The following is a 51,754-nucleotide window of genomic DNA, read 5'->3' as shown; positions in this document are numbered from 1 at the left end:
TGCCGGGGATCAGCGATCACCGCGAAATGATCCACCAGATCACCCGCGACAGGCTCGGCCTCACCCGGATCGCACTCCCCCAAAGCAGTAACAACAGCAGACGACAACGGCCAGGCGACAGGCTCGTCGGCGCACGCCATGACAAACTGAGCACGCAGCGAAGCTCCCGTGGTGAGAAGTCTTTGGACGGACTCCTCCAGCTACCGGAGCTTCGCTGCCTTACCCCGCACGACACACCGACCCGATCAGGTCACATCACAAGACGATCTTGAAACGATAAAGCTATATCCTCGGCTCCGCTGGCCCGTAGCCGTTATCTCGATTTCGGCCGCGGCGAAAAGCAGGCCTGTCGCTCGGGTGCCGTCCGGTAGCCCAGCATGCCCCGGGTCAGGAATCGAGGGACGACCATGACTTCGCCGCCCGCGGCAGTCGCGGTGGAGCTGACGATCGCGATCAGGATTTCCACCGACCAGCACCGCCGCGGCATTGACCGACGCTGTGAAGAACGTCGTGGACAGTCCCGTACTGACCCACGATGCCCCCGGTGACCGAATCCTCACATTGCCGAACGGCAATCAGCTGCAGTCAACGGCAGCGTTTGACCAGAGGATTCGGTGGGGGTCGCGATTACTGGAGCGCCCTCGTCAGCGCCCGCCCACGCTGCGGCGGCCCGCCGCAGCCATCTGTGGTGATCAGTCCTCGGATGCTCGGCGCTCAACCTGAGCATCGCTTATCCGGACCGTGCCGCTATCAGCGTGGCGATTGCGTTCGTGCTGGTGGGTCAAGTGGTACTCCCCAGCCGTGTTGATCTTCTTGCGCAGCCTCGCTTCGTTCTGCGGCTTCATGCCCCAGCCCGTCCAGCGACAATACCGTCCCACTCGGTCAGGAGATCGAGGACTTCCGCGCGGGGCAGGTTGACGTGGAGTTTCGCGCACCGATCCACCACGTCCGCGGCGCGCTCGGCGGGGTAGTCCGGGGAGTACTCCAGCAGTGTTTCGCCGCCCCCGTCGCGGCACTCGTAGAGGCCGAGCAGGATGCCTGCGGCCAGTTCGGTGGCCGCGGTGGCCATGCCGAGCGCGGCTCGACGTTCGAGGTCGCGCAGGAAGGGCTCCAGGGCTTCGTCCAGGATCTCGTCGGCAGCCTCGACCGGGTGGACGTAGCCGCGACGCGGCCGGTATCCGGCGTGGCCGTTGAGTTCCTCGATGTCCAGGTCACGCAAGGCGCTGGCGACGTCGTCGGCGACCGCGGTGCGGTCCGCGGCCGACATGAGCCGGACGGCATGGTTTTCGGCGAGTTGTCGAAGGTCGGGTCGGGTGGCGAGCAACTCATCGAGCACGGTGGCCTTCTCGTTGGCGGACAAGGCCGCCAGAGCGGAGGCTTGACGGTTCGCGCGTGTGGTCATACGTGCGGGTTCCTTCGGGTTGCTGCGCGTGTGGTCAGTCCAGGGTGCCGAGGCCGTGCGGGCGGCAGCACTGCTTGTATTTGCGCCCCGAATCGCACCAGCAGGCCGCGGTCCGTGCCGGTGGCCAAGGCACCATGGCGGGTTGGGTGCGCAGGTCCGGGTAGCCGCGCAGATCTTCCGATGCTGGGTGGTTGATGTGTTTGTCTTGCAGGAATGCTTCGAAACCGGAGACATCGCCTGGCGTTTGGTTGACTCCGTGGCCGGCGCGCGAGACGAGTGCGCAGTGTCGCTCGATCTGTTGCCGGTGTTCGTCCCATGTCGTTCCGACCTCGGCGGCCAGGTGCGGCCACCGGGCAAGCAGCTTCTGGTGTTCGGTCTCCGGCCAGAAGACGGACAGTACCGTCGCAGAATAGTGGTATGTGTCGTCTGCTCCGACGGCACTCCAACTTGCGTTGTTCGTTGGCCCCATGCGCACGATCGTATAGGGGCAGGCGTGAGCTGCGGTCATCGACGTGGTTCCTCGCGGCGAAGATGCGATCGACTTCGACCGGACATCGGGTCCGCCACCTTGCTGAGTTGTTCGCCAAGATTGTCGACGAGGACGACGTGGCGTCCTTCGGCAACGCGCTGCTGCGACATCCAGAAGACGTGGCCAGTTCGAGCAATGTTGCGCTGAGCGCATCACGATCTGAAGGGTGTTGCTCTTGAAGCTGCCGCGTCGCCGGTACGCGCGGCCACCGAGTTCTATCACGCTCACCTTGTTGATCGAGCCGTGGTCGGCAAGATCGTTCGCGGTGCCCCGGGTTGGCTACGTTGCATGTGGTGCCGGGCGTGGCGATGCCGCGGCCGGCGGAGGCGGTGTTCGAAAAGACGCGGCGGGGGTTTGCTGATCATCTGCGGGCTCGGCGGTTGTCGAAGGACACCGTGCGCCAGCGGTTGCGGATCGCTCGGCAGGTGCGGGCGGTGGCGGACGGCTACCCGTGGGAGCCGGTGTGGGACCGGGCCCTCTTCGATCGGTGGTCGGCGATGCTGGCTGACAGCGTGGCCATCTCGACGATGCGCAAGTACCAGAACGATCTCGCGCTCTGGCGGCACGCGTGGCCAATCGTCACGGCGGCTCGGCGGACGCACCTCGGGCGACGGCGGTGACCGTTGCCTGGGTGAGGGTGGCAAGACGGGTGGAAGGGCACTCAGTGCCTGGGTCTGCCCGGCGGTTCTGGCGGCTGGTCGGCGCGGAGTGTCGGGTGAGCGGTCTTGTTCATTCGGTGGCTGGGCGGACCAGGCCGGTCTCGTAGGCGATCACGACCAGTTGTGCTCGGTCGTGTGCGTCGAGTTTCAGCATGGCTCGCTTGACGTGGGTTTTGGCCGTGTGCTGGCTGACCACCAGCCGCTCGGCGATCTCCTGGTTGGACAGGCCGGTCCCGACCAGGGCCAGAACCTCGCGTTCGCGGTCGGTGAGTGCGGCCAGCAGGTCCGAAGCTGGCCGCCGGTTGTGGTCGGGCTGGTCGAGGAATCGGCCGATCAGGGCCTTGGTCGCGGTGGGTGAGAGCAGTGCGTCACCGCGGTCCACGACGCGGATGGCCTCGATCAGTTCCGCGGGCTCGGTGCCCTTGCCGAGGAAGCCGCTGGCCCCGGCTCTGAGGGCTTGGAACACGTATTCGTCGATGTCGAAGGTGGTGATGATCAGGACGCGGACGCCGGCCAAGTCGTCATCCGCGGTGATCAGTCGGGTGGCGGCCAAGCCGTCCAGGTCGGGCATGCGGATGTCCATCAGGATGACGTCGGCGCGGGTCCGCCGGGCCAGCCCGATCGCCTCGCGTCCGGTGGAGGCCTCGCCGACCACCGTCATGTCCGGTGTCGAGTCGACGATGCCGCGGTATGCCATGCGCAGCAGCGCCTGGTCGTCGGCGAGCAGAACCCGCACCGTCACGTCCGATCACCCGCCGGCAGTGGCAGCACCGCACTGACCCGGAACCCTCCGGCTGGCCGGGCGGTGGCGTCCAGGCTGCCGTCAATGGCCTCGACGCGCTCACGCATCCCCTGAATTCCATGTCCGGCGCCGTCTCCGGCGGGCAGTAGTGGGGCCTCGCCGCGATGGGTGCCTCGACCGTTCCCGTCGTCTTCGACCACGATGCGCAGCGCCGTCGGTTGATAGCAGAGCCGGACATGGGCGGGCGCGCCAGGGGCGTGCTTGCCGACGTTGGTGAGGGCCTCCTGGACCACGCGGTAGGCGGTCAGGTCGATGGCCGGCGGCAGCGGGCGGATGGATCCCTCCACCTGCTGGTCGATCCGCATACCCGCTCCGCGCAACGAGGCCACCAGGTCGCCGACGCCACCAACCCCCAAGGCCGGCTCGGTGGGAGTGGCGGACTCGCCTGGCTGGCGCAACAGGCCGACGGTGTCGCGTAGATCGTCCAGGGCGGCCCGGCTCGCCTGCTTGATGGTGGTGAGCGCGTGCCGGGCCGTAGCCGGCCGGTCGTCGAAGACGTGGGTGGCCAGTCCTGCCTGCGCGTTGATCACCGCGATGTGATGGCCCATGCTGTCGTGCAGGTCGCGGGCTATCCGGAGGCGCTCTTCGACGACCCGCCGCCGGGCCTCCAGTTCCCGGCCGGTCTCGGCGCGACGAGCACGCTCCTCGACTTCGGCCACGTAGGCGCGTCGGCTCCGCGTGGCGTCACCGGCGGCCAGCGCGAGCCCGCACGCCGCGGCAATGGCCAGCTTCGCCGCATCCAACCAGGGGCCGCCCGACCCCAAGACGTGCGTGACGAACTCGGGGACTCCCGCCAAAACCAGCACCGCCACCGCGCCAGCGACCAGCACCCGGCGGCGATCACCGGCAGCGACCGCCAGGTGATAGAGCACGATCAGTGGTGCCATCACCACCAACCCATGCGATCTGCTCACCGCCATGAAGGCCGCGGCGGCAGCGACACTCACCGCCAGCGCGACCATCGGCCGGCGGCGCCGGCCGATGGTCGCGCCATACGCGACAGCGGCCGCGAGGACAGCGGTGGCGTTCGCGGTCCAGCCATGATGCAGGTCCACCGCGCTGGTGATCAGCGTGACCGCGCAGAGCGTGGCCGCCAGCGCGACATCCATCACGAACGGATGAGACCGCGCCGCACGCATCCAGGGATCCATCCCGCGCATGCCAGCCACCGCACCAGCGTATGCGCCGCACCTGCGCCGCCAGCGGAGAACACCTGCTCCACTCCGGAAACCACGGAAGATACTCCGCCGGGGGTACACGAAATACCGCACCAGGGCGACGACGCCGATACCGCGCATACGCCACGGTTGACCCATCAGGCACCACCATCCCGCGATCGAGAAAGGCGTACCGTGGCAGCCCCCCGTCTCACAACTCGAGACCGCGTCCAGCATGCCGCCGTACGCGGGGATTGTCGGCCCGATCGTGTTCACGGTCGGCTTCCCCGCCCAGGATCTCCTCCGCAGCAACCACAACCCGATCTCCCAGCAGATCGACGAACTCGAAGCCGGCTCCTACGGCTGGGTGCCGCAGGCCAACTTCGTGGTGTTCGGCCTGCTGATGATCACATCCGCGGTGGGACCGCATCGTGGGGTGCGCCTGGCCGGGCCAGGGACAGCGGGTCCGGCGATCGTCGCCTGGAACGGGGCCGGGCTGGTGATCGCCGCTATCTTCCCGATGCGCGAAGACGCCGACGGTCGCATCTACGATCCAACCGGCGTGCACCACGTGAACGGCGCGATCTTCTTCTGGACCACCGGTCTCGGTCTCGCTGCGCTGTCCCGCGGGCTCGCCCGTGACCCCCACTGGCGAGACCTGGCAACCTACACACCGCCAACCGGTATCGCGCTACTTGCGATGGCCGCGATCACCGGCCCCCTGGCCCGTCTGGAACCGGTCGACCTGGACCCATGGGCCGGCCTGGCGCAGCGGGCGACTCTCGCGGTCTGGCTGCCGTGCATCGTCATCCTCGCGCTGCGGCTGCGACGTCTGACCGGCGTCACGGACTCACCAGCGCACCCCGGCGGAAGGACTCTCTTGACTGACCCACCTCTCGACCCGGAGACAGCTACCGACACCGGCTACGCCGCCATGCCGCGCTGGGTGAAGGTGTTCGGGATCCTCCTCCTCGCGATGATCCTCGCCTTCCTCATCACACTGATCACCCGGGGCCCGCACCGCCCCGGCATGCCCGGAATGCGGCACAGCGCCGGCACCACACCGACCTCCAGCGCCGTGGCACCCGCCGGCAACGGCGGTCACAACCCAGCTGACTGGGGCCACGAATGACCATGACACCGCGCACCCGCAGGTTCGCGCTCACCGCGCACATCGTCTCCACACTCGGCTGGCTCGGCGCCGTCCTGGTCTTCCTCGCACTCGCTGTTATCGGCCTGACCAGCCCGGACGCCCAGGCAGTGCGCGGCGCCTATCTCGTGATGGAACCAGCCGCGTGGTACGTCCTCGTCCCGCTCGCCTTCGCATCGCTGCTCACCGGGCTCATCCTGGCACTAGGCACCACCTGGGGACTGGGCCGGCACTACTGGGTCCTGTTCAAACTCGTCATCAACGTCTTCGCCACCATCGTCCTACTGATGTTCATGGAAACCTTCAGCATCATGGCCAACATGGCCGCGGACCCCGCAATGGCCACCGCCGATGTGCGAGCGATGGGAACCTTCCCCCGCGACCACGCCGCAGCGGCCGCGCTGCTCCTGCTCGCCGCCACCCTGCTCGCGGTCTACAAACCGAAGGGCAAGACCCGCTACGGGCAACGCAAACACCGCCAACCGCGAACCAACCAACGCGAACAACGGGCGGCGCCCATTCCATAGACACAACACGCCCCCCGCACGAGCGAACCTCGTTCCAACTCAACGCCGCTGATCGGATCTTCGTGTATCCGGGGCAGCGGCACAGGTTCCCGGAAATCGCTGCCTCGACGTCACCTCCGGCGGTGGACATCGCCGTCATGCTCGCGACGAACCCGGGCGTCCAGAAGCCGCATTGGACCCAGCCTTGCTCGGTCAAGGCCTTGATCGGGGTCTGGCCGGCTTCGGTGCCGGCGATCCCTTCGATGGTGTCGATCCGAGCGCCGTCGGCGCGGCCGGCCGGTATCAGGCAGGCATTGAGCGGGCGACCGTCGACCAGCACGGTGCACGCGCCGCATTCGCCTTCACCGCAGCCGTACTTGGTGCCGCGAAGACCAAGCCGTTCGCTTGTCGGGGGGTGTGCCGCCCGAGCGTCAACCCGTACCCGTCGGCCAGCTCGAATCGCCAGTGCGCTCGCCCGTCACAACAGGCGAAAATGACCTTTGTGACGGATCTCGGGCGGGTGAGGTGGCGCGCCGTACTGGGCGTGGCGACTGGAACAGTCATCGGTGCTGTGGCAACCACGGTGCTGGCGGGCTGGGTCGACTGGAACGCGGTCGGCCGTTTGCTCAGCCCACACGCGTTGTCGATCATGCTGTTCGTGGTCGCGGTGGCGCTGCTGGGCGTCAACGGATGGCGACTTGTCCGACCGCATCGGCGTCCGCGGCGGCCAGCGACGCCCCTGAGCTGGTGGCTGGTCGCCGCAGCCGCCGTCGTGATCGCGGGTATCACGTGGGGTGCCACGACGTGGCTGCTGGAAGAAGCCGACCGCGCCCAGGACCGCGCAGCAGTGCGGGTGGAAGCGATCAAGACCGGGCTGAGTATCGGCGCGGGCGCGGGTGGCGTGCTCGCGCTTCTGCTGTCTGTGCGCCGGCAGTGGCATCAGGAGCTCGCCGCGTCGGACGTCTCGCATGACGCGTCCGAGAGGCGGGTCACCGAGCTCTACACCAAAGCTGTGGAGCAGCTCGGCTCCGCGCAGGCTCCCGTTCGCCTAGGAGGGCTCTACGCGCTCGAGCGTCTCGCGCAGGACAACCCGCCGCAGCGGCAGACGATCGTCAACGTCCTGTGCGCCTACCTGCGTATGCCGTACCAGCCACCTGGCGAGGCGAGCCACGACGACGGTACTGAGCGCGTCCAGGAACGCGAGGTACGGCTGGCTGCCCAGCGTATCCTGGTTGCCCACCTGAGCAACGAGGACTCCAGCAGGACACCCGACACGTTCTGGGACGACATCGACGTTGACCTCTCCGGTGCCACACTGATCGACTTCACCGCGCGAAATCTCGTGCTGAGGCGGGCGTCCTTTCGGTCGGCCACCTTCATTGGCGAGGTCGACTTCTGGGGCAGTATCATCGTCGCGGAGGCGGACTATCGGGACGTCACCTTCACGGCCCGGGTCGATTTCGGGTGCGCCAAGTTCGTTGGTGACGCCGCCTTCAACTCGGCCGCCTTCAACAACGATGCCTTCTTTGGCGGGTCCCTTTTCAACGACGTGTCGTTCCGGTGCGCCACTTTCGCGGGTGACGCGATCTTCGGCATGGCCACCTCCTCCTTGCGAGTCTTCGATGCCGACAGTTCGTTCAGGCCGACCACTTTCACCAGCGAGGACGAATTTATTTCCGCCGGCTTTGACGGTAGAATCAAAGACATTGTCCTCCTGAACCCTCCGGTGTTCGCCGGAGCCACGGAGTTCGCCTCAGCCGTTTTCCACGGCGCCGCCTATTTCCGGGGAGTCTTGTTCGGCGGAGAGGCCCACTTCGAGGCCGCGCGGTTCAGCGGCCCGACCGATTTTGTGTCCACCACCTTCGAAACCGGCGTGCCGCAGGAAATCGCCCGATTCGTAACTCACGACTAGCCCAGATGTTCGCGCGACCAGCAGACCGGAGGTGACCTCGTGTAGGTGATCTCTGGTTGTGAGCTCGTCGTCGCTTGCCGGTGTGAGTCCGGTCCGGGTAGCTGTCGGGAGGACCGGTAGCAGCCTGGCGGCTTCGTGGGGAAACCCGCGGGGTCGAAGCCCAGTGTCGAAAGCCCTGTAACGGGTGGAGCGACTGTGCGGTCCGTAACGTTGCGCGAAGCCTGCTGCGTCGTTAGAGGTCCAGCCCGTTGGGTGGGGTGTAGGGAGAGCCGAGCTGCCGAAATCACGGTGAAGGCCAGGGAAGGCGCATCGCCGCTGGGCGGGGTCAGGGCGTTGCCAGAGTTGGGCGCGCTCCCCGCAGCCGACGCTGGTCCGGTCCACGGCCAGCTTGCCGGTGAAGGTTTCCCGGGTGTAGTCAGCCGCGTGGCGACGGTCGGTTGATGGGCTGGACGCGCGCCCTCGGAGCGCCATCCGATGCCTTGCCGGTCGACCTGCCTGAGCTGATCACGCTTTACCGCAGCGTCACCGCCGGGAAATCACTGCTGATCCTGGTAGACAACGCCTTCTCGACCAAGTAGGTCCGCCCGCTGGTCCCGACCTCGACGACCAGCACCATTCTGGTGACCAGCCGCCGCCAGTTACGCGGGCTGCTCCTCGCGGGGCTTCACCCAGTGGACCTGGATCACCTCACGCCGCACGCCGGTGGCACCCTGCTGGCCGCGCTGGCCGATCTGATCAACCGTCTCAACACCGACCACGGCGCCACCCGGCGTTGCATGTGGACGAGGCATCCGTGGGAGGAATCCTCGACATGAGCTACGACGACACGACACCGCGGGCCTGTACCGGCTGCTGGCCGTGCACCCCGGTGCCTCACCGCCGACCCGCTTGCCACGGCTCTCGACCTGCCCGTCGCCGACGTCGAACGGGGCCTGGCCCGGCTGGCCGACGCCCATCTGATCACCACCGTGACCGAGGCCGGGTATCGCCAGTACGGCTTCCCACGCGAGCACGCCCAGAGGCTGGCGGCGCGCCACGATGAGGCCAACGTGCGCCGGGCCGCGCTGCGCACGTGATCGAGTGGTACCTGCGCCGGACGGCCGCCGCCGACATGGCCATCAACCCGCGTTCGCGACGGTTCAGCCCGGGGTAGCGCGAAACCGCTCCATCCGGACGGTGAAGTGACCTCCGGCGGTGGGATCGGTGACGGTGAGGGTGAGTCTGCTCAGCCGATCTCCCCATGCCGCGCGCAGCAGAGGGTCGTCGAGGCGCCGGTGTTCGATTTCCGGGGTGGCGCGTCTCGGATCCCAGCCGATCCTCAGCGAGCTCCCTCCGGCGGTGATGGTCGCGCTTCCCTCGGCCAGTTCGACGTCGCCGGCCAGGATGTGCCGGAGCAGCACCGGTCCTGGGTGGGGCGGCCAGGCGTCCTCGATCAGGACGTGCGCCGGAGTATCCACCTCGGCGCGGACCAGCCGCAGCGACCTGCGCCAGTAGTCCAGCAGTCCCGGCGGATAGGCGCCGGCGAGTTCGGCGTGCAGGGCGGCACTGGTGGTGGTCAGTTCCACGCGCACTTCCTCCGCCTGGTGGGTGGCGCCAGGCTGCTGCGTGGCTCCCGGCTCGGGCACGTTGTGCCAGCCGCTCTGCAGGGGCCATGCCTGGTATCGGTCCGGTCCGAAGCTCGCCGCGGTATAGGTCGGCTGGCCCACGTCGACGACCATCGGCCGGCCGTCCAGAGCCACCCAGTACGAACCCACGTCGAGGTGGTTGTGCCGCTCACCGTTGTGTCCCGCCTTCGCCGCCAGGACCAGTCCCTCGGTGGTTCCGGCCGCTTCCCTGGCGACAAGCACCTGCACCCGGGGCAGCCAGGTCTCCCGTGCTGCCCACCGAACGCCGGTGTCCTCGCTTTTGGTGAGCGCGTGGTGCCACCGGGGGTCGGACAGTCCGGCCAGCGCCCGGCCAAGGCTCGTCCGCGGCCATCCGCGACCGCACGCTACCGCGTACGCACGGACGTCGGGGTCCGCCAGCCGTTCGCCCCAACGGAAGAGCACGTGCCATGGCTGATCGGTCGGGAGCCGGGCGTGCGCGTCACCGGCGTTGACGTAGAAGTCCCCGCCGAGATACATGCGGTGCGGGAACTTGATCAGCGGTGCGAGCACGGGCAGATCGCGCGCGTCGAGCGTGGGGCCGCCCGCGTCGGCGAGCAGGTCGAGGGCCTCGAGCAGGCGGCAGGCGCCCTGCCACCAGTAGGCGACGCCCTCGTCGATCCCGCCGTCGTCGGGGAGCACCGCGAGGTAGTGGTCCAGACCTTCGATGACGAGCCGAACGAGCCGCGCCCGCCGTTCCTCCTCGTCGGTGAGCAGGAGAGCCGCGGTGAGCACCGCGCCATGGATCCAGGGATTCCAGTTGTGGGCGTCCCCGGCCAGGCCGATCCAGTGCCAGTCCCTGATCCGCTCGAACGGAGCCAGCACCCTGGTGTCGACCTCGCGCCGGAGCCGCCGCCGCAACCCGGGAACCCGGAGGTCCAGGTGCGGTCCCAGTACGTGGTCGGACCAGGCCAGGAGGGACGCGACCTCCGCGGCCCCGAGGTCGACGAACGGCTCGTCGGGGTCCGGCAACACCTCGCCACGAGCGGTGGTGAAGCGGTCGTGCGGTGCCCAGCACCAGGTGCCGGTCTCGGCCAGGGCGAACAGCGCGTCGGCCGCGGCGTCCAGGTGGGGTGTGTCTCCCGGCGGGGCGCCGGCCGTCGCCACCTCGCCGGTGAGCGTGGCGGCGAGCACGAGGAGTGTCGTCCGCTCGCGTAACCGCCGGGCGGAGTCCTCGTAAGCGGTCCGCACGCCGTCACGGAACGTCCGTGCCCAGTCCGACGCAATCAGGATCGGGGGGTCCCGGCGGAGTTCGGCCGCCGCCTCGTCCAACAGGGCGGTGCGAGTGTCCGGGTCCACCGCCTCCCATACCGAGCGTGCGGTGACGTCGGGGACTGGCAGCCGCGCGTGTGCGTCCCGCAGCAGGTTGGCCAGGGGATCGGGGATGGGGCCGGGGTCGAGGACGGGGCCGAACCGGGCCTGGAGGGCGTGGTGTGCGGAATCCGGCTCGACCAGACCCATTGTTGCTCCTGATTGATTTTGATCGATGTTGTTGACTTCAACTATGTCACGGGTTGAGGTGGGCAGTGCCCCACATAACGGAGGAAGAATGCGGCTCCGCTTCGGACAGTCATCGGCGCTCTCGCCGCGCGAGGACCGGGACCTTTCCCCGTACACGGGCTGGACCAGGGAGCACTGGACCGCGCTGGCGGACCGGATGCTCGCCGCGGTCGAGCCTTACCGCTCCCCGGCCGGGGCCCGGATCGACCTACCCGGCCCGGTGAGCCGCTACGGCGCGGTTTCCGACGGTTTGGAGGGGTTCGCCCGGACCTTCCTGCTCGCCGGTTTCCGCGCCGCGGGTGACCGGCGTGCGGATTCCGGCAGACTGCTGGAGCCTTACGCGCGCGGTCTGGCGGCGGGTACCGACCCGCACTCGCCCGAGGCGTGGCCCCGCCCCGACGAACTCGGCCAGGCCAAGGTCGAGGCTGCCTCCGTGGCCCTGGTACTGCAGTTGACCAGGCCCTGGCTGTGGGACCGGCTCGACGACGGGGTACGCGAGCGGGTCGTCGCCTGGCTGGGGACCGTCGTCGGGCAGCCCTATCCGCCGATCAACTGGGTCTGGTTCCGGATCGTCGTCGAGTCGTTTCTGCGCGAGGTCGGCGGGCCGTGGTCAGCCGGCGACATCGAGGAGGACCTCGCCGTCCACACCTCGCTGCGCCGGTCCGGCGGCTGGCTCAGCGACGGGCAGGAGCGGGCCTACGACCACTACGCGGGGTGGGCGCTGCACGTGTACCCGCTGCTGTGGACTCACCTGTTCGACGTCACGGGCACCCTGTGCCCGCCGGCCCTGCGCGAGACCTGGGCCGTGGACCTCGCACGCTATCTCAACGACGCGGTGCGCCTGGTCGGCGCCGACGGCTCCCCGCTGCTCCAGGGCCGCAGCCTCATCTACCGCTTCGCCGCCGCGGCACCCTTCTGGATCGGCGCGGTCACTGGGGCAGGCGGGCAACCGCCCGGGCTGGTGCGCCGCGTGGCCACCGGCATCGTCCGGCACTTCACCGAGCGAGGAGTCCCCGATCGGGACGGACTGCTCACGCTGGGCTGGCACGCCGCCTGGCCGGCCATGCGGCAGTCCTATTCCGGATCCGGCTCGCCGTACTGGGCGGCCAAGGGCTTGCTCGGCCTGATGCTGCCCGAGGACCATCCGGTGTGGACGGACCCGGAACTCCCGCTGCCGGTGGAGACCGGGGACGTGGCGCGGGTGATCATCGCCCCCGGCTGGCTGGTCTCCGCGCGGCGCCGCGACGGCATCGCGGTGGTGCTCAACCACGGCACCGATCACGCGTGTCCCGGTGACGCGAGCGCGGACTCACCGCTGTACGCGCGGTTCGGCTACTCCAGTGCGACGCTCCCTCCGCTGACCGGTCCGTCGGTGGCGGACCCGGTCGACAACGCGGTCGTGCTACTCGACGAGGACGGCCGGGCCACCCACCGCACCGGCTTCGAAACCCTATTCACGTCCGAACATCCCGGTGGTGTGCTCGTGGCCGCCTCCCGGGGGCCGGTGCGCTGGGTCGACACCGGCGCGGACGACTCGCCCGACCACGGTTCCGGACGGGCCGGGCCGGTGACGCCCGGCCCCCTGGTCATCGTCGCCTCGGTCCTGCGCGCAGGTGTGGAGGTCCGCCTGGCCAGAGTCGATGCGGCGCCCGGGCGCCGCATCGGGGCTCGCGTGCGGATGGGCGGGTGGCCGGTGGCGGCCGACACCCCGCCCCAGACCCAAGCGGGCACCAGGCGTTCGGCTCCGTACGCGGAATCCCGCACTGAGTCCCTGCGATCCACGCTGCGGGGACTGCGGGGGCTGAGCCGCGCCGGAGTCGCGACCGGAAAAGACGACAGTCCACTCGGCGCGTGGACAGCGACGCCGTGGCTGGCCACGGTCGGCGTGCCGTACGGCGAGGTCGTCGCCGCCGCGGTGGTCCTCGACCGGGGTGGCGAGGACCAGCCCTTCCCGGCTGTGGTGGTGCACCAGGCTCCGGGCGGCCACCGGGCCGTGCTCACCTGGCCGGACGGCCTCACCACCGAGGTCGAGCTGTCCGCTGCTCCCGTTGCGGACTCCTGACCGCCATGGCGCCGTTACAGCGATGTCGCCCTCTTGACGGAGGAGTCGCGCAGGATCAGCTCTGGCAGTATCAGAACGCGCTGCGGTGGGAGGCGTTTGCCCTCCATCAGCCTCGACACCATCATGTCGACCGCGACCCGGCCGAGCCGGGCCTTGGCTGGGCGGACCGCCGTCAGTGCCGGCTCCGCGAGATGGGCGACCTCGTCGTCATAGCTGACCAGCGCCATGTCGTCCGGCACCGCGACCCCCCGCTCGCCGAAATACTGGGCGACGGACATCGTGTCGGGATCACTGTGCACGATCAGCGCCGTGGTCCGGGACCTGCGGCACCTGGTCAGGATGCCCTCGATGATCCGCCGGTGACCCGGCGTCCCGAGTGCCACGTCTTCGCGGACCACGAACTCGCTGGGCAGATCGAGCTCCGCGCAGGCCTTCAGCCATCCTTGGGCCAGGTGCGCCGAGGTCGGGCTGCCTTTGGACAGCACGAGCCCGATCCGCCGGTGGCCGTGTTCGTGGAGATGGCGCACGGCCATCTCCAGCCCGAGCGCGTGGTCGCTGCGCACCCATTCCAGCTGGCGTGGGGTCGGCGTCCACTGTGGAGTGTGCCGCTCGACCAGAATGGTCGGCACCGGCAGGTTGCCGATCCAGCTGATCATCTCGTCGGCCCCCTCGCCTTCGAGGTTGGGCGCCAGCAGCAGCCCCTGCACCTGTCCGGCGTCGATCAGCCGGCCGATCTGGCGGCGGTCTTCGGCCTGGTCGTAGCTGGACCCGCGGAGCTGAAGCTGGACGCCGACCGCGACGGCGGCGGTCCGCGCGCCGTTGAGGACCGAGGGCCAGTAGAAGTCCAGCGAGGGCACGACCATACCGATGGTGAACGGCGTCGACGCGGGGCGGTGCCGGCGCGGCGGGGCCGGGTCGAGGTCGCTGGGCAGGGTGGCGCCACCGTGCACTTTGGTGAGCAGGCCGCGCGCGGCCAGCGCGGCGATGTCGCGCCGTATGGTCAGCTCGCTGACTCCGAGCGCTCGGGCAAGGTCCTGGACCCGAACGGACCCATGCCGGCGCAACTCGTCCATCACCCGCTCCCTGCGTTGGAGAGCGAAGGGACGTTTTTCGGTCATCCGGAACCTTCCTTGAACCTCGTTGTTCGAATATGAACGCTTCGGATCGTCCTTGTTCGAGTAGTAGTGCATGTGCGTCGAAGACACTATCTCTGTTCCAACGTGTTCGGTGACGAGCGTCACCTGCGGGAAAGGACCGGATGCCCCATGCAGACGAAGCCCCGCGCGCTGATCGTCATGAGCAGGCAGAGCTTCGACGCGCACTTCGACGCCGCCCGGCTCGCGCGCCTGGCGGACCTGGTGACCTTGGCTGAACCAGTTTGGACCGATGACCTCGACCAGCCAGCGGTGCGGGCACGCCTGGCGGATGTGGAGGTAATGCTCACGTCCTGGGGCGCGCCCGGGCTGACGCCGGAACGACTCGCCGCGGCGCCCGCGTTGCGGGCGATCCTGCACTGTGCGGGCAGCGTGCGGGGTCTGGTGGGGGACGAGGTGTGGCGCCGCGGGATCCGGGTGACCAGCGGGGCGGACGCCAACGCGATCCCCGTCGCGGAGTACACGCTCGCGGCCATCATCTTCGCGGGCAAGAAAGCCCCGTTCCTCGCCGCCGACGATGACCGCGCGTATCGGGGCTGGGGAATGGTGACGGGGTACGGCGACCTGTCGAACTTCCGCCGCACCGTGGGGATCGTCGGGTTTTCCCGGGTCGGCCGCAGAGTCGTCGACCTGCTCAAGATCCTCGATGGCACCACCTGCCTGGTCGCCGACCCCTACGCCGATCCGGCCGAGGTCGAGCAAGCGGGGGCCACCCTGGTCCCGTTGGAGGAGTTGCTGCCCAGAGCCGAGATCCTCTCCCTGCACGCACCCGAACTGCGGGAGACCCGGCACCTGATCGGTGCCAACCAGTTGAAGCTGCTTCCGGATTCCGCGACGGTCATCAACACCGCGCGCGGCAGCCTCATCGACTCCGACGCGCTCGCCGCCGAGTGCGCCTCCGGTCGCCTGTTCGCCATCCTCGATGTCACCGACCCGGAGCCGCTGCCGTTGGACTCCCCGCTCCGACGCCTGGCTCAGGTGAGGGTCACGCCCCACATCGCGGGCTCACTCGGTTCGGAGGTCGGGCGACTCACCGACCACGTCCTCGACGAACTCGCCCGATGGACGAAGCAACAGCCGCTGCAAGCCGAAATAACCGAACAGACCTGGGCCCTCGGCCTGAGTGCGTGAGCCCCCGCCCGCCTACCGAGAACACCTCACAGTCCTTGTCCCAACAACGAAGAACCCGTCAAAGGAGACGTGTGATGATCCGCCCCGTCAGAATACTGATCACTGCGCTCGCGCTGTGCCTGTTCGCTGCCGGCTGCGGCAGCGGCTCCTCCGGCACGACGGCCGACGGCAAGACCGTGCTCAAGATCGCGCTCTGGAACTACGCGAAAACCCCCGAGTTCAAAGCGCTGATCGACGCCTTCGAGGCGAAGAACCCGGACATCAGGCTGGAGCCGGTCGACATCCTCGCCGACAACTATTCCGACAAGGTCACCACCATGCTCGCCGGAGGTGACACGACCGACATCCTGACCATGAAGAACGTCACCGACTACGCCCGGTACGCCTCCCGCGGTCAGCTGCTGTCGATCGGCGCCGACGTCAACAAACTCGAGAAGACCAAGTACTCCGGCCTCGACGCTTTCGACCTCAACAAAGACTACTTCGCTCTGCCCTACCGGAACGACTTCTGGGTGCTCTTCTACAACAAGGCACTCGTCAACCCGACCGGTGCGGACCTGTCCAACCTCACCTGGTCCAGCTTCGCGGACCTGGCCAAGCGGCTCACCACCGGTTCGGGTGCATCCCAGGTCTACGGCACCTACTTCCACACCTGGCGCTCGGTGGTACAGGCGATTTCCTCCGCGCAGACCGGTGGCGACCAGTTGGGCGGTGACTACGGCTTCTTCAAGAACCAGTACACGATGGCCCTCGAGCTGCAGAACGCCGGCGCCGTGATGCCGTTCGGCACGGCCAAGAACCAGAAGGTCGGCTACGACTCGATGCTGACGACCCAGAAGGCCGCCACGGTGCCGATGGGGACCTGGTGGGCGGCCGCCCTGCTGCAGGAAAAGGCCCAGGGCAAGAACAACGTCGACTGGGGCATGGCACCGATGCCGCAGATCACCGCCAACGGCAAGGTCGTCACCTTTGGCTCGCCGACCGCCTTCGCGGTGAACAAGAAGTCGAAGAACGCCGAAGCGGCCAAGAAGTTCGTGCTGTGGGCAGGCAGCCCCGAAGGAGCGGCGGTCGTCGCGAAGATCGGCATCACCCCGTCCTACACCGATGACGCGATCCTGGACACCTTCTTCAGCGTCGCGGGAATGCCCAACGACGCCCTGTCCAGGAAGGCCATGCACCCGGACACCGTCAAGCTGGAGATGCCGGTCAGCGACAAGTCGTCCGACATCGACAACATCCTCAAGGAGGAGCACGAGCTGGTGATGAGCGGCCAGAAGTCCCTCGATGCCGGTATCCAGGAAATGAACTCCCGTGTGAGGTCCGAAGTGCGATGACCCAGATGTCCCGTCCGGTCACGCTCAAGCGGCGGCGCCTGCGCACCGCGCTGGTGGGCTGGAGCTTCATCCTGCCGAACTTCCTCGGCTTCGCGGCGCTGACTCTGGTTCCGGTCGTCTTCGCGCTGCTGCTGGCATTCACCGACTGGGACTCGTACAACACGCCGAAGTGGATCGGGTTCGAGAACTTCGGCCGGATGCTGGGCAGCGACGCCTTCTGGAACGCACTGAGCAACACCACCTGGTACGCGGTCGGCCACATCCCGCTCACCCTGGCCGCCTCCCTCGGCCTGGCGGTGCTGCTCAACCAGAAGCTGCGCGGCATCGGCGTGTTCCGCACGGCGTTCTTCTTCCCGTACGTCACCTCGCTGGTCGCGGTGGCGGTGGTGTGGAACATGTTGTTCAGCCCTGATGTGGGGCCGGTGAACCAGTTGCTGAGGGCGGTGGGCATCGAGAACCCCCCGGGGTGGACCAGCTCCACCACGTGGGCGATGCCCGCGCTGGTCATCACCAGTGTCTGGCGGGACATGGGTTACTACATGGTGCTGTATCTGGCCGGGCTCCAGGCGATCCCGGCGGAGCTGTACGAAGCCGCCAGGATCGACGGGGCCGGCGCGTGGAAGCGATTCTGGCACGTGACGGTGCCGTCCCTGCGGCCGACGACCTTCTTCGTGCTGGTCATGTTGACCATTTCCAGCTTCAAGGTCTTCGACCTGGTGCAGATCATGACCGAGGGCGGACCTGGCAATTCGACGCAGGTGCTGTCCCAGCTCATCTTCCGGGAAGGCATCACACAGGGCAGGTTCGGCTACTCCTCGGCGATCTCCATGGCGCTGTTCGCCATCGTCCTGATCATCACCCTGGCCCAGTTCCGGTTGCAGCGGAGGAATGAACGATGAGCCTGCCCGTGCTGCGAAAGGACAGTACGGCAGCCGAGGCGCCCAGCCCGATCGACCTCGGATCGGGCGGGCGCACCCGGCGCCGTGCCAGGGCCGGCTCCCGGGCCGGCCAAGTCCTGCTGTACCTGGCCCTGGTCGTGGTGTCCGCCACGATCCTGGTCCCGTTCGCCTGGATGCTGGCGTCCTCGGTGAAGCTGGACGCCGAGGTCTTCACCGTCCCGATCCAGTGGATTCCGGAGACGTTCCACTGGGAGAACTTCGTCAAGATCTGGACCGAGATCCCGATGTTGACCTATCTGGGAAATTCGCTGTTCCTGAGTGTCGTCATCACCGCGCTACAGGTGCTGACCGGGAGCTTCGCGGCCTACGGCTTCGCGAAAGCACGCTTCCCCGGGCGCGACGCCCTTTTCGTCGCCTACATCGCCACGATCGCGGTCCCGTGGCAGGCCTACATGGTGCCGCAGTACATCATCATGCAGCAGTTGGGACTGGTGAACACGCGCCTGTCGTTGATCCTTTTGCAGGCGTTCGGCGCCTTCGGTGTCTTCCTGATGCGCCAGTTCTACCTGACCATCCCGGACGAGCTCAGTGAGGCCGCGCGCCTGGACGGGCTGAGCGAATACGGCATCTGGGCACGGATCGTGCTGCCGCTGTCGAAACCCGCGCTGGCCAGCCTCGCGCTGCTGACCTTCGTCAACACGTGGAACGACTACATGGGCCCGTTCATCTACCTCACGGACAACGACCTGTGGACCGTGCAAATCGGCCTGCGGCAGTTCGTGAGCGTGTACGACTCGGAGTTCGCGATGATCATGACCGGCTCGGTGCTGTCCGTCCTGCCGATTCTGGTGGTCTTCCTGTTCGGCCAGCGCTATTTCGTGCGGGGCGTCGCCACCAGCGGGATCAAGTGAGGTGGTGGCGATGGGCGCACCTGGCAACGGCCGCCGGCTCAGGCTGAACGTCGGCCATGATTCGTGGGACCTCATCTGGTCGCACGTTCACCGGGTTCTGGTGGCCAACTTCGGACTGGCGGTGACCAACCTGCCGCTGCTGCTGGCCCTGGCCGTCGAGCACCGGCCCTGGCGGTATCCGGCCTTCTTCGGGCTGCTGTGCCTCGGGACCGGTCCCTCGCTCGCCGCCGTGTTCGCCTATTTCCGGCGGGCCGCCCTCGACGAGCGCCCGCCGGTGATCGAACTGTTCCGTGCATACCGCCGCCTGTTCACGCGAGCGCTCCTGTCCTGGTTCCCATTCGTGCTGCTGGTCGCCGTGGCCACCACCGACCTGCTCTTCCTGTGGAAAACCGCACTGGGGCCGCGGTTGGTGCCGCTGCTGGCCGTGGTGGTCCTCATCGCGCTGAGTTCCGGTGTCGTCGCGATGGCCGGTTTGGCGGAAAACCCCCACGTCTCCCGGCGCACGCTGCTGGCGGCCCTGTACGCGTCGGTGCGCTGCTGGCTGCTCGGGCTGGTGAACCTCGTTCTGCTGGCCGTCGCCATGGTGATCGTCAACCAGGCGCCGCTGCTCGGGGTGGCGGTGGTGCCCGGCTGTGTGCTGTTCGCCGTGTGGCGCAATTGTGGCGCCATACTGAGTTCGGCTCGTCCCGTCGCAGTCGAATAACACGGGCAACGAAGTCCCTTGTCCGGACGAAGTGGGGAAAGCGTCCGAGAGAGGGATCCATGTATCCATGTCGCCGAGAAGAGCAATGCCCGCGCTGGTGGGCACCGTGGTGATGTTCTTCGGTCTGCTTGCGGCGGTGCCGCAGGCGGCGGCCGCGCTGGCCGATTTCGTGCTGCGCGACCAGCCGAGCGGCCAGGCGGCGTGAGATCTGACCGACTTCGCCTACCTTCCGGACGGCGGGGTCCTGACCACTGGCAAGAGCAGCGAGCGCGCCTGGGTGGCGCCGGACAACCGGACCCGGTCACTGGCCACGCAGTAAGGATACCTCGAAGTTCGACGCATTCAGCGCGGTGATCGCGAGCAGCGGTATAGCGAGCACGTTGATGCGGTTGCCCAGTTGGCTCAACGTATCGGCGATCCACAAATGCCGGAAGTCATGCTGGCGTAGCAGACCGCCAAATGGCTTTCGCACAGTGTCAGAGCTTATTGGAGGATCTTGCCAGATCGGGCGGGCCCGCGTCAGATGCCCAGCACCTCCACCGGCTCAAGCCGAGTGTCCAGCACCGGATCGGCCCGGTCGATCAACGCTTGGTGCGCGCTCGGCCAGGAGATGCCCACCTGCGTGGCCGCGGTGCACACCGGTATCCCCGCCTCGCCGATCAACTGCGCGACCTGCTCCCGAACCCGCTCGACCAGCCGGGCACCGGCGGAATCTGGGGGACCGCCTCGGTGAACGTCGCACGCGCAATCCGGATTACCGCATCGCCATCGCCGTTTGACCCACACCACCGCAACCCGCCCCACCCCCGCGGCCGCGGGGGTGGGGCGAAGCAGATCCCGGGGCCGGGTCGGGACATACTCATGCACCCGAGTCGAGGCCACCCCACAGTCCGGACACACCGGAGCCAACCCGGGATCGGTGACCAGCCACACCGCCATCGGTCTCAAACATCCACCTCGACAACCACCACGCCCTGCACACCGAACAGGGCCGAGGCCATATCCTGATCCACGGGGCCCGCGACTCTTTCCTGATCACGAGTTCCTTCACCGTGATCACCACATCACCACATCACCGCTACCGGCATCCCCGTCCCGCTACCGCTCCCCGTCCACCGTGGACACGTTTCGCAGCCACCTAGACGTGACACACAGTCATGGACAATCACACGACCCCGGTCAAGTTCGAAGAGCCACTTCGATGCCCACTTCGCTGCACGAAGACGCACTCTTTACGCGCCCCGAGTGCGGCTGGCGTTCCCCGCGCTGGTCCACGGCGGCCGGAGAACGTGCATGACCGACGGTCCAGCCACGTCTTTTGTCCGAACTGCCTTGTTGTGTCCTTTTGATCCGAATTTTCAGTGCGAAAGGTGTGGTTATCGAATCCCTGGGTGGTCGGACCCGCACTGTCTGTTCACTTCTCGTGTCCGAACCGGCCGCCCGGTGCGAATTGCGATCCAGTGCTTCCGCGAGTTTGCGCTGACTACATCCGCTTGCCGTTAGAAATCCACGAGTCTCACGTTGTGGCGCGGGGTTCCAGACGCTGGTAGTCTCCCGCCTAGATGTCGTGGAGTGCGCTGAGATGTCGACATCGCGTGGCAGGGGGTTTATTTCCCTGGAACTAGTTTCGCAAGTAAGGACTAACCCGCGTGGGGGCGGAATTGTCTTGTTGCCGTCAATCTTGAGCGCCGTGCGAGCGAACGCCGTGACTCGCAGCAGATCGCGAATCCGGTCGGCTGTATGTGTCGAAACTACGGGCGTCCTGGATTAATCCGGGTTTCCGGTAAGCGGACGCTCATCTGGAGAATCCAACTTCCTTCCGGCTACAAAATGCTACACCGAAACTTTATCAGAGGAGTGATGAGGGTGTCGATCAACTTCTGCGTGGTGCGAGGCCGCGTTCATGTCCGAAGCCGCGGTTCGGACCCCGGGCCGGGGGAGTCCGGAGTCCAGTCCGGAGTCGTCCTGTGTTCGGACTGCCGGGAAGGAATCGCCGTCGACCTGGCCGAACTGCCGAGGTTGTACGACGACTGCGAATCCCTGCTCATCACGGCTCCCAAGGCTCTCGCGGAGAAGGTGAGCGGCCGCGTCGCGACGGACCTGCAGCTAAACGAATCCGCGGTTTCGGTGCGTTCGGACATCCTCGCAATCCTGGCTTCCTGGGCCGGCCTGATCGCCGCCGAACGTGGCGTCGCGAGGCCGGTTCGGCGTGATGCCGAAATGCTGGCCGCATTCGTCACCCTTCACCTGGACTGGCTGTTCGCGCACCCGGCCGTCGCGGATTTCGCGGACGAAGTGACGACACTGGCGAAGCTTGCCCGCCGCACCGCCCAGCCGGGTGCCGGGATTCATCTGGAGCTGGGCCAGTGCGTCCGGCCCGGTTGCGAGAGCGCCCTCGTCGCCACCACCCACGGGGAGGAAACCGCCCTGACCGGGCACGTGCGCTGCGAGTCGGGCCATGTGTGGAAGGTCCATCAATGGCTGCCGCTGGCCAGCCAGCTAAAGAAGGCTGGGAGGGGGCGCGCATGAGTCGCGAATCCGCGCGGGGCCGGCAAACCGTGCCTACGCAGCTCGCGGCGATGGCGGCCGGGGTGAAGGAATCGACCATCCGGAAATGGGCCAGCCGCGGCAAGATCGCGCGGTACGGCAGCCCGGGGCGAGCCGAGTACGACCTGGCCGAGTTGATGGCGATCGCCACCGAAGCGGTGATGGAAGAGGAAGGTGACCACGCCGAGTCCAGGGACCCGGCCCCGTCTGCAGGTTACGCAGCCGAGGGCTGTCCCTGAAAAGGACATCGGCCGGACCATGGCACACCGAGGGGACTTCCGCTACGCAGGCGGAAGTCCCCTGTTGTCGTACTCGGTCCTCAAAGGACACTGATGTGCGCCGAAAACCGTGTGTGACAAGGCCTTCTCCGGGCATCCGCGCTGCCGTGGTGAGCGTGAACAACCTGCCGTGCGGCGGCAACCTTCCGCCTCGGTCTTGACAACCATCGCCGCAGGTGTCACGCTCTTGGTGACGGCGGGATTGTGTCCAAATTCCCGCTACACGGTGTCTCGTGAAAGCTTGGGCGGAGCCCGGGCCGATACCACAGGCAGGTCCTATCAGCCGCGCCCGCGACTCGTGAAGCGCGCGGCCACGCGCCCTTTGGCGCCTGTTTCCTTGGCACCCGCTGGAAATCCCGGCGGTCTGTGTCGCGTCCGGAAAGTTTATGGGGGAACGCAGTGAGTATCATCGAAGAGACCGGCTCCGATCTGGCGCTCGCTGAGGAGCCGGCGCGCAGCCTGCATGACACCGTGGGTGAGCTCGCCGCGATCAAGACCTCGGCCCGGTTGGGCCCGGATCCCCAGGCTACCCAACGGCAGCACGACAAGGGCAAACTGATCGCCCACGAACGGATCGAGCTGCTGCTCGACCCCGGTTCGTTCACCGAGATCGAGGCGCTGCGGCGGCACCGCGCGACCGCCTTCGGACTGGACCGGCGCCGGCCGCACTCCGACGGCGTGGTGACCGGCTGGGGCACCGTGCACGGCCGCACGGTTTTCGTCTACGCACACGACTTCCGGATCTTCGGCGGGGCACTCGGCGAGGCCCACGCCGCGAAGATCCACAAACTGATGGACATGGCGGAAGCCGCCGGTGCTCCGATCGTCAGCCTCAACGACGGGGCCGGCGCCCGGATCCAGGAGGGGGTCACCGCGCTGGCCGCCTACGGCGGGATCTTCCAGCGCAACGCCCGCTGCTCCGGAGTGATCCCGCAGATCAGCGTGGTCCTCGGCCCGTGCGCGGGCGGCGCGGCGTACTCGCCGGCCCTGACCGACTTCGTGTTCATGGTCAGGGGCATCTCCCAGATGTTCGTCACCGGCCCCGACGTGGTGCAGGCCGTCACCGGCGAGCAGGTTTCGATGAACGGGCTCGGCGGCGCCGACGTTCACGCGAGCCGCTCCGGCGTCGCCCATTTCGCCTACGACGATGAGGTTTCCTGCCTACAGGACGTGCGGCACCTGCTCGCCCTGCTGCCGTCGAACAACCGCGAACTGCCGCCCGTCCAGCGGTCTGGCGACCCGGCCGACCGGCGTGTCGACGCGCTGATGGACCTGGTGCCGGTCGACCCGAGCCGCTCGTACGACATTCGCGAGGTGATCGGGGAGGTGCTCGACGACGGTGGCTTCCTCGAGGTGCACGAGAGCTGGGCGGCCAACGTCGTCTGCGTGTTCGGTCGGCTCGACGGGCACCCGGTGGGGGTCGTGGCGAACCAGCCGTCGCTGCTGGCCGGTGTGCTGGACATCCACGCCAGCGAGAAGGCCGCCCGGTTCGTGCAGCTCTGCGACGCCTTCAACATCCCGCTGGTGACCTTCGTGGACGTGCCGGGGTTCCTGCCCGGCGTGGACCAGGAGCACAACGGGATCATCAGGCATGGCGCCAAGCTGCTCTACGCCTACTGCACCGCCACGGTGCCGCGGATCCAGGTGATCCTCCGCAAGTCCTACGGCGGCGCCTACATCGTGATGGACTCGCGGTCGATCGGCACCGACGTCTCCCTGGCCTGGCCGACCAACGAGATCGCGGTGATGGGCGCGGAGGGCGCGGCCAACGTCATCTTCCGCCGGGAGATCGCCGCCGCCGAAGACCCCGAAAAGGTGCGCCGGCAGAAGATCGGCGAATACCGCAGCGAGCTGATGCACCCGTACTACGCCGCCGAGCGAGGACTGGTCGACGACGTGATCGACCCGCGCGACACCCGGTCGGCGCTGGTCGGCTGCCTGGCGATGCTGCGGGCGAAACACGCCGCGCTGCCCGCCCGCAAGCACGGGAATCCCCCGCAGTGAAAGAAAGTTCGCTTCGGGGGATCGAATCCGGAACGCGCATTGCCGGGCTCGAAGCCGAAGTGCTGGCGGCGCTCGTGGTCGCTTTGCTGTGCCGCGCCCGGGCCGCGTCCGCGTCGGAGCCTCCCGGACTTCCGAGGAAGGCTTCGTGGAGCGGTCCGGTACGAAGTTCCGAATTCGTCGTCGCACACAGCTGGCAGGCGGCCAGGACGCAGTGACCGAGACCCGGTCGCGTCCTTTTCTTCTCCCTTTCCCATTCACCTAGGAGACTCAGATGGACGCTGCCGTGATTGTCGTAGGCGCGGGTCCCGTCGGCCTCATGCTCGCCGGTGAGCTGCGCCTCGCCGGAATCGACGTCCTCGTCGTCGAACGCCTTTCGGAGCCGACCGGCGAGTCCCGTGGCCTGGGTTTCACCGCGCGGACCCTCGAAGTCTTCAACCAACGCGGGCTGCTGCCGAGGTTCGGCGACATCGAGGTCAATCCCCGTGGCCATTTCGGGGGAATACCGCTCGACTACACAGTGCTGGAGGGAGCCCATTTCGGTGCCCGGGGCATTGTTCAGGCACGGACGGAAGCCGTTCTCGCGGCCTGGGTCGAGGAGCTCGGAGCACGGGTTCTCAGGAACCGGGAGCTCGTCGGGCTGCACGCCAGGGACGGCGGCGTCGAAATCGAGGTCCGAAGCCCTGAGGGGCCGGTCCGGCTTCGTGCCGAATATGTGGTCGGCTGTGACGGTGGCCGCAGTTCCGTACGCAAACTGGCGAATTTCGAGTTCCCCGGAACCGACGCGACCCGGGAGATGTTCCTGGCCGATGTCGCCGGTTGTGCCTTGCGCCCGCGTCCGATCGGGGAAAAGCTGCCCGGCGGCATGGTCATGGCGGCACCGACCGGGGACGGCGTCGACCGCATCATCGTCTGCGAGAGCGGTACTCCGCCCCGTCGGCGCACCGAGCCGCCCGGCTTCGACGAGGTGGCTGCGGCCTGGCAGCGGATCACCGGCGAGGACATCCGGCACGGCAGTCCGGTGTGGGTGAGCGCGTTCGGCGACGCAACCCGGCAGGCCACCGAGTATCGCCGCGGGCGGGTCCTGCTGGCCGGGGACGCCGCACACACCCACCTGCCGGCCGGCGGCCAAGGGCTCAGCTTCGGCGTCCAGGACGCGGTGAACCTCGGCTGGAAGCTCGCCGCACAGGTCCTGAGCCGGGCACCCGCCGGCCTGCTGGACACCTACCATGCCGAGCGGCACCCGGCCGGCGTCCGGCTGCTGCGCAACACGCTCGCGCAGGGACTGCTCTACCTGAGCGGCAGTGAGGTCGAGCCGCTTCGCGAGGTCATGGCGGAGCTGATGCGGCTCGACGTCGTCGGCCGCCACCTCGCGGGCATGGTGAGTGGCCTGGACCTGCGTTACGACGTCGGCGACGGGGACCACCCTCTGCTCGGCCGGCGGCTTCCTGACCACGACCTGGTGCGCGACTCCGAAAAGATCCGCGCTTTCGAACTTCTGCACCCGGGCCGTGGCGTCCTCCTGGACTTCGGCGACGACGGCGGGCTGCGGACTGCCGCGGCGGGCTGGGCCGACCGGGTGGATCCGGTGACCGCGACGCCGTACGCGATCGACGCCGGCAGCGGGCTCGCGGATACCGACGCGCTCCTGGTGCGCCCCGACGGCCATGTGGCATGGGCGGCACCGGGAGCCGCCGGCAGGCTCACCGACGCACTGGAGCGGTGGTTCGGCGCCCCACTCCCGACCTGAGATCCCACCGATGAGAAGGGCCTTCCGCTGTGACGACCGTCATCCCCAGCACCGACATCGACCTCTATGCCGAAGAGCCGATCATCGCGCCCTACGAGGCGTACCGGAAACTCAGGGACATCGGCCCCGCGGTCTGGATGGAGCAGTACCAGGTCTACGCGGTCGCCAGGTACCAGGATGTCTACGACGCCCTGCACGACCACGAAAGGTTTTCGTCCGGCTCAGGTGTCGCGCTGAACGAGCCGCTGAACCAGAAGATGAAGGGCAGCGCCCTGGTCAGCGATCCGCCGTACCACGACCACCTGCGCGGCATCATGGGTGTTCCGCTGACCCCGAAGGCTCTGCGCCGGCACCGGGAGCTGTTCCAGCGGCTGGCCGACGAGCTCATCGACCGGCTGCTCGAGCGCGGCGGCTTCGACGTCGTCGTGGACTTCGCCCAGCTGTTCCCGCTGTCGGTCGTCCCAGACCTGCTGGGATGGCCCGACGAAGGCCGGGACGACTTCCTGGCCTGGGCCTCGGCCGGGTTCAACGCGCTCGGCCCGATGAACGAACGCGCCCAAGCCGACATCCCGACCCTGCGGGGTATGTGGGCGTTCATGGCCGAGATGGTTGTTCCCGGCCGGCTGCGTCCCGGGAGCTGGGGCGCGGACCTCGTGGCGGCGGCCGAGGCGGGCACCCTCAGCAAGGACCTGCTGCCCGCGATGATCGGTGACTACCTCGTCCCGTCCCTGGACACCACGGTCTCGGCTCTCTCCAGCGCCATGCTGCTGCTGGGCAGGCACCCCGATCAGTGGCGGGCCATCAGGGAGGACCGGTCGCTGATCCCCAACGCGCTCAACGAAGTGATCCGCTACGACGCGCCGATCCGCGGGCTCTCCCGGCTCCTGACGCAGGACCGCGAGCTGGGCGGGACGACGATCCCGGCCGGTTCGCGGGCCCTCATGCTCTACGGCTCGGCCAACCGGGACGAGCGGCACTGGGACTCGCCCGACACCTTCGATGTGCGGCGGGCCAACGCCGGCAGCCACGTCGGGTTCGGCCACGGCATCCACGGCTGTGTCGGCCAGGGCCTCGCCCGGCTGGAGGGCCACGCGCTGCTGACCTCGCTGGCCGACAAGGTGTCGACGATCGAGGTGGGCGAGCCCACCTACCGGGTGCACAACACCATCCGCGCGATCGCCACGCTGCCCGCGACCCTCGCGGCCTGACCGCGGCCTGACCGCGGGCTGAAAAACGAAGTACTCACCAACCGAGGAGGAGAAGACCGATGAAGGTGCTTGTCGATCGCAACCGGTGCGAGGGCCACGGCTTGTGCGAGGACGCCGCGCCGGACCTCTTCGAAATCGACGACGGCGGCGAGCTCGTGCTGCTCTTCGACGGCACTGTGCCCGAAGGACGGGATCGCCAGGCGGCCGACGCCGTGCGGATCTGTCCCGTCAGCGCGCTCAAAGCCGAGTGACCGGGCCGTCCGATGAGGTTCGACGACGTGTTCGTGGCGGGCTGCGGCACCTGGCTGCCGCCGGTGGTGAGCGTCGCCGACGCGATTGCCGAAGGGCTTTGCGAGCCGGCGCTCGCCGCCGCTCTGGACATGGCTTCGGTGACCATCGCGGACGAGGTGCCAGGCCCGGAGATGGCGGCCAGGGCGGCCCGGATCGCCCTGGAGCGGGCCGCCTGCGACCCGGCCGAGGTGGACCTGGTGCTGCACGCCAGCTTCTACTACCAGGGTCAGGATCTGTGGGCTCCCGCCTCGTACGTGCACCGGGTCGCCGTGGGCAATGCCTGCCCGGCGATCCAGATCGGCCAGGTGTCCAACGGCGGGATGGTCTCGCTGGAGCTCGCCGCGTCCTACCTCCTGGCGCGACCCGGCCGGGGCACGGCGCTGCTCACCTCCGGTGACCGGTTCTGCCCGCCCGGGTTCGACCGGTGGCACAGCGACACCGGGACGCTGTACGCCGACGGCGGTACTGCCCTCGTGCTGTCCCGGGCCGGTGGCTTCGCCAGGCTCCGCAGCGTGGCGACGGTCGGCCGGTCGGAGCTGGAGGGCATGCACCGGGGTGACGAACCCTTCGGCCCGGCCCCGTTCAGCTATCGGAAGGTCGTGGAGATGGACGCGTACAAGGACGCATTCCTCGCCGAGGCCGGACGGTCCTTCGTAGTCTCCCAGGCGACCTGCGGGCAGCGCGACGCGATCGAGCAGGCGCTGGCCGACACGGACGTCGAGCTCACCGACATCGACTGGTTCGTGCTGCCCCACCTGGGGCGCAAACGGCTGTCGGCGGGGTACTTCAGCAAGCTCGGCATCGCCCCCGGGCGGACCACCTGGCAGTGGAGCCGCACGGTCGGGCACCTCGGCGCGGGTGACCAGTTCGCCGGGCTGGAGTACTTGGTCCGGACAGGGGCCGCCGGCCCGGGAAGCCGTTGTCTTCTGGTCGGGGTCGGCGCCGGCTTCAGCTGGTCGGGTGCGGTCGTCGAAATCCTTGAGCAGCCGGACTGGGCTGAGGTGAGCCGATCATGACCGGACGCGGGCTCGTCCTGTTGCTGCCCGGCCAGGGTTCGCAGTACCAGGGAATGGCTGTGGAGCTCTACGAGCGGGAGCCGGTCTTCGCGACGGTGGCCGACGAGTTCTTCGCCGCCATGGGGCCCGAGGGAAAGCTGGTGCGAAACGACTGGCTCAGCGACACGCCCGGCGTTCCGATCGACGACGGAACCCGGGCGCAGCCGCTGCTGTTCATCATCGGCTACGCGATCGGCACGGTGCTACACAGCCGAGGACTGCAGCCGGTGCGGCTGATCGGGCACAGCGTCGGAGAACTCGCGGCCGCCGCGCTGGCCGGGGTGTTCGACCTGCCGGCGGCCGGCCGAATCCTGGCCGCCCGGTCGAGGGTGCTGGCCGGCGCGCCGGCCGGCGGGATGCTCGCGGTCGCCGCCGCTCCGGCGACCGTCGAGGCCGTCGTGGACCCGGTGTGGGCGGCGAAGGGTCTGGTGGTCGGGGCCGTCAACGCTCCGGCACAGACCATCCTGACCGGTCCCGAGCCGGAGCTGTCGCTGGTCGAGGAGGCATTGTGGACGGCAGGCCTGACCAGTCGCCGGGTGCGCTCCGCCCAGCCGTTCCACTCGCCGGTGCTGAACGCGGCCGCGGACGTGTTCGAGCAGGCCGTAGCGGCCGAGCGGCTGCGGCCGCCGCGGATCCCGATCACCTCCGCCTGGACCGGCCGGCCGGTCGAATCGGCCGACGGCCTGAGGCCGGCGTTCTGGGCCCGGCAGATGGCCGAACCCGTGCGGTTCTGGGAGGCGGTTTCGAGCCTGCCCGACGACGGCGAGTTCACGATGGTCGAGGCTGGTCCGGGCAACCTGCTGTCCGTAATCGCCCGCCGGCACCCGTCGGTGCGGGCCCGCCGCAGCGAGGTGTTCGGCCTGCTCCCGACCGAGGGCAAGGCCGCGTGGCCGGTCTGGCTGGCAGGCCTGGAAAAGCTTGCCGAGCAGTCCATTTCACCGAGGGGAAGTCAAAATTGTTCAGCACGTTGATCGTTGCCCGGTTGCGGCCGGAGTCGAGCGAAGACGTCGCCAAGCTGTTCGGCGAGTTCGACGGCACGGACATGCCGCACCGGATGGGGACCCGGCGCCGCCAGCTCTTTTCCTACCAGGGCCTCTATTTCCACCTGCAGGACTTCGACGCCGACAACGGCACCGAGGCGATCGAAGAGGCCAGGACCGATCCCCGGTTCGTCAGGATCAGCGAGGACCTGCGGGTCTTCATCGACCCCTACGACCCGGCGACGTGGCGCTCGCCGGCCGACGCGATGGCCACCCGCTTCTACCACTGGACGGCGTAGCCGTGCCGCATTCGTTGATCGGAGGTGACGTCCGATGCGGCGTCGAGTAGTTATCACGGGAATCGGAGTACTGGCACCGGGTGGGGTCGGCGCCAAGAACTTCTGGAGCATGCTCATCGATGGGCGCACCGCGACCAGGGCCCTGACGTTCTTCGACGCCTCTCCCTTCCGCTCGCGCGTGGCGGCCGAGGTCGACTTCGACCCGGAGTCGCACGGGTTGAGCCCGCAGGAGATCCGGCGGATGGACCGGGCCGCGCAGTTCGCGGTGGTCGCGACCGGGGAGGCCGTGGCCGACAGCGGCCTGGAACTCGGGCAACTGGACCCGGCCCGGCTCGGGGTGGCGATCGGCAGCGCGGTCGGCGCCACGATGGGCCTGGAGAACGAGTACCGGGTGGTCAGTGACGGCGGCCGGCTGGAGCTGGTGGACCACAGCTACACCGTGTCCCACCTCTACGACTACTTCGTGCCGAGCTCCTTCGCGGCTGAGGTGGCATGGTCGGTGGGGGCCGAAGGCCCGGCGACGGTGATGTCGACCGGCTGCACCTCGGGCCTGGACTCGGTCGGGTACGCCTGCGAGCTGATCCGGGAGGGCGCCACCGACGTGATGATCACCGGAGGCACCGACGCGCCGATCTCGCCGATCACGGTGGCCTGCTTCGACGCGATCAAGGCGACCACCCCGCGCAACGACGACGCCGAGCACGCCTCCCGGCCCTTCGACGGCACCCGCAACGGGTTCGTGCTCGGTGAGGGCGCGGCGGTGCTGGTCCTGGAAGAGCGGGAAAGCGCGATGCGGCGCGGGGCACACATCTACGCCGAGATCGGCGGATACGCGACGCGGTCCAACGCCTACCACATGACCGGGTTGCGGGCCGACGGCAAGGAGATGACCGAGGCGATCAGGGTCGCCATGGACGAGGCCCAAGTGAGCCCCAAGGACATCGACTACGTCAACGCGCACGGCTCCGGGACGAAGCAGAACGACCGGCACGAGACGGCGGCCTTCAAGAACAGCCTCGGTGACCGCGCCTACCGCGTCCCAGTGAGTTCCATCAAGTCGATGGTCGGCCACTCGCTGGGCGCGATCGGCTCGATCGAGATCGCCGCCTGCGCGCTGGCGATCGAGCACGATGTCGTCCCGCCGACCGCCAACCTGCACGTGCCCGACCCGGAGTGCGATCTGGACTACGTGCCGCTGACCTCTCGGGAGTGGCGGACCGACGGCGTGCTGACCGTGGGCAGCGGATTCGGCGGATTCCAGAGCGCGATGGTGTTGCGCCGCGGTGATCCGAGCGCCGCATGAGCACGGCAACGGTGGTGACCGGGATCGGCGTCGCGGCTCCGAACGGCCTCGGCGCCGACGACTTCTGGGCGGCGACCTGCGTGGGTCGGAACGGCATCGGGCGCCTCACCCGCTTCGATCCGGCCGGCTATCCGGCGGTGCTGGCAGGCGAGGTGCCGGGCTTCGTGGCCGGGGACCACCTCTCCGGGCGGATGCTGCCGCAGACCGATCACATGACCAGGCTCGCCCTCGTGGTGGGGGACTGGGCCCTCGCCGACGCCGGCGTGGTCCCGGCGGAACCGCCGTCCTTCGACATGGGAGTGATCACGGCGAGCTCGGCGGGCGGCTACGAGTTCGGCGAGCGCGAGTTGCGCAACATGTGGCGCAAAGGTGGCCAGTACGTCTCCGCATACCAGTCCTTCGCCTGGTTCTACGCGGTGAACAGCGGTCAGCTCTCGATCCGCAACGGGATGCGTGGGCCGAGCGGGGTGCTGATCTCCGACCAGGCGGGTTCGCTCGACGCAATCGGGCAGGCCCGGCGGCAGATCCGCAAGGGAACGCGGCTGGTCCTTTCGGGTGCGGTCGACTCTTCGCTCTGTTCGTGGGGGTGGGTAGCGCACCTGGCGAGCGACCGGCTGAGCACCAGCGACGATCCGGACCGGGCGTACCTGCCCTTCGACCCCGGGGCCGCCGGGCATGTAGCAGGCGAGGGCGGGGCGCTGCTCATCCTCGAGGACGCGGGCAGCGCGCGGGAGCGCGGCGCGCGGATCTACGGCGAGATCGCGGGCTACGGGGCGAGCTTCGACCCGCGGCCCGGCAGTGGTCGGCCACCGGCGCTGGCGCGGGCCATCACCCTCGCGCTCGCGGACGCGGGCATGGCCGCCACGGACGTCGACGTCGTCTTCGCCGACGCGGCAGCCGTCCCGGAGCTCGACCGCATCGAGGCCGACGCGATCACCGAGGTGTTCGGCCCGCGCGGGGTCGCGGTCACCGCGCCCAAGACGATGACCGGGCGGCTCAGTGCCGGGGCCGCGGCGCTGGACGTGGCCACGGCATTGCTGTCGATCCGGGATTCGGTGATCCCGCCGACCACGAACGTCACCCTCGCCCCGGAATACGAGCTCGACCTCGTGACCGGGACGCCGAGGCCGTCGCCGGTCCGCGCGGCGGTCGTGCTCGCGCGGGGACACGGCGGCTTCAACTCCGCCGTCGTCGTCCGCGCGGCCGGATGTGCCCTCGGCCCACTCAGTCCTCATTGGACACTCGAGAAAGGAACAACTGATCATGGCTGAGCACGTGCTGTCCGTTGACGACCTCCGGCGCATCCTCAGCGAGGCGGCCGGCGCCGACGACGAAGCCACCGGCCTCGACGCCGATGCCCTGGACACCACCTTCGAGGACCTCGGCTACGACTCGCTCGCCCTGATGGAGACCGCGAGCCGGATCGAGCGGGAATACGCCATCAAACTCGACGAATCAGTCCTCGCCGACGCGGAAACCCCGCGTGCGCTGCTCGTTCTGATCAACGAGCAGCTGTCCGCGCGCGTGGCCTGAGCCGTCCTGCCGGGTGCCGCCGCCGTGCCCGACGGCCCCAGCGGGCACGGCGGCGGCCCATCACCGAACACCGACATTGGAGCAACCATGCCGAACGAGGAAAAGCGGGTGGCTCTGGTCACCGGGGCCACCCGCGGGATCGGGCTCGCCGTCACGAGGATTCTCGGCGCACAGGGACACAAGGTGTTCCTGTGCGCCCGGGACGCCGACGCCATCGAGCTGACCGTCAAGCAACTGCGGAACGAGGACCTGGAGGTCGGCGGCGCGAGCTGCGACGTCTCCTCGGCCGAGGAGATCACGGCCTTCGTGCGCGCCGCGGCCGAGTCCTTCGGCCCGATCGACGTGCTGGTCAACAACGCTGGGCGCAACGGCGGCGGCGTGACTGCCGACCTCGACGACGAACTCTGGCTCGACGTCCTGAACACCAACCTCACCAGCGTCTTCCGGATGACCCGGGCGGTGCTGAACATCGGCGGCATGCGCCACAAGGACTGGGGACGGATCATCAACATCGCCTCGACGGCGGGCAAACAGGGTGTGGTCCTGGGCGCTCCCTACTCGGCGTCCAAGCACGGCGTGGTGGGGTTCACCAAGGCGCTGGGGAACGAGCTGGCGCCGACCGGGATCACCGTGAACGCGGTGTGCCCCGGCTACGTCGAAACCTCGATGGCGCAACGGGTCCGGAAGGGATACGCATCGGCGTTCCAGACCACGGAAGAGGCGATCCTGGAGAAGTTCCGGGCGAAGATCCCGCTGGGCCGCTACTCCACCGCGGAAGAGGTGGCCGGGATGGTCGGCTACCTGGCGTCCGACACGGCCGCCTCCGTCACCGCGCAGGCGATCAACGTCTGCGGTGGCCTCGGCAACTTCTGACTTCTCTCGAGGGAGCGAGCACATGGCGAAGGAACGCCGCGAGGTGGCGCACGAGATCACCGTGAACGCCCCGGCCGCCGAGGTGTACCGGCTGATCGCGGAGGTGCGGAACTGGCCGCGGATCTTCCCGCCGACCATCCACGTCGACCGGCTGGAGCACAACGGAACTGAGGAGCGGATCAGGATCTGGGCCACCGCCAACGGCAAGCCGAAGAACTGGACGTCGCGCCGGGTCCTGGATCCCGAGGCGCTGAAAATCGAGTTCCGGCAGGAGGTGTCCGCGCCGCCGGTGGCCTTGATGGGCGGCACCTGGATCCTCGAGCCGCTGGAGCCGGAGGTGGCGAAGATCCGGCTGTTGCACGACTACCGGGCGGTGGACGACGATCCTGACAGCCTGGCCTGGATCGACGAGGCCGTCGACCGCAACAGCCGGTCCGAACTGGCCGCGCTGAAGGCCAACGTCGAACACGCGACCGGTGCCGGTGCGGTGCTGGGGGTGTCGTTCGAGGACTCCGTGCGGATCGACGGGTCGGTCGAGGACGTCTTCGACTTCCTCAACGAGGCACAGCTCTGGCGGGAGCGTCTGCCGCACGTCGCCCGGGTGAATCTCACCGAGGAGACGCCGGGCCTGCAGACGCTGGAGATGGACACCCGCACCAAGGACGGCTCGACCCACACGACCAAGTCCGTCCGGGTGTGCTTCCCGCACCGCGAGATCGTCTACAAGCAGATCACGCTGCCCGCGCTGATGAGCCTGCACACCGGGTACTGGCGGTTCTGGGAGACCGACCAGGGCGTCACCGCCGTTTCGCAGCACACCGTGGTGGTCGCCCCCGAGAACATCGCGGCGGTCCTCGGGCCGGAAGCGGGCGTCGAGGAGGCCAAGAAGTTCGTGCGGAACGCGCTCGGCACCAACAGCCTGGCCACGCTCGGGAAGGCGAAGGCCTATGCCGAGGGTGAGCGCTGAATGAACGCCCGGGTCGTCATCGCCGGCGCCGGGCCCGTCGGGCTGCTGCTCGCCGGCGAGTTGCGGCTCGGCGGGGCCGAGGTCGTGGTCGTCGATCGGCTCGCCGAGCCCACGACCGAGTCCCGTGCCTCCACCCTGCACGCGCGCACCATGGAGGTGTTTGACCAGCGCGGCCTGCTGGAGCGGCTTGGGACCCCGCCGAACGACCCGGCGGGGCACTTCGGCGGCATCCGGATGAGCCTCGCCGGGGTACCCAGCTCGTACCCGGGCCAGTGGAAGGTGCCGCAGACTCGCACCGAGGCAGTGCTGGCGGAGTGGGCCCGTGACCTGGGCGCGGACCTGCGCCGCGGTCACGAGCTGACCGGCCTCACCCAACACAACGACCACGTCGAGGTGGAGCTGGCCACCCCGGACGGCCCGGCCGACCTGCGCGCGACGTACCTCGTCGGTTGTGACGGGGAACAGAGCACGGTCGGCAGCCTGGCCGGGTTCGCCTTCTCCGGCGAGATGGCGGACAAGGAGATGCTGCGCGCCGATGTCGCCGGGATCGAGATCCCCGACCGGCGCTTCGAACGGTTCCCGGCAGGGCTGGCGGTGGCGGGCCGTCGGCCGGACGGCGTCACCCGCGTCATGGTTCACGAGTTCGGCCGGCCGGTCGGGAAGCGCGGCGGCGAGCCGGAGTTCGGCGAGGTCGCACAGGCCTGGCGGCGGGTAACCGGCGAAGACATCGTTGGCGGCACCCCGTTGTGGGTCAACGCCTTCGACAACACCAGCCGGCAGGCCGCCCGCTACCGGTTCGGCCGGATCTTCCTGGCCGGTGACGCCGCGCACGCGCAGATGCCGGTGGGCGGTCAGGCACTGAACCTGGGGCTTCAGGATGCTGTCAACCTCGGCTGGAAGCTGGCTGCCGCGGTGGCGGGCTGGGCTCCGGAGGGGGTGCTCGACTCGTATCACGCCGAACGCCACGAGGTCGGTGCACGCGTGTTGGCGAACATCCGGGCGCAGGCGCTGGTCCTGCTCGGCGGAGGCGAGGTCGAGCCGGTCCGCGGACTGCTCGCCGAACTGCTCGAGTACGACGAGGTACGCGCGTCGGTGGCCGCCACGGTCAGCGGGGTAGGCATCTACTACGACGTCGGGCCCGGTGTGCATCCGCTGCTGGGCTACCGGATTCCGCCCGAGGGGACCCGGCCCGGATCCGCGCCCCTGCTCCGTTCCGCCCGAGGGGTGCTGCTCGACCTCACCGGCTCGGCGGCCTGGGCGGGCAGAGCCGCGCCTTGGGCCGGACGGGTGGACGCCGTGACCGCCGAACCGGTGCCGGAGGGACCGCTGTGGGGCATCGAAGCCGTGCTCGTGCGGCCGGACGGCCACGTCGTCTGGGTCGCGGGCGACGGGACCGAGGTCGAGAGCGCACTGCGCCGCTGGTTCGGCGCCGAGGGGAGAGCGTCGTGAGTGGCCTGCGGAACAAGACCGCGCTGGTGACCGGTTCGAGCCGGGGAATCGGGAAAGCCACGGCGGTGCGGCTCGCGCTGGCCGGAGCGGTGGTGGCGGTGCATTCCGGGACCGACACCGAAGGGGTGGGCGAGACCGTGCGCGCCATCGAGGAGGCGGGTGGGCGGGCCTTCCCCGTGCTCGCCGAACTGGGTGTGCCGGGCGACGTCGAGACGCTGTTCGAGGGGTTGCGGGTGGGGCTGAAGGAACACTCCGACCGGGTCGAGCTCGACATCCTGGTGAACAACGCGGCCGTTCTCGGCACCGTTGTGCCCGAGGACCTCACGCCCGAGCATTTCGACCGGCTCATGGCGGTGAACGCAAAGGCCCCGCTCTTCCTCGTGCTGCGGGCGTTGCCGATGATGCCCGGCGGCGGGCGCATCATCAACATCTCCACCGGCCTCACCCGGTTCGCGAACCCGCCGGAGGTGGCGCACGCGATGACCAAGGCCGCGCTCGAAATGATCACCCTGCACTTCGCGCGGCACCTGGGTTCGCGGGGCATCACCGTCAACACCGTAGCCCCCGGCGTCGTCGACACCGGGGACCTGTTCCGGGCCGATCCGGCCCTGCGTGCGGCACTGTCCGGCCTTTCGGCCTTCGGCCGGCTCGGCGAGCCCGAAGACATCTCCGAGGTGGTGGCCTTTCTCGCGGCCCCGGAAGGGCGCTGGATCACCGGCGCCTGGATCGACGCCACCGGGGGCACGATGCTCGGCCAAACCCTTTGACCCGTTGAGCCGCAAAGCAAACCTGTGCCGAGGAGGCGATCATGACGCGGCAGCGGCTCGTGGTGGTGGGTGCCTCGCTGGCCGGGGTCCGCGCGGTGCGGGCCGCCCGGGAGGCCGGATTCGACGGGCACCTCGTCCTGGTCGGCGCGGAGCCACACCTGCCCTACGACCGGCCGTCGCTCTCCAAGGCGTTCCTTGAAGCCACGGCGGAGCCACCGGCCCCGACCTTCCTGGGCCGGGACGTCCTCCGCTACGACCTCAAGGTCGACCTGCGGCTCGGCGTGCCTGCCACCGGTCTGGACACCAAGGCCCGGACCGTCACCGTGGCCGGCGTCCCGCTGGACTACGACCGGCTGGTCATCGCCACCGGCGCGAAGGCCCGCGGCCTGGCAGGCTTCGAGCACCTCGCCGGCGTGCATACCCTGCGCACGCTCGACGACGCCCGTGCCGTGCGCCGGGCACTGCACGCCGGCGCGCGCACCGTCGTCGTCGGCGCCGGGTTCATCGGCTCAGAGGTCGCTTCGAGCGCCCGGAAACGGGGGCAGCCCGTCACCGTGGTCGAGGCGCTGCCGACTCCGCTCGTCCGGGCGATCGGCGAGGTGATGGGCACGGCCTGCTCGGCGTTGCACACGGCCAACGGGACGGTGCTGCGCTGCGGCGTCACGGTGACCGGCCTGGAAGGCGACGGCCGGGTCGAGCGGGTGCTGCTGTCCGACGGCACAGTCCTGCCCGCCGACCTGGTCGTGGTCGGCGTCGGCGCGGCACCGGCCACCGGCTGGCTGGCCGGATCCGGTCTGGCCCTGGGTGACGGCGTGGTCTGCGACAGGACGCTCGCGACCAGCGCCGCGGGCGTCTACGCGGCCGGAGACGTCGCTCGCTGGTGGAATCCGCTCTTCGAGCGGCACATGCGGCTGGAGCATTGGACGAGCGCGGCGGAGCAGGGCGCCGTCGCCGGCCGCAACGCCGTGTCCCGGACTGCGACCGAGCCGTACGAGACGGTCCCGTACTTCTGGTCGGACTGGTACGGCACCCGGATCCAGTTCGTCGGCGTGCCCGAGGGCGACGTCGAGTCCGTCGGGGACGGTGACCGGTTCGTCGCCTTGTACCGCCACGGTGACCGGCTGGCCGGAGCACTCGCCGTCAACCGGCCCTCGCTGACCATGAAGTTCCGCGCACTGATCAGAAGGTGGGCCGGCTGGGACGAGGCGCTGGCGCTCGCAGCGCCGGGCAGCGCCGCCGGTACGCCGCTCGTCCGCTGAGTGACAAGCGAATTGAGGGGAGACACGCGTGCGCAAGGTCCTCATTGCCAATCGCGGGGAGATCGCGGTCCGGATCGCGCGAGCCTGCAAGGACTCCGGGCTGACCAGCGTCGCCGTCTATGCCGAGCCGGACCTCGACGCCCTGCACGTGCGGATGGCCGACGAGGCGCACGCACTGACCGGCCGGACGGCGGCCGAGAGCTACCTGGACGCCGGCAAGCTGCTGAAGATCGCGAAGGACTGCGGTGCCGACGCGGTGCACCCGGGGTGCGGATTCCTGGCGGAGAGGGCGGACTTCGCACAGGCGGTGCTCGACGCGGGGCTGACATGGATCGGGCCGCCCCCGGCCGCGATCACCGCATTGGGCGACAAGGTCCGGGCCCGGCAGGTCGCCGAGCGGGTCGGCGTGCCGCTGGTCGCCGGGACCGCCGAGCCCGTCACCGACGTCTCGGAGGTGGTGGCGTTCGCCCGCGAACACGGTCTGCCGATCGTGATCAAGGCAACGTTCGGCGGCGGGGGCCGGGGCCTCAAGGTCGTCCGCACACTCGACGAGATCCCCGAGCGGTACGAGTCGGCGGTCCGCGAGTCGGTCGGTGCTTTCGGCCACGCGGAGTGCTTCGTCGAGCGGTTCATGGAGAACCAGCGTCACGTCGAGACCCAGTGCCTGGCCGACGCGCACGGCAACGTGGTCGTGGTCTCCACCCGCGACTGCTCACTCCAGCGCCGGCACCAGAAACTGGTCGAGGAGGCGCCGGCCCCGTTCCTGTCCGGTACCCAGGAGGATCAACTTCGCTCCGCATCCAAGGCGATCCTGCGCGCGGCCGGCTACGTCGGCGCGGGGACGTGCGAGTTCCTGGTCGGCCGGGATGGGGCGATCTCCTTCCTGGAGGTCAACACCCGGCTGCAGGTCGAGCACCCGGTGACGGAGGAGGTCACGGGCATTGACCTGGTCCGGGAGATGTTCCGGATCGCGGACGGTGAAGCGCTCAGCTACAACGACCCCGAACCCCGCGGTCACTCCGTCGAGTTCCGGATCACCGCCGAGGACGCGGGCCGGGATTTCCTACCCGCGGTGGGCACGCTCACCGGCTGGTGCCCGCCGTCAGGCCCCGGCGTGCGGCTGGACTCCGGATTCGACCGTGGCGACACCCTTCCCCAGGCGTTCGATTCGATGATCGCCAAGCTGGTCGTCACCGGAGCCACCCGGCGGCAGGCGCTCGAGCGCTCGCGTCGTGCCCTGGCGGAGTTCGTGGTGGCGGGGCTTCCGACCGTGCTGCCTTTCCACCGGGCCCTCCTCGACGAACCCGCGTTCGTCGGCGAACCGTTCGCCGTGCACACCCGCTGGATCGAGACCGGCTTCGAGCATCACATCCCGCCGTACGACGGGGAAGTCGTCGTACCGCCGGCCGCCGAGCGGGAGACGATCACCGTCGAGGTCGGCGGCACTCGCGTCGAGGTCGGCCTGCCCGGCGGGTTCGGCCTGATTCCGGCGCCCGCCCGCGATCTCCCGGGGTCGCGGAACCCGGGTACGAGGCCGGCCGCCCGGCGCCCGGGGGCCGCGGTGGCCGGCGGTGACGCGGTGGTCGCGCCGATGCAGGGCACCATCGTCAAGCTGGCCGCGCAGGACGGCGCCACCGCGGCCCCGGGCGACCTCATCGTGGTCCTCGAGGCGATGAAGATGGAACAGCCGGTGACCGCGCACAAGGCCGGAACCATCACCGGGCTGTCCGGAGTGGTCGGTGAGACCGTCACCGGCGGCGCGACGATCTGCGAAATCCGGGACTGACGCAGGGGTTCCGGGCTGTCCCCGCCAACCGAAGGGGGACTTTTCCCGCGTGAGACGCGAGGAAGGTCCCGGGGCGCCATGACCTAAACCTGACCTAAACCCCCCGCCATCGAGTTCGTCGAGCCATCGCCGGCATGCCGCGGCCCTGCCCGGCGTCAAGGCCGTTCGTCCTCGCTACCACTGCGGGCGCTCCACCTTGGTCCCGGCCACGGTCCACCACGCCCGAACAGCGACGACGAACCCGAAAAACAAACAAACAAACCAGAAACGACCCCTTCACGGGGGTCCGCATCACAGATAAGGAAATGGGACATCCCATGGCTGACCACGAGGCAGAGCACGAGGGAAATCCGAGGTCGGAGGTCACCCGTCGCACGCTGACGACCGGAGCTCTCTTCGGCGCGCTGGCCATCGGCACCAACATCTTCCGCATCGCCGAGGCGAGTTCCGCGGCCGCCCCGGCCGGGTCCGCCGCGGGTGCGGGCGCTCCGGCAGGCCCACACTGGGGCCTGACCAAGTTCCTCGACCCGCTCCGGGTCCCGCCGGTGATCCGGCCCCGGGAAAGGGATCTCGAGGTCCGCACGAGCCGTACCGAGGTGCGGCTGCATTCGCAACTGCCGCCGACCGCGGTCTGGGCGTTCAACGGGCAGTTCCCGGGCCCGACGATCGACGTCCGGAGCGGGCGGCCGCTGCGGGTCGAGTGGATCAACGACATCGACGGGCACATGCCGCTGGTCGCGGTGCAGGCCCCGGCCCCGGCCAACCCGACAAACAGCCCCGGCTACCGCGACACGAGCGGCGCCCCGCTGACGAACCACACCATCATCGAAGGGGTGGCTGAGCTGCCGCCGTGGACGGTCACGCACCTGCACGGGGCGCCCAATGACGGCGGCAGCGACGGCTGGCCGCACAACGGGATGCTGAAGGGCTCGAGTCAGCTGGTCCAGTACCGGAACCGCCAGCCGTCGACCGCGCTTTTCTACCACGACCACGCGATGGCGATCACCCGGTACACCATCCACACCGGACTGACCGGGATGTACCTCATCCGCGACGACGAGGAGAACGCGCTCGGCCTGCCCTCCGGTCCCCGCGAGATCCCGCTGCTGCTGTGCGACCGCAACCTCGACACCGTCCCCGCCACGGGCGAGCTGACCGGTCAGCTGCTGTTCAAGATCCCCGCCGTGCCCTACGACGGCGCCCTGGTCCCGGCCGGGTTCACCGGACCGTTCAACACGGTCAACGGCACGATCTGGCCCCATTTGGACGTGCAGGCCCAGTGGTACCGTTTCCGGCTCCTCAACGTGAGCAACGGGCGGATCTACACGCTCAACCTGGTCGACGATACCGGTCAGGTCCACAACGACGCGATCAGCGTGATCGGGACCGATGGCGGCCTGCTGCCGGCCCCGGCGCCGGTGCCCGCCGGCGGCCTGAACCTCGCCCCCGCCGAGCGGCTCGACGTGCTGGTCGACTTCAGCCGGCTGAAAAGTATGAACCTCCGGTTGACGGACGCCCGCACGGCCGCCGGTCCGACCGAACCCGACCTCATGCAGTTCCGGGTGGCGAACCGGAGCGTGAACGACGCGTTCAAGCTCCCGGCAAAGCTCTCGCCGTCCTACGTGCGGGTGGTGCCGGGCAGCGTACTGCCGGCCGACCACGACGAGGTGTGGGTCGGGCTCGTCATGAGCAAGAAGGGCCACCCGGAGATGTGGGAGCTCGACGAGGTCGACACGGACATGGGAGATCGGGGCGTCATCCAGATCGTGGACCCGGTCAGTGGCGCCATCCGGACCTTCCGCAAGCGGGACAGCATGTTCGACGACACGGTCGGGATCTACATCAACCACGGCCGCTGGGCGGTGTGGAACTTCATCCATGTCGGCCCGCTGGGCCCGGTGCACCCGATGCACATCCACCTGGCGCGCTTCCAGGCGCTGTTCCGGCGGAACTTCACCACGACCTGGGACCTGCCGACGGAACGGACCACGAAACCGATCTCCGGGTTCACCGCGGACCCGCTGGCCAAGCATGAGGAGGGCTGGAAGGACACGTTCCTCGTCAACCGCGGCCAGTGGGTCGCGGTCGCGGGCAAGTTCGAGGGCGGCACCGGCGAGTACGTGTACCACTGCCACGTCGGCGACCACGAAGACGACGGCATGATGCGGCCGTTCGTCGTCCACCCGCCCGAGGTCGCGAAGTTCCACGAACACAGCGGCGACGGCATGGTGATGTGAAGGAGGAACGGCCATGAACGACGTGTCCATCGTCGGCCCCGAGGACGGCGAGAAGATCGAAATCGGGCCGGCCCGCATGCGGCTCCTCGAGGACGGCAGCGTGACCGCGCACCGCCTCGGGGTCGGGGAGATCACGCTCCCGCCGCACACCGCCGGCCCGCCCCAGCACCGCCATGCCGAGCACGACGAGGGCTTCTACGTCGTGTCGGGCACTGCCCGGTTCATCGTCGGGAACACCAGTCACGACGCTCCGGCGGGGAGTTTCGTAATGATTCCGCCCGGTGCCCCGCACACCTTCGCCAACCCCGGCGACGAACCGCTCGTGCTGCTCAACACCTTCACCCCGGACCTGTACGTGCAGTACTTCCGGGACCTGCGGGCCATGGTCGATTCCGGCCGGGAGCTGACGCCGGAGGCCACGGCCGAGGTCATGAGCCGCTACGCCACCGTTCCCGCCACCGACTTCGCCTGACGCGGGTGTCGGGGCCACTGTTTCGAGAGGACGAATTCGCATGACGAAAGTCGGTTATTCGGACGCGGTCAACGACGCGCTCGAGCGTCTGGACGACTTGGGCTACGAACGGGGGATCCAGGGGGATCTGGCCAACCACGGCCCGATGGGGGCCGAGGCGCTGGCGGCCCTCGGCCACGGGGACAAGGTGGCGTCCTGGGTCGAGGGCTACCGGACCGCCATGCCGCATCACGAACCCCCGGCGCCTCGCTTCGCCCTCGACGCCGCCGACGAGTCGTCCTGGCGGCCGGCGCTGGGTTCCTTCGACCGGGCCGGGGACTGGGAGCAGCTCATGGCCCGGGAGCTGGCGGAAGCCCCGTGGCGCACGGTCCTGGCCCGCTGGTGGCCGAGGTTGCTCCCGGGGATGCTCGCCGGGTTCACCCACGGAACCATCCGCACCGCGCACGCCGTCCGGAGCATCGCGGCCGTGCCGGAGCCCAGCCCGCTCCAGCTGACCGAGCTCGCCCGGTCACTGGGGTACTGGGCCGCGCGGTTCACGCAGCTGCCCGGTCAGCCGCGGCTGGGTGGCGAGCACGGGGTCGCCTCGGCGATCGCGGGCCTGCCCCGGTTCCGCGGGGAGGTGCCGGTGACCCCTCCGGTCGCGGGGAAGCGGTTGCAGACGCTCGACACGATGCCCGGCTATTTCGAAGCGCTGGGACAACTCGCGCCGGACGACGCACAGGCACTGCTCAGCGAAATGACCTCGGAGTTCGCCGGCGTCTACGTGGCCCACGACGAGATCTTCGCGATTCCCATGGTGCACACAGTGACGCTGCCTGCGGCGGTGCGCCTGGTCCTCCCGTACCTGCCGGCCGAACAGCACACGTCGTCCGTCGCCGCCGTGTGGCAGGTGCACCTTGCCTTCCTACTGGCCTTCACGAGGGACCGCAGCCGCGAGGCGGACATGATCCAGGAGGCGACCGACGCCGATCTGCCCTCGTTCGACGAACTCAGCGCGCGCTCCGTCGAGCACGGCGACGAACACGTCATCAAGTTCACTGAGGCCTGCCTGCGAGAACACATGCTCCGGCCTGACCGTCGGTTCGCGGCGGCGGCGTTCGCCGCGCTGCAGCGCATCGACCCAAGGTGAGTCGGCTTTACGCGCAGACGACGCGTTCGACGATGGTGACCATGAGGTCGGCGACCGCGTCCACCGGCAGGGCGCGTCCGGTGTAGAGCTGGTCGAAGGTCTCGAACCCGCTGAGGGACCAAAGGAGGTGGGCGGCTTCGTCGACGGTGACGTTCGGGCGCAGCTCGTTCTGCTCGGCCAGGCGCTGCGCGTGCCAGGCCATGCCGGCGGAGCGAGCTTCCGCCATCCGTTGCACGGCTCCGCCGACGGCGTCGGGGTCGAGCTGGGCCATCGAGTACAGGACCCGGAGCACCTCACGGTGCTCGGCGAAGATCGGGACGGACGCGCGGATCGAGGCGAAGAGGTCTTTGCGGGCATCGGTTCCGGGCCCGGCGTCCGCGGCGCGGTTGAACCCGCCCCGGCCGCGCAGGTCGTCGCCCAGCGCGTCGAACAAGCCCGCGCGTGATCCGAAAATCAGGTAGACCGTGGACCGCGACACTCCCGCCATCTTCGCGACCTGTTCGATGCTGACCGGCTCGGTCGGTGCCTGGCACAGCCGCTGGTACACGGCGGCGAGGATGCGGCGGCGAGTTTCCTCGGCGGCGTCGGCGCGCAGCCGCTGCTCGTACTTGCGGGTGCTCATGGGCTCGATCCTAGCGTCGGCTTGACACCGCACCTCTTCGCGAGACACACTGTCTAGTGAATACACACTGTCCGATGAAATTCGAAGGCCGCTGGTGAAGGGCCCCCAGGTGCCGGCCCACCGTGAGTTATCCGTCCTCGGCTCCAAGGCGGGTGGTTCGTGGTGCACAGCCCCGATGCTCGTCGGCCACCCCGCTCGTTCCCTGGCGCTCGCGCACGCGCGCGACGCCGATTCACCACTCACCAGGTTGGAGTTTCTCCATGCCACCACCCAACTTCACCCCGGTCGAGCGCACGCGCTGGCTCGCGGTGATCGCCATCGGCCTCTCGATCTATATGGCCACCCTGGACATGACGATCGTCGCGACCGCGTTGCCCACGATCGGGCACAGCCTGGACAGCAGCGCGACCGGGACCCAATGGCTCCTGGTCGCCTACAACCTGCCGATGATCGGGCTCATGATCCCGCTGGGCCGGTGGGTCGACATCGTCGGCAAGCGCTTGGCGCTGCTGCTCGCGATCGTCGGGTTCGCCGTCGCCAGCACGGCTTGCGGGTTCGCGCCGAACCTCGGCGTGCTCATCGCGCTGCGCGTGGTCCAGGGCACCTTCGCGGCGTTGATCGCGGTACTGGTGCTGGCCGCCGCCGCGTTGGTCATCGCCCCGAAGGATCGCGGCCGGGCGATGGGCCTGATCGGGGTGATCGGCCCACTCGGCTCGGTGAGCGGACCGGTGCTCGGCAGTCTCATCGTCAGCCAGCTGTCCTGGCCGTGGCTGTTCTTCGTCAACGTGCCGATCAGCGCGGTCGCGTTCGCGCTCGTCGCGGCGACGGTGAAGGACGCCGGGAAGCTGCGCGCCCCCGCACCGTCGTGGGTCGGTGCCGCCGGAGTCGTCGCCGCCGCGTTCACCCTGCTGCTGCTCGGGATCGACAACCTGACCTCCGGCTCGAACCTGGTCGGGGCCGGGATGCTCATCGGAGCGGTCGTGCTCGGTGCCCTCTGGTTCCGCACGTCGGACGCCGCCAACGTCACGGGCGTGCTGCGCCTGCCGCCCCTGCTGTCGCTGGACTCGTCGCTGCTGCTGGTGACGATGACCGGGGGCTCGCTCTTCTTCCTGATGCCCTACATCCTTGAGCAGCACATGGGACGTACGGTGGGCGAGGTCGGCTCGATCATGTTCGCGATGCCGCTGACGATGGGCGTCGTCTCGTTCCTCGGCGGTCAGCTGGCCGACAAGTTCGGCGACTGGCGGGCCGGCTTGCTCGGCGCGTGGATCGCCGTGGTGGGCGTCGCGTTGCTGTTCACGCAGGGCGTGCAGTGGGGCGCGGGCGCCACGATGTGGCGGCTGGCGGTCGTGGGCGCCGGGCTCGGCCTGTTCGTGGCGCCGAACCAGAGCGCCACGATGAAGTTCGCGCCCCGGGAGCGGATGGGCACCGCCAGCTCACTGGCCGGGCTGGCGCGCAACCTCGGCTTCACGTTCGGCCCGGCGTTCGGCGCGATCGTGGTCGGCGCCGGTCAGAGCGTGAACGGGCTGCTGGTCGTACCGCTGGTGGCTTCGGCCGGCGCGGCGCTCATCAGCGTCGTCACCGCGGTCCAGATCCGCCGGTTGAACAAGGAGCCGGCCAGTCCTGCGGCCGCACCCGCCCCGCTGCAGCGCGAGACCGTCAGCAACCCGGATTGAGAACGACTTCGCCCATGATTTGCCGATACGGAGGAGAACCCAGCTCATGACATACGGCGTTACGACCGGGCAACGGCCGGTCCGGGCCGAGCCGAGCCCCAAGCGGATCCGCGTCTACCTCGGAGGCGAGGTGGTGGCCGACACAATTCGTGCCCTGCTGGTCTGGGAATCGCGCGGCTACCCGGTCTACTACGTCCCAGCGGACGACGTGGACAAGAGCCTGCTCGTTCCCGACCAGGAGACGGCTCGCTCCGAACTCCTCGGCGTGGCCGAGAAGTTCACGGTCAAGGCCGGTAGCGCGCTGGCGCCGGGCGCGGCCGAGCAATACAACGAAAGTCCCGTGGAGGAGCTGCGCGATTACATCCGCTTCGAGTGGAACGCGATGGACGCCTGGTTCGAGGAGGACGAGGAGATCTTCGTCCACCCACGCGACCCCCACGCCCGGATCGACGTCCTGCCCAGCTCCCGTCACGTCCGCTTCGAGCTCGACGGAGTTACGGTCGCGGAGTCCCGCAGTCCTAGGCTCCTCTTCGAAACCGGCCTGCCGGCACGCTACTACGTGTCGAAACTTGACGTCCGGATGGACCTGCTCGTCCCGAGCGACACGGTGACCCAGTGCCCGTACAAGGGAACGGCCCACTACTGGTCCGTCCAGATCGGCGACCGGCTCCACAAGGACGTCGTCTGGAGCTACCGGACGACGCCACCGGAGAGCCAGAAGATCGCGAGTCTCATGGCGTTCTGGAAGGCCGACATCTACGTCGACGGCGTCTTGCAGCAGAACTCGTTTTGATGGTCGGATGGCCGAACCTCGCCCGGCTGGCACTTTTTGTGCTGGCCGGGCGTTTTTTTTAGCTGTTCAGCTGGTTGGTGGTCGGTATCGATGGGTTGAGGCGCGTCGTCTAGCAGCGCAAACATGACCAGGTCGACAAGTGCGGCTGCCGTACCAGATATGGCGAGTGCGGTCAGAATCTGTCCATCTCAAGGAGGAGTTCGAGCAGCGCCGCGACCACGAACGCGACGCGGGATGATCGCTTACCCACGCGACGCGCAGATCGATCGGCTGAAAAACCAAGTCCAGCAGCTGAAACAGCGACTGTCCACTCAGGAACAGCAGACCGCGGACCTGGTCGCGTTCCGCACCCACGCCCTGTCGCGGCCGGCCGCCCAGCGCGAGGAGATCACCCGGCTACGCGCCGCTGCCGCCAACACGAGCACCATCCACACGCTGCCGACCACCCGCGAGCGAACCGCAACACCATCCTGACCATCCGCCGGTCCTGTCCGGCATCCCAGATCCTCACGGTGTCCGTTCGCACCTGCCGGCAAGAGCGCGCATCTCGGTGATGATCATCTGCCCAGTGGGCGCGGCAGGTCGTGTCCCAAGCCGGGACAGCTACTAACTTCGCTCCAGGGATGGCGGTGGCACCGGCGACCTGCCGCGCCCCTACGCCGCGCCCGACGCCCCGCCCGGCACTCGCAGCAGGGATAGGGCGCGCCGTCGGTCGCCGCTGGCCAGGATTGCCGCGCTGTCGACGCCCAGTTCTGCATCTTGTCCATATAACCGAACGTCACGACAAGAGGCGTGGACATGGGTACTGGTCGGAACGTATCTGGCTCCGAGCCGCAAGTCTGTGCCCGCCGAGCTGCCGATCAAACACTGGGCCGTGACGTGTCGTTGGGTGGACGGAACCAGATCCCGATCGGCTTGACACGGCCACCTGTCGCGGCGTCCTGCCGGGCACCTCGACTGTTCCTCGAATGATCACGGGCCTTGTATCAGAGCTCGAAATGATCAACCTTGACAGTAACGGTGAGATCCTATGGGACGACTCTCGGAAGGTTCAGGTGGACAGATGTCAGGGCACTGAAACGGGGATCCATAGTGACCGGGTCACACACGCCGGACGGACCACTATACTCGATCATGCTGCGGTTGAACGACTTCGCGGTCACCCGCGGTCCGGATGTGGTGCTGGCGCCGGACGCGCTGGTGGAAGCCGCCGGCGTGCTGGGTGCGGCCTTCTCCGTGCCCGCGGCGAGTGCTCACCCTCCGCTTGGGGTCGATGTGCGAGCTGCGGCCGCTGTCGCGTGGCTGCACATGTATCGCCACGATGTCCTTGCCGTCAATCGGCGGCAACCGGACAGTGACGCCGCTTTGTGGCTTTTCGCTTTCCTGTTTCCAGTCGCTCCTGAGGTGATACCTCCAGCGATCATCGAGGCCATCGGCTTGGACAAGATGCCACAAGTCGAACACACCACGGCGTGGAACAGCCATGCCGTAGTGCTCTTCGCCGCCTGGGAATACACAGGTCACACCGGCATTCTCCAAGCCGCGATCGCGACATGGCGGGCGATCGTCCGTGCGATGCCGGTCGCGCATCCCGACAGAGCCAGCCGCATGGCCAACCTGGGAACCGCGCTGCTGGCCCACTTCGAGCGAACTGATGACCTTCGCGACCTGGAGGCCGCCATTGAGGCCGCCAGCGCCGCGGTCGAGGTGATACCACCCGGCCACTCGGATTTCGCGCTCTGCCTGAACAGCCTTGGCAACGCTCTTCAGAGTCGGTTCAGTCGTACCGGTGTGTTGGCCGATCTGGAGGAGGCCATCGACACCCGGCGCACCGCGGTCGAGGCCACACCGACCGGACATCCGTGCCGCGCCCAGTATCTCTGCAACTTCGGCACTGCGCTGCAACGAAGGTTCGAACGTGCCGGTAGTCGCGCAGATGCCGACGCTGCCATCGACGCGCTCCAAGCCGCCGTCGACGCCACACCCAACAACCACCCCGATCGTGCCCTATACCTCAGCAATCTCAGTGGTGCGCTTGGAGTGCGGTGCGAACGTACCGGTGCGCGGGGCGACTTGGATGCCGCCATCGAGGCCAGCCGTAGCGCGGTGATGCTTACGCCGGATGGCCACCCCAGCCGTGCGAACCGTCTCCTCAATATCGGCAGCGCCTTCGTACGCCGGTTTGACCGGACCGGGACACCGGCCGACCTGGATGCCGCTGTCGAGGCGTTTCAAACCGCGGTTGAGACTACGCCTGGCGATCATGCCAACCGTGGCGGAGCACTGAACAATCTCGGTGTCGCGCTACAGCGCCGGTTTGAGCGCACCGGGGTGTTGGCCGACCTGGATGCCGCTGTCGACGCGCTGCACGCCGCCGTCGAGACCATCCCCGACGACCATCCCGACCACGCCGTGTCCCTGTGTCGTCTCGGTGGCGCGCTTCAACGTCGCTTTGAGCGCACCGGGGTACTGGCCGACCTGGAGGCCGCCATCCACGCGGGACGGGCTGCCGTTGACGCCACACCTCGCGACCACACGAACCTCGCTCACCGTCTGTCCATTCTTGCTGGTGCGTTCCAAAACCGATTTACACGCACAGGCTCGCTTGCGGACCTGGAGGCTGCGATCGACGCGTTGCGGACTGCCGTCGAGACGGAACCCGGCGATGCCACGTTCTTGTCCAATCTCGGCATTTCGCTAAAACTCCGATACGCGCGCACGGGGGTGTTGGCAGATCTGGAGGGCAGCATTGAGGCTCTGAGGGCCGCAGTCGACAACACACCCGACGATCATCCCGATCGCGTTACGCACCTGTCGAACTTGGGTCAGTCGCTCCAGCGCCGGTTCGAGCGTATGGGCGTGCTGGCGGACCTGGAGGCGGCCATCGAAGCGGGCCACGCGGCCGTCGAGGCCACACCCGGCGACCACCCGAACCATGCCATGCACCTGGCTAATCTCGGCGGAGCGCTCTGCTGCCGGTTCCAGCGAACCGGCGTGCTGGCCGACCTAAATGCCGCCATCGGTGCACTCCGGGCCGCCGTCGACGGCACACCCGGCGACGACCCCAAGCGCGCTGGCCGTCTGTCTGATCTCTGTGGCGGCCTCAATCTTCGATTCGTCCGATCCGGGATGCCTGCGGACCTGCAGGCCGCCATCGAAGCTGGCCGTGCCGCCGTCGACGCCACACCCCGCGACCACCCCAGCCGAGCTCTGTTCCTGGTCAACCTCTGTGGATCACTACAGCTTCGGTTCCTCCGATCCGGGATGTCTGCGGACGTGCAGGCCGCCATCGACGCCGGTCGTGCTGCCGTCGACGCCACACCCCGCGACCACCCGGAGCGTGCCCTACGGTTGTTCATGGTTGGCCTCTCGCTTCATCGCCAGTTCGGGAGCACTGGCTCCCCGGCAGACCTGGAGGCCGCGATCTCCACTCTGGAAGCCGCTGTTGACGCAATGTCCCGAGATCACCCCGAGCGCGCGCGGTCGCTGTACGTACTCGGCCTCGCGCTCAGAAACCGGTTCAGCCGCGATGGTGATGCGACAACGGGGGATCGGGCGCGCCGCCTGCTCCGCGAAGCGTCCGCATCGGCAGTGAGCCCGGCATCGATGCGCGTTGACGCGGCCAAAGCATGGGGTGAACTTGCCGCCGAATTCGCGGACTGGTCAGACGCCCTCGCCGGGTATTCCCTTGCGATCCAGCAACTTCAGGTGGCGGCCTGGCATGGTCTCGATCATACCGATCAGCTGCACGCTCTTCGGCTCGCCGCGGGACTGGCCGCTGATGCCGCCGGGGCGGCGCTCAGTGCCGATCAGCCTCAACGGGCCATCGTCTTGCTGGAACAGGGCCGCGGCGTACTACTGGCCCACTCGCTACGTGTCCAGACTGACCGCGCCGAGCTCCACGAGAAGGCCCCGGACCTCGCCGAGCGGATGGATCAGATCCGCCACCAGTTGGACACAACCGTGACCGGCATGCCGGCTCTTCCCATTGCGGGTGAGTCCGAACAGTGGAAAGCGAGCTTGGCTGGTCACCGCATCGCACGACAACGGCAGTCGCTGTCGCGAGAATGGGACGATTTGGTACGCCAAGTCCGCCAATTGCCAGGATTCGCAGGTTTCCTGCGCCCGCCGGCCTACGCAGATCTTCAGCTAGTGGCCAGAGAGGGACCGGTGGTCATCGTGAACATCAGCCGGCACCGCTGCGACGCGCTTATTGTCACCCGCGACGGCATGGAGGTGGAGCCGCTACGAGACATCACCGTCAAGGTCGTAGCCGAGAGGACCGAGGGCCTGCTCCATGCCCTCGCGAACGCCCAGACATCACTGTCTTCGCGATTACGAGCCCATCGCATCCTCAACGAGACCTTAGGATGGTTATGGGACGTTCTCGCGGCACCGGTACTCAATACCCTGCGCTTTTCCGCAGACCCGGATCCCGATGCCGTGCCACGACTGTGGTGGTGTCCCACCGGCATAGCGGCGTTTCTACCGTTGCATGCGGCGGGCAAACACACCACCGTGCCATCAGCGGGCCACTCACCCGACACCTCACACACCGTTCTCGACCGGGCTATCTGTTCTTACACGCCGAAACTCAATGCCCTCGCTGCCTCAAACGACCACCTGGTGCGATGGGCCTGCCGGAAGTACAAACATCGGCTACGCAACCGAGAACGCCGGGCGATGGCATGGCTCGCCGGGGTCTTTCGCAGATCCCCGCGCCTGTTCGCCCACTGGAGACTCGGTGCACGCCCTGACAACTGGGCAATGGGAGCCGGATGAGTCGAGAGGTTCACGTCCGGTTCTGCGAGAGGCCGGGGGTGCGATTCCCCCGGCCCACTCACCTTGTCGCCCTCTGCCATTCCAGGCAGCAAGCCGAGCAGGTTGCCGAGTGGCTGGCTCCCAGGGGTCTGGTCTTCAACGAGGACAAGACCCGGATTGTCCATGTCGGACAGTCAGGGTTCGACTTCCTGGGGTTCAACATCCGCCGTTATCGCGGCGGGAAGCTGTTGATCAAGCCAAGTC

The 51,754-nt window shown here is 68.5% G+C and carries 46 protein-coding genes and 2 pseudogenes; 38 read left to right on the top strand and 10 right to left on the bottom strand.

Annotation, left to right across the window (positions count from 1 at the left end; translation table 11 throughout):
• Positions 1 to 841: 841 nt before the first annotated feature.
• The gene (locus tag VJT49_RS04915; RefSeq protein ID WP_324163478.1) at positions 842 to 1,402 is read right to left on the bottom strand and encodes a hypothetical protein; all 561 of its coding nucleotides are present in this window, start codon (positions 1,400 to 1,402) and stop codon (positions 842 to 844) included.
• 34 nt (positions 1,403 to 1,436) lie between these two features.
• Positions 1,437 to 1,910 (bottom strand): SEC-C domain-containing protein, encoded by a 474-nt coding sequence (locus VJT49_RS04910; RefSeq protein ID WP_324163477.1) that lies wholly within the window; start codon positions 1,908 to 1,910, stop codon positions 1,437 to 1,439.
• Positions 1,911 to 2,206: 296 nt separating this feature from the next.
• Here VJT49_RS04910 and VJT49_RS04905 point away from each other — a divergent pair, with 296 nt between their 5' ends.
• A complete protein-coding gene (locus VJT49_RS04905) occupies positions 2,207 to 2,551 on the top strand; it encodes a hypothetical protein (RefSeq protein ID WP_324163476.1) in 345 nt (114 codons plus the stop codon).
• A gap of 109 nt (positions 2,552 to 2,660) precedes the next feature.
• Here the strand turns inward: VJT49_RS04905 and VJT49_RS04900 are convergent, their stop codons facing one another.
• Both VJT49_RS04900 and VJT49_RS04895 read right to left on the bottom strand, forming a co-directional pair.
• Positions 2,661 to 3,332, bottom strand: coding sequence for a response regulator transcription factor (locus VJT49_RS04900; protein ID WP_324163475.1), 672 nt, complete (start codon positions 3,330 to 3,332; stop codon positions 2,661 to 2,663).
• Entirely contained in the window at positions 3,329 to 4,552 is a 1,224-nt protein-coding gene (locus VJT49_RS04895) for a sensor histidine kinase (protein WP_324163480.1), read from the bottom strand. The genes VJT49_RS04900 and VJT49_RS04895 overlap by 4 nt, the downstream gene beginning before the upstream one ends.
• Before the next feature lie 232 nt (positions 4,553 to 4,784).
• On the opposite strand from VJT49_RS04895, the gene VJT49_RS04890 reads away from it, so the two are divergent.
• Together VJT49_RS04890 and VJT49_RS04885 are read left to right on the top strand one after the other, a co-directional pair.
• On the top strand, positions 4,785 to 5,681 hold the full coding sequence (locus VJT49_RS04890; RefSeq protein WP_324163474.1) for a DUF998 domain-containing protein: 897 nt from the start codon (positions 4,785 to 4,787) through the stop codon (positions 5,679 to 5,681).
• Positions 5,678 to 6,226, top strand: coding sequence for a DUF2269 domain-containing protein (locus tag VJT49_RS04885; RefSeq protein WP_324163473.1), 549 nt, complete (start codon positions 5,678 to 5,680; stop codon positions 6,224 to 6,226). The genes VJT49_RS04890 and VJT49_RS04885 overlap by 4 nt, the downstream gene beginning before the upstream one ends.
• 103 nt (positions 6,227 to 6,329) lie before the next feature.
• On the opposite strand, the pseudogene VJT49_RS35055 reads toward VJT49_RS04885, so the two are convergent.
• Positions 6,330 to 6,665, bottom strand: a pseudogene (locus tag VJT49_RS35055) ((2Fe-2S)-binding protein); the annotation flags it as partial.
• Between the two features lie 33 nt (positions 6,666 to 6,698).
• On the opposite strand from VJT49_RS35055, the gene VJT49_RS04880 reads away from it, so the two are divergent.
• The 3 genes from VJT49_RS04880 (at position 6,699) to VJT49_RS04870 (ending at position 8,932) form a co-directional block, all read left to right on the top strand.
• Positions 6,699 to 8,117, top strand: a complete 1,419-nt coding sequence (locus VJT49_RS04880) for a pentapeptide repeat-containing protein (RefSeq protein ID WP_414635824.1) — start codon at positions 6,699 to 6,701, stop codon at positions 8,115 to 8,117.
• A 440-nt stretch (positions 8,118 to 8,557) separates the two neighbouring features.
• Positions 8,558 to 8,695 carry a hypothetical protein gene (locus tag VJT49_RS04875; RefSeq protein ID WP_324163471.1) on the top strand — a complete coding sequence of 46 codons (138 nt, stop codon included), beginning with the start codon at positions 8,558 to 8,560 and terminating at the stop codon, positions 8,693 to 8,695.
• Positions 8,696 to 8,737: 42 nt separating this feature from the next.
• On the top strand, positions 8,738 to 8,932 hold the full coding sequence (locus VJT49_RS04870) for a hypothetical protein (protein ID WP_324163470.1): 195 nt from the start codon (positions 8,738 to 8,740) through the stop codon (positions 8,930 to 8,932).
• Between the two features lie 324 nt (positions 8,933 to 9,256).
• On the opposite strand, the gene VJT49_RS04865 is transcribed toward VJT49_RS04870, so the two are convergent.
• Positions 9,257 to 11,221, bottom strand: coding sequence for a heparinase II/III family protein (locus tag VJT49_RS04865; protein WP_324163469.1), 1,965 nt, complete (start codon positions 11,219 to 11,221; stop codon positions 9,257 to 9,259).
• An 88-nt stretch (positions 11,222 to 11,309) separates the two neighbouring features.
• Here VJT49_RS04865 and VJT49_RS04860 point away from each other — a divergent pair, with 88 nt between their 5' ends.
• A complete protein-coding gene (locus tag VJT49_RS04860; RefSeq protein WP_324163468.1) occupies positions 11,310 to 13,322 on the top strand; it encodes a DUF2264 domain-containing protein in 2,013 nt (670 codons plus the stop codon).
• 14 nt (positions 13,323 to 13,336) lie between these two features.
• On the opposite strand, the gene VJT49_RS04855 is transcribed toward VJT49_RS04860, so the two are convergent.
• Positions 13,337 to 14,440, bottom strand: coding sequence for a LacI family DNA-binding transcriptional regulator (locus VJT49_RS04855; protein ID WP_324163466.1), 1,104 nt, complete (start codon positions 14,438 to 14,440; stop codon positions 13,337 to 13,339).
• 147 nt (positions 14,441 to 14,587) lie between these two features.
• Here VJT49_RS04855 and VJT49_RS04850 point away from each other — a divergent pair, with 147 nt between their 5' ends.
• The 5 genes from VJT49_RS04850 (at position 14,588) to VJT49_RS04830 (ending at position 19,454) form a co-directional block, all read left to right on the top strand.
• Entirely contained in the window at positions 14,588 to 15,607 is a 1,020-nt protein-coding gene (locus VJT49_RS04850; protein ID WP_324163465.1) for a hydroxyacid dehydrogenase, read from the top strand.
• Between the two features lie 74 nt (positions 15,608 to 15,681).
• Positions 15,682 to 16,941 (top strand): ABC transporter substrate-binding protein, encoded by a 1,260-nt coding sequence (locus VJT49_RS04845; protein ID WP_324163464.1) that lies wholly within the window; start codon positions 15,682 to 15,684, stop codon positions 16,939 to 16,941.
• The gene (locus VJT49_RS04840; RefSeq protein ID WP_324163463.1) at positions 16,938 to 17,840 is read left to right on the top strand and encodes a sugar ABC transporter permease; all 903 of its coding nucleotides are present in this window, start codon (positions 16,938 to 16,940) and stop codon (positions 17,838 to 17,840) included. The genes VJT49_RS04845 and VJT49_RS04840 overlap by 4 nt, the downstream gene beginning before the upstream one ends.
• Positions 17,837 to 18,751, top strand: a complete 915-nt coding sequence (locus tag VJT49_RS04835) for a carbohydrate ABC transporter permease (RefSeq protein WP_324163462.1) — start codon at positions 17,837 to 17,839, stop codon at positions 18,749 to 18,751. Before VJT49_RS04840 ends, VJT49_RS04835 begins: the two co-directional genes overlap by 4 nt.
• Positions 18,752 to 18,761: 10 nt before the next feature.
• Entirely contained in the window at positions 18,762 to 19,454 is a 693-nt protein-coding gene (locus VJT49_RS04830) for a YesL family protein (RefSeq protein ID WP_324163461.1), read from the top strand.
• Between the two features lie 301 nt (positions 19,455 to 19,755).
• On the opposite strand, the gene VJT49_RS04825 is transcribed toward VJT49_RS04830, so the two are convergent.
• Together VJT49_RS04825 and VJT49_RS04820 are read right to left on the bottom strand one after the other, a co-directional pair.
• Positions 19,756 to 19,926 (bottom strand): hypothetical protein, encoded by a 171-nt coding sequence (locus VJT49_RS04825; RefSeq protein ID WP_324163460.1) that lies wholly within the window; start codon positions 19,924 to 19,926, stop codon positions 19,756 to 19,758.
• Between the two features lie 47 nt (positions 19,927 to 19,973).
• Positions 19,974 to 20,393: a hypothetical protein gene (locus tag VJT49_RS04820; protein WP_324163459.1), complete on the bottom strand. Its 420-nt coding sequence runs from the start codon at positions 20,391 to 20,393 to the stop codon at positions 19,974 to 19,976.
• A 921-nt stretch (positions 20,394 to 21,314) separates the two neighbouring features.
• Here VJT49_RS04820 and VJT49_RS04815 point away from each other — a divergent pair.
• The 21 genes from VJT49_RS04815 (at position 21,315) to VJT49_RS04715 (ending at position 43,638) form a co-directional block, all read left to right on the top strand.
• On the top strand, positions 21,315 to 21,983 hold the full coding sequence (locus tag VJT49_RS04815; protein WP_324163458.1) for a hypothetical protein: 669 nt from the start codon (positions 21,315 to 21,317) through the stop codon (positions 21,981 to 21,983).
• Complete coding sequence (locus tag VJT49_RS04810; RefSeq protein ID WP_324163457.1) at positions 21,980 to 22,240, top strand: hypothetical protein; 261 nt, start codon at positions 21,980 to 21,982, stop codon at positions 22,238 to 22,240. The genes VJT49_RS04815 and VJT49_RS04810 overlap by 4 nt, the downstream gene beginning before the upstream one ends.
• 468 nt (positions 22,241 to 22,708) lie before the next feature.
• Positions 22,709 to 24,283 (top strand): acyl-CoA carboxylase subunit beta, encoded by a 1,575-nt coding sequence (locus tag VJT49_RS04805; RefSeq protein ID WP_414635822.1) that lies wholly within the window; start codon positions 22,709 to 22,711, stop codon positions 24,281 to 24,283.
• Positions 24,284 to 24,554: 271 nt separating this feature from the next.
• Positions 24,555 to 26,030 (top strand): FAD-dependent monooxygenase, encoded by a 1,476-nt coding sequence (locus VJT49_RS04800; protein ID WP_324163456.1) that lies wholly within the window; start codon positions 24,555 to 24,557, stop codon positions 26,028 to 26,030.
• 29 nt (positions 26,031 to 26,059) lie between these two features.
• Entirely contained in the window at positions 26,060 to 27,238 is a 1,179-nt protein-coding gene (locus VJT49_RS04795) for a cytochrome P450 (RefSeq protein WP_324163455.1), read from the top strand.
• 59 nt (positions 27,239 to 27,297) lie between these two features.
• Positions 27,298 to 27,489, top strand: coding sequence for a ferredoxin (locus VJT49_RS04790; protein ID WP_324163454.1), 192 nt, complete (start codon positions 27,298 to 27,300; stop codon positions 27,487 to 27,489).
• A gap of 12 nt (positions 27,490 to 27,501) precedes the next feature.
• The gene (locus tag VJT49_RS04785; protein WP_324163453.1) at positions 27,502 to 28,545 is read left to right on the top strand and encodes a ketoacyl-ACP synthase III family protein; all 1,044 of its coding nucleotides are present in this window, start codon (positions 27,502 to 27,504) and stop codon (positions 28,543 to 28,545) included.
• Complete coding sequence (locus VJT49_RS04780) at positions 28,542 to 29,555, top strand: acyltransferase domain-containing protein (protein ID WP_324163452.1); 1,014 nt, start codon at positions 28,542 to 28,544, stop codon at positions 29,553 to 29,555. The genes VJT49_RS04785 and VJT49_RS04780 overlap by 4 nt, the downstream gene beginning before the upstream one ends.
• Entirely contained in the window at positions 29,540 to 29,863 is a 324-nt protein-coding gene (locus VJT49_RS04775) for a TcmI family type II polyketide cyclase (RefSeq protein WP_324163451.1), read from the top strand. Before VJT49_RS04780 ends, VJT49_RS04775 begins: the two co-directional genes overlap by 16 nt.
• Positions 29,864 to 29,897: 34 nt before the next feature.
• On the top strand, positions 29,898 to 31,166 hold the full coding sequence (locus VJT49_RS04770) for a beta-ketoacyl-[acyl-carrier-protein] synthase family protein (RefSeq protein WP_324163450.1): 1,269 nt from the start codon (positions 29,898 to 29,900) through the stop codon (positions 31,164 to 31,166).
• Positions 31,163 to 32,437: a ketosynthase chain-length factor gene (locus tag VJT49_RS04765; protein ID WP_324163449.1), complete on the top strand. Its 1,275-nt coding sequence runs from the start codon at positions 31,163 to 31,165 to the stop codon at positions 32,435 to 32,437. Before VJT49_RS04770 ends, VJT49_RS04765 begins: the two co-directional genes overlap by 4 nt.
• Entirely contained in the window at positions 32,430 to 32,699 is a 270-nt protein-coding gene (locus tag VJT49_RS04760) for an acyl carrier protein (protein ID WP_324163447.1), read from the top strand. Before VJT49_RS04765 ends, VJT49_RS04760 begins: the two co-directional genes overlap by 8 nt.
• A gap of 87 nt (positions 32,700 to 32,786) precedes the next feature.
• The gene (gene fabG, locus VJT49_RS04755; RefSeq protein ID WP_324163446.1) at positions 32,787 to 33,572 is read left to right on the top strand and encodes a 3-oxoacyl-ACP reductase FabG; all 786 of its coding nucleotides are present in this window, start codon (positions 32,787 to 32,789) and stop codon (positions 33,570 to 33,572) included.
• 22 nt (positions 33,573 to 33,594) lie between these two features.
• Complete coding sequence (locus VJT49_RS04750) at positions 33,595 to 34,539, top strand: aromatase/cyclase (RefSeq protein WP_324163445.1); 945 nt, start codon at positions 33,595 to 33,597, stop codon at positions 34,537 to 34,539.
• Positions 34,540 to 35,988, top strand: a complete 1,449-nt coding sequence (locus VJT49_RS04745) for an FAD-dependent monooxygenase (protein WP_324163444.1) — start codon at positions 34,540 to 34,542, stop codon at positions 35,986 to 35,988.
• On the top strand, positions 35,985 to 36,755 hold the full coding sequence (locus VJT49_RS04740; RefSeq protein WP_324163443.1) for an SDR family oxidoreductase: 771 nt from the start codon (positions 35,985 to 35,987) through the stop codon (positions 36,753 to 36,755). The genes VJT49_RS04745 and VJT49_RS04740 overlap by 4 nt, the downstream gene beginning before the upstream one ends.
• 41 nt (positions 36,756 to 36,796) lie before the next feature.
• Positions 36,797 to 38,014: an NAD(P)/FAD-dependent oxidoreductase gene (locus VJT49_RS04735; protein ID WP_324163442.1), complete on the top strand. Its 1,218-nt coding sequence runs from the start codon at positions 36,797 to 36,799 to the stop codon at positions 38,012 to 38,014.
• A 28-nt stretch (positions 38,015 to 38,042) separates the two neighbouring features.
• The gene (locus VJT49_RS04730) at positions 38,043 to 39,800 is read left to right on the top strand and encodes an acetyl/propionyl/methylcrotonyl-CoA carboxylase subunit alpha (protein ID WP_324163441.1); all 1,758 of its coding nucleotides are present in this window, start codon (positions 38,043 to 38,045) and stop codon (positions 39,798 to 39,800) included.
• A 317-nt stretch (positions 39,801 to 40,117) separates the two neighbouring features.
• A complete protein-coding gene (locus tag VJT49_RS04725; protein WP_324163440.1) occupies positions 40,118 to 42,037 on the top strand; it encodes a multicopper oxidase family protein in 1,920 nt (639 codons plus the stop codon).
• A 13-nt stretch (positions 42,038 to 42,050) separates the two neighbouring features.
• Entirely contained in the window at positions 42,051 to 42,509 is a 459-nt protein-coding gene (locus VJT49_RS04720) for a cupin domain-containing protein (protein ID WP_324163439.1), read from the top strand.
• Between the two features lie 40 nt (positions 42,510 to 42,549).
• Positions 42,550 to 43,638: a hypothetical protein gene (locus VJT49_RS04715; protein WP_324163438.1), complete on the top strand. Its 1,089-nt coding sequence runs from the start codon at positions 42,550 to 42,552 to the stop codon at positions 43,636 to 43,638.
• A 7-nt stretch (positions 43,639 to 43,645) separates the two neighbouring features.
• Here VJT49_RS04715 and VJT49_RS04710 read toward each other — a convergent pair whose 3' ends face one another.
• Complete coding sequence (locus VJT49_RS04710; RefSeq protein WP_324163437.1) at positions 43,646 to 44,260, bottom strand: TetR/AcrR family transcriptional regulator; 615 nt, start codon at positions 44,258 to 44,260, stop codon at positions 43,646 to 43,648.
• Positions 44,261 to 44,520: 260 nt separating this feature from the next.
• Between VJT49_RS04710 and VJT49_RS04705 the strand changes: the two genes are divergently transcribed.
• From VJT49_RS04705 to VJT49_RS04685, 5 genes and pseudogenes are all read left to right on the top strand, one after another.
• A complete protein-coding gene (locus tag VJT49_RS04705) occupies positions 44,521 to 45,936 on the top strand; it encodes an MFS transporter (protein WP_324163436.1) in 1,416 nt (471 codons plus the stop codon).
• 46 nt (positions 45,937 to 45,982) lie between these two features.
• Complete coding sequence (locus VJT49_RS04700; protein WP_324163435.1) at positions 45,983 to 46,729, top strand: DUF427 domain-containing protein; 747 nt, start codon at positions 45,983 to 45,985, stop codon at positions 46,727 to 46,729.
• Between the two features lie 234 nt (positions 46,730 to 46,963).
• Positions 46,964 to 47,203: a hypothetical protein gene (locus tag VJT49_RS04695; protein WP_324163434.1), complete on the top strand. Its 240-nt coding sequence runs from the start codon at positions 46,964 to 46,966 to the stop codon at positions 47,201 to 47,203.
• Between the two features lie 618 nt (positions 47,204 to 47,821).
• Positions 47,822 to 51,511, top strand: a complete 3,690-nt coding sequence (locus VJT49_RS04690) for a tetratricopeptide repeat protein (protein WP_324163433.1) — start codon at positions 47,822 to 47,824, stop codon at positions 51,509 to 51,511.
• Positions 51,508 to 51,754: pseudogene (locus tag VJT49_RS04685) on the top strand (hypothetical protein); the annotation flags it as partial. The gene VJT49_RS04690 and the pseudogene VJT49_RS04685, both read left to right, overlap by 4 nt.

This window comes from Amycolatopsis sp. (assembly GCF_035276945.1).
In the GTDB taxonomy this organism is placed as follows: Bacteria; Actinomycetota; Actinomycetes; order Mycobacteriales; family Pseudonocardiaceae; genus Amycolatopsis_E.
Note: the sequence above shows the minus strand (reverse complement) of the source record. Positions and strands in the feature narration are given on the sequence as shown.

What these genes read in the sequence shown, in the direction of transcription:
- VJT49_RS04845 (WP_324163464.1), top strand. Translation starts at nt 15,682, where the DNA reads ATGATCCGCCCCGTCAGAATACTGATCACTGCGCTCGCGCTGTGCCTG.
- VJT49_RS04735 (WP_324163442.1), top strand. Translation starts at nt 36,797, where the DNA reads ATGACGCGGCAGCGGCTCGTGGTGGTGGGTGCCTCGCTGGCCGGGGTC.
- VJT49_RS04850 (WP_324163465.1), top strand. Translation starts at nt 14,588, where the DNA reads ATGCAGACGAAGCCCCGCGCGCTGATCGTCATGAGCAGGCAGAGCTTC.
- VJT49_RS04875 (WP_324163471.1), top strand. Translation starts at nt 8,558, where the DNA reads ATGGGCTGGACGCGCGCCCTCGGAGCGCCATCCGATGCCTTGCCGGTC.
- VJT49_RS04710 (WP_324163437.1), bottom strand. Translation starts at nt 44,260, where the DNA reads ATGAGCACCCGCAAGTACGAGCAGCGGCTGCGCGCCGACGCCGCCGAG.
- VJT49_RS04880 (WP_414635824.1), top strand. Translation starts at nt 6,699, where the DNA reads ATGACCTTTGTGACGGATCTCGGGCGGGTGAGGTGGCGCGCCGTACTG.
- VJT49_RS04715 (WP_324163438.1), top strand. Translation starts at nt 42,550, where the DNA reads ATGACGAAAGTCGGTTATTCGGACGCGGTCAACGACGCGCTCGAGCGT.
- VJT49_RS04785 (WP_324163453.1), top strand. Translation starts at nt 27,502, where the DNA reads ATGAGGTTCGACGACGTGTTCGTGGCGGGCTGCGGCACCTGGCTGCCG.
- VJT49_RS04780 (WP_324163452.1), top strand. Translation starts at nt 28,542, where the DNA reads ATGACCGGACGCGGGCTCGTCCTGTTGCTGCCCGGCCAGGGTTCGCAG.
- VJT49_RS04760 (WP_324163447.1), top strand. Translation starts at nt 32,430, where the DNA reads ATGGCTGAGCACGTGCTGTCCGTTGACGACCTCCGGCGCATCCTCAGC.
- VJT49_RS04855 (WP_324163466.1), bottom strand. Translation starts at nt 14,440, where the DNA reads ATGACCGAAAAACGTCCCTTCGCTCTCCAACGCAGGGAGCGGGTGATG.
- VJT49_RS04765 (WP_324163449.1), top strand. Translation starts at nt 31,163, where the DNA reads ATGAGCACGGCAACGGTGGTGACCGGGATCGGCGTCGCGGCTCCGAAC.
- VJT49_RS04885 (WP_324163473.1), top strand. Translation starts at nt 5,678, where the DNA reads ATGACCATGACACCGCGCACCCGCAGGTTCGCGCTCACCGCGCACATC.
- VJT49_RS04705 (WP_324163436.1), top strand. Translation starts at nt 44,521, where the DNA reads ATGCCACCACCCAACTTCACCCCGGTCGAGCGCACGCGCTGGCTCGCG.
- fabG (WP_324163446.1), top strand. Translation starts at nt 32,787, where the DNA reads ATGCCGAACGAGGAAAAGCGGGTGGCTCTGGTCACCGGGGCCACCCGC.
- VJT49_RS04720 (WP_324163439.1), top strand. Translation starts at nt 42,051, where the DNA reads ATGAACGACGTGTCCATCGTCGGCCCCGAGGACGGCGAGAAGATCGAA.
- VJT49_RS04895 (WP_324163480.1), bottom strand. Translation starts at nt 4,552, where the DNA reads ATGCGCGGGATGGATCCCTGGATGCGTGCGGCGCGGTCTCATCCGTTC.
- VJT49_RS04860 (WP_324163468.1), top strand. Translation starts at nt 11,310, where the DNA reads ATGCGGCTCCGCTTCGGACAGTCATCGGCGCTCTCGCCGCGCGAGGAC.
- VJT49_RS04810 (WP_324163457.1), top strand. Translation starts at nt 21,980, where the DNA reads ATGAGTCGCGAATCCGCGCGGGGCCGGCAAACCGTGCCTACGCAGCTC.
- VJT49_RS04815 (WP_324163458.1), top strand. Translation starts at nt 21,315, where the DNA reads ATGAGGGTGTCGATCAACTTCTGCGTGGTGCGAGGCCGCGTTCATGTC.
- VJT49_RS04725 (WP_324163440.1), top strand. Translation starts at nt 40,118, where the DNA reads ATGGCTGACCACGAGGCAGAGCACGAGGGAAATCCGAGGTCGGAGGTC.
- VJT49_RS04800 (WP_324163456.1), top strand. Translation starts at nt 24,555, where the DNA reads ATGGACGCTGCCGTGATTGTCGTAGGCGCGGGTCCCGTCGGCCTCATG.
- VJT49_RS04770 (WP_324163450.1), top strand. Translation starts at nt 29,898, where the DNA reads ATGCGGCGTCGAGTAGTTATCACGGGAATCGGAGTACTGGCACCGGGT.
- VJT49_RS04830 (WP_324163461.1), top strand. Translation starts at nt 18,762, where the DNA reads ATGGGCGCACCTGGCAACGGCCGCCGGCTCAGGCTGAACGTCGGCCAT.
- VJT49_RS04820 (WP_324163459.1), bottom strand. Translation starts at nt 20,393, where the DNA reads ATGGCGGTGTGGCTGGTCACCGATCCCGGGTTGGCTCCGGTGTGTCCG.
- VJT49_RS04890 (WP_324163474.1), top strand. Translation starts at nt 4,785, where the DNA reads ATGCCGCCGTACGCGGGGATTGTCGGCCCGATCGTGTTCACGGTCGGC.
- VJT49_RS04790 (WP_324163454.1), top strand. Translation starts at nt 27,298, where the DNA reads ATGAAGGTGCTTGTCGATCGCAACCGGTGCGAGGGCCACGGCTTGTGC.
- VJT49_RS04865 (WP_324163469.1), bottom strand. Translation starts at nt 11,221, where the DNA reads ATGGGTCTGGTCGAGCCGGATTCCGCACACCACGCCCTCCAGGCCCGG.
- VJT49_RS04695 (WP_324163434.1), top strand. Translation starts at nt 46,964, where the DNA reads ATGATCGCTTACCCACGCGACGCGCAGATCGATCGGCTGAAAAACCAA.
- VJT49_RS04750 (WP_324163445.1), top strand. Translation starts at nt 33,595, where the DNA reads ATGGCGAAGGAACGCCGCGAGGTGGCGCACGAGATCACCGTGAACGCC.
- VJT49_RS04835 (WP_324163462.1), top strand. Translation starts at nt 17,837, where the DNA reads ATGAGCCTGCCCGTGCTGCGAAAGGACAGTACGGCAGCCGAGGCGCCC.
- VJT49_RS04840 (WP_324163463.1), top strand. Translation starts at nt 16,938, where the DNA reads ATGACCCAGATGTCCCGTCCGGTCACGCTCAAGCGGCGGCGCCTGCGC.
- VJT49_RS04910 (WP_324163477.1), bottom strand. Translation starts at nt 1,910, where the DNA reads ATGACCGCAGCTCACGCCTGCCCCTATACGATCGTGCGCATGGGGCCA.
- VJT49_RS04745 (WP_324163444.1), top strand. Translation starts at nt 34,540, where the DNA reads ATGAACGCCCGGGTCGTCATCGCCGGCGCCGGGCCCGTCGGGCTGCTG.
- VJT49_RS04915 (WP_324163478.1), bottom strand. Translation starts at nt 1,402, where the DNA reads ATGACCACACGCGCGAACCGTCAAGCCTCCGCTCTGGCGGCCTTGTCC.
- VJT49_RS04700 (WP_324163435.1), top strand. Translation starts at nt 45,983, where the DNA reads ATGACATACGGCGTTACGACCGGGCAACGGCCGGTCCGGGCCGAGCCG.